Origin of the sequence: Vibrio sp. 10N.222.54.E6 (assembly GCF_041473955.1) — a bacterium.
Classification (GTDB): Bacteria; Pseudomonadota; Gammaproteobacteria; order Enterobacterales; family Vibrionaceae; genus Vibrio; species Vibrio tasmaniensis_A.
In genome coordinates this window covers 156,154-213,387 of record NZ_JBFRTD010000013.1, presented here as the reverse complement: position 1 = coordinate 213,387, position 57,234 = coordinate 156,154, and the positions used below count along the sequence as shown (strand labels likewise).

Annotated in this window: 59 protein-coding genes (1 of these 59 only partly in view); 27 read left to right on the top strand and 32 right to left on the bottom strand. The window is 43.7% G+C overall.

Translation table 11 applies throughout. The annotated features are described in order from the left end of the window. The 10 genes from AB4513_RS08735 to AB4513_RS08690 form a co-directional block, all read right to left on the bottom strand. Positions 1 to 139: the 5' end (the start) of a DUF6559 family protein gene (locus AB4513_RS08735; RefSeq protein WP_009846928.1), read on the bottom strand. 221 nt of this gene lie to the left of the window's left edge; the window shows 139 of its 360 coding nt (coding positions 1-139); its start codon is at positions 137 to 139; its stop codon lies off the left edge, out of view. A 29-nt stretch (positions 140 to 168) separates the two neighbouring features. Further along, a complete protein-coding gene (btuD, locus tag AB4513_RS08730; protein WP_017096954.1) occupies positions 169 to 927 on the bottom strand; it encodes a vitamin B12 ABC transporter ATP-binding protein BtuD in 759 nt (252 codons plus the stop codon). Further along, a complete protein-coding gene (btuC, locus tag AB4513_RS08725; RefSeq protein ID WP_009846930.1) occupies positions 914 to 1,909 on the bottom strand; it encodes a vitamin B12 ABC transporter permease BtuC in 996 nt (331 codons plus the stop codon). Before btuC ends, btuD begins: the two co-directional genes overlap by 14 nt. Before the next feature lie 133 nt (positions 1,910 to 2,042). Continuing rightward, positions 2,043 to 3,071, bottom strand: coding sequence for a succinylglutamate desuccinylase (locus AB4513_RS08720; RefSeq protein ID WP_009846931.1), 1,029 nt, complete (start codon positions 3,069 to 3,071; stop codon positions 2,043 to 2,045). 268 nt (positions 3,072 to 3,339) lie between these two features. Continuing rightward, positions 3,340 to 5,136: a M3 family oligoendopeptidase gene (locus AB4513_RS08715; RefSeq protein ID WP_102258531.1), complete on the bottom strand. Its 1,797-nt coding sequence runs from the start codon at positions 5,134 to 5,136 to the stop codon at positions 3,340 to 3,342. 169 nt (positions 5,137 to 5,305) lie between these two features. Next, entirely contained in the window at positions 5,306 to 5,923 is a 618-nt protein-coding gene (locus AB4513_RS08710) for a histidine phosphatase family protein (RefSeq protein WP_102258532.1), read from the bottom strand. Positions 5,924 to 5,949: 26 nt separating this feature from the next. Continuing rightward, a complete protein-coding gene (gene cobU / locus AB4513_RS08705) occupies positions 5,950 to 6,567 on the bottom strand; it encodes a bifunctional adenosylcobinamide kinase/adenosylcobinamide-phosphate guanylyltransferase (protein ID WP_102258533.1) in 618 nt (205 codons plus the stop codon). Between the two features lie 9 nt (positions 6,568 to 6,576). After that, positions 6,577 to 7,383: an adenosylcobinamide-GDP ribazoletransferase gene (locus AB4513_RS08700; protein WP_102258534.1), complete on the bottom strand. Its 807-nt coding sequence runs from the start codon at positions 7,381 to 7,383 to the stop codon at positions 6,577 to 6,579. Continuing rightward, entirely contained in the window at positions 7,383 to 8,411 is a 1,029-nt protein-coding gene (cobT, locus tag AB4513_RS08695) for a nicotinate-nucleotide--dimethylbenzimidazole phosphoribosyltransferase (RefSeq protein ID WP_009846936.1), read from the bottom strand. The genes AB4513_RS08700 and cobT overlap by 1 nt, the downstream gene beginning before the upstream one ends. A gap of 72 nt (positions 8,412 to 8,483) precedes the next feature. Then, positions 8,484 to 9,095: a flavin reductase family protein gene (locus tag AB4513_RS08690; RefSeq protein ID WP_102258535.1), complete on the bottom strand. Its 612-nt coding sequence runs from the start codon at positions 9,093 to 9,095 to the stop codon at positions 8,484 to 8,486. 665 nt (positions 9,096 to 9,760) lie between these two features. Between AB4513_RS08690 and AB4513_RS08685 the strand changes: the two genes are divergently transcribed. The 3 genes from AB4513_RS08685 to AB4513_RS08675 all read left to right on the top strand — a co-directional run bounded on the left by AB4513_RS08685 (position 9,761) and on the right by AB4513_RS08675 (position 13,017). Then, positions 9,761 to 10,456 (top strand): NAD-dependent epimerase/dehydratase family protein, encoded by a 696-nt coding sequence (locus AB4513_RS08685; RefSeq protein WP_017099715.1) that lies wholly within the window; start codon positions 9,761 to 9,763, stop codon positions 10,454 to 10,456. 185 nt (positions 10,457 to 10,641) lie between these two features. Next, complete coding sequence (locus AB4513_RS08680) at positions 10,642 to 12,015, top strand: L-cystine transporter (protein ID WP_009846939.1); 1,374 nt, start codon at positions 10,642 to 10,644, stop codon at positions 12,013 to 12,015. Between the two features lie 240 nt (positions 12,016 to 12,255). Beyond that, positions 12,256 to 13,017: a YdcF family protein gene (locus AB4513_RS08675; RefSeq protein WP_017102192.1), complete on the top strand. Its 762-nt coding sequence runs from the start codon at positions 12,256 to 12,258 to the stop codon at positions 13,015 to 13,017. A gap of 185 nt (positions 13,018 to 13,202) precedes the next feature. Here AB4513_RS08675 and AB4513_RS08670 read toward each other — a convergent pair whose 3' ends face one another. Then, positions 13,203 to 13,724, bottom strand: coding sequence for a DUF2058 domain-containing protein (locus AB4513_RS08670; RefSeq protein ID WP_012604134.1), 522 nt, complete (start codon positions 13,722 to 13,724; stop codon positions 13,203 to 13,205). Positions 13,725 to 14,139: 415 nt separating this feature from the next. On the opposite strand from AB4513_RS08670, the gene AB4513_RS08665 reads away from it, so the two are divergent. After that, positions 14,140 to 15,474, top strand: a complete 1,335-nt coding sequence (locus tag AB4513_RS08665; RefSeq protein WP_102258536.1) for a sphingomyelin phosphodiesterase — start codon at positions 14,140 to 14,142, stop codon at positions 15,472 to 15,474. Between the two features lie 39 nt (positions 15,475 to 15,513). Beyond that, on the top strand, positions 15,514 to 16,464 hold the full coding sequence (locus tag AB4513_RS08660; protein ID WP_102258537.1) for a chromosome partitioning protein ParA: 951 nt from the start codon (positions 15,514 to 15,516) through the stop codon (positions 16,462 to 16,464). Between the two features lie 4 nt (positions 16,465 to 16,468). Here AB4513_RS08660 and AB4513_RS08655 read toward each other — a convergent pair whose 3' ends face one another. Further along, a complete protein-coding gene (locus AB4513_RS08655; RefSeq protein WP_102258538.1) occupies positions 16,469 to 17,503 on the bottom strand; it encodes an AraC family transcriptional regulator in 1,035 nt (344 codons plus the stop codon). A gap of 169 nt (positions 17,504 to 17,672) precedes the next feature. On the opposite strand from AB4513_RS08655, the gene AB4513_RS08650 reads away from it, so the two are divergent. The 7 genes from AB4513_RS08650 (at position 17,673) to purT (ending at position 24,847) form a co-directional block, all read left to right on the top strand. Continuing rightward, positions 17,673 to 18,686: a DUF2804 domain-containing protein gene (locus AB4513_RS08650; protein ID WP_102258539.1), complete on the top strand. Its 1,014-nt coding sequence runs from the start codon at positions 17,673 to 17,675 to the stop codon at positions 18,684 to 18,686. An 87-nt stretch (positions 18,687 to 18,773) separates the two neighbouring features. Continuing rightward, positions 18,774 to 19,622 (top strand): sterol desaturase family protein, encoded by an 849-nt coding sequence (locus AB4513_RS08645; protein ID WP_102258540.1) that lies wholly within the window; start codon positions 18,774 to 18,776, stop codon positions 19,620 to 19,622. Positions 19,623 to 19,828: 206 nt separating this feature from the next. Next, entirely contained in the window at positions 19,829 to 21,253 is a 1,425-nt protein-coding gene (sbcB, locus tag AB4513_RS08640) for an exodeoxyribonuclease I (RefSeq protein ID WP_009846946.1), read from the top strand. A gap of 25 nt (positions 21,254 to 21,278) precedes the next feature. Beyond that, positions 21,279 to 21,650: a CidA/LrgA family protein gene (locus tag AB4513_RS08635; RefSeq protein WP_009846947.1), complete on the top strand. Its 372-nt coding sequence runs from the start codon at positions 21,279 to 21,281 to the stop codon at positions 21,648 to 21,650. 2 nt (positions 21,651 to 21,652) lie between these two features. Continuing rightward, a complete protein-coding gene (locus AB4513_RS08630) occupies positions 21,653 to 22,330 on the top strand; it encodes an LrgB family protein (protein WP_009846948.1) in 678 nt (225 codons plus the stop codon). 286 nt (positions 22,331 to 22,616) lie between these two features. Further along, positions 22,617 to 23,504: a cytidine deaminase gene (gene cdd / locus AB4513_RS08625; protein ID WP_102258541.1), complete on the top strand. Its 888-nt coding sequence runs from the start codon at positions 22,617 to 22,619 to the stop codon at positions 23,502 to 23,504. A gap of 167 nt (positions 23,505 to 23,671) precedes the next feature. Continuing rightward, entirely contained in the window at positions 23,672 to 24,847 is a 1,176-nt protein-coding gene (purT, locus tag AB4513_RS08620) for a formate-dependent phosphoribosylglycinamide formyltransferase (RefSeq protein WP_102258542.1), read from the top strand. Between the two features lie 202 nt (positions 24,848 to 25,049). On the opposite strand, the gene AB4513_RS08615 is transcribed toward purT, so the two are convergent. Further along, on the bottom strand, positions 25,050 to 25,703 hold the full coding sequence (locus AB4513_RS08615; protein WP_017099724.1) for a thiopurine S-methyltransferase: 654 nt from the start codon (positions 25,701 to 25,703) through the stop codon (positions 25,050 to 25,052). Between the two features lie 323 nt (positions 25,704 to 26,026). On the opposite strand from AB4513_RS08615, the gene AB4513_RS08610 reads away from it, so the two are divergent. Then, the gene (locus AB4513_RS08610) at positions 26,027 to 26,803 is read left to right on the top strand and encodes a RelA/SpoT domain-containing protein (RefSeq protein WP_017059130.1); all 777 of its coding nucleotides are present in this window, start codon (positions 26,027 to 26,029) and stop codon (positions 26,801 to 26,803) included. A 269-nt stretch (positions 26,804 to 27,072) separates the two neighbouring features. On the opposite strand, the gene ihfA is transcribed toward AB4513_RS08610, so the two are convergent. Together ihfA and AB4513_RS08600 are read right to left on the bottom strand one after the other, a co-directional pair. Beyond that, on the bottom strand, positions 27,073 to 27,369 hold the full coding sequence (gene ihfA, locus AB4513_RS08605) for an integration host factor subunit alpha (RefSeq protein ID WP_004734853.1): 297 nt from the start codon (positions 27,367 to 27,369) through the stop codon (positions 27,073 to 27,075). A 468-nt stretch (positions 27,370 to 27,837) separates the two neighbouring features. Continuing rightward, the gene (locus tag AB4513_RS08600) at positions 27,838 to 28,731 is read right to left on the bottom strand and encodes an EamA family transporter (protein ID WP_102258543.1); all 894 of its coding nucleotides are present in this window, start codon (positions 28,729 to 28,731) and stop codon (positions 27,838 to 27,840) included. Positions 28,732 to 28,834: 103 nt separating this feature from the next. On the opposite strand from AB4513_RS08600, the gene AB4513_RS08595 reads away from it, so the two are divergent. Together AB4513_RS08595 and cqsA are read left to right on the top strand one after the other, a co-directional pair. Beyond that, entirely contained in the window at positions 28,835 to 30,217 is a 1,383-nt protein-coding gene (locus tag AB4513_RS08595; protein ID WP_102258544.1) for a PLP-dependent aminotransferase family protein, read from the top strand. A 313-nt stretch (positions 30,218 to 30,530) separates the two neighbouring features. Then, complete coding sequence (gene cqsA / locus AB4513_RS08590) at positions 30,531 to 31,712, top strand: alpha-hydroxyketone-type quorum-sensing autoinducer synthase (RefSeq protein ID WP_012604149.1); 1,182 nt, start codon at positions 30,531 to 30,533, stop codon at positions 31,710 to 31,712. Between the two features lie 177 nt (positions 31,713 to 31,889). Here cqsA and AB4513_RS08585 read toward each other — a convergent pair whose 3' ends face one another. The 7 genes from AB4513_RS08585 to AB4513_RS08555 all read right to left on the bottom strand — a co-directional run bounded on the left by AB4513_RS08585 (position 31,890) and on the right by AB4513_RS08555 (position 40,410). Continuing rightward, positions 31,890 to 33,938: a response regulator gene (locus tag AB4513_RS08585; protein WP_017099728.1), complete on the bottom strand. Its 2,049-nt coding sequence runs from the start codon at positions 33,936 to 33,938 to the stop codon at positions 31,890 to 31,892. A 271-nt stretch (positions 33,939 to 34,209) separates the two neighbouring features. Then, positions 34,210 to 35,025 carry a TauD/TfdA family dioxygenase gene (locus AB4513_RS08580; protein ID WP_102258545.1) on the bottom strand — a complete coding sequence of 272 codons (816 nt, stop codon included), beginning with the start codon at positions 35,023 to 35,025 and terminating at the stop codon, positions 34,210 to 34,212. Positions 35,026 to 35,273: 248 nt separating this feature from the next. After that, on the bottom strand, positions 35,274 to 35,849 hold the full coding sequence (locus AB4513_RS08575; RefSeq protein WP_102258546.1) for a hypothetical protein: 576 nt from the start codon (positions 35,847 to 35,849) through the stop codon (positions 35,274 to 35,276). Between the two features lie 24 nt (positions 35,850 to 35,873). Beyond that, a complete protein-coding gene (locus AB4513_RS08570; RefSeq protein ID WP_102258547.1) occupies positions 35,874 to 37,061 on the bottom strand; it encodes a carboxylesterase in 1,188 nt (395 codons plus the stop codon). Positions 37,062 to 37,080: 19 nt separating this feature from the next. Next, the gene (locus tag AB4513_RS08565; protein ID WP_102258548.1) at positions 37,081 to 38,298 is read right to left on the bottom strand and encodes a multidrug effflux MFS transporter; all 1,218 of its coding nucleotides are present in this window, start codon (positions 38,296 to 38,298) and stop codon (positions 37,081 to 37,083) included. A 163-nt stretch (positions 38,299 to 38,461) separates the two neighbouring features. After that, positions 38,462 to 39,481, bottom strand: a complete 1,020-nt coding sequence (locus tag AB4513_RS08560) for an MBL fold metallo-hydrolase (protein ID WP_102258549.1) — start codon at positions 39,479 to 39,481, stop codon at positions 38,462 to 38,464. 2 nt (positions 39,482 to 39,483) lie between these two features. Continuing rightward, entirely contained in the window at positions 39,484 to 40,410 is a 927-nt protein-coding gene (locus AB4513_RS08555) for an SDR family NAD(P)-dependent oxidoreductase (RefSeq protein WP_102258550.1), read from the bottom strand. Between the two features lie 256 nt (positions 40,411 to 40,666). On the opposite strand from AB4513_RS08555, the gene AB4513_RS08550 reads away from it, so the two are divergent. The 3 genes from AB4513_RS08550 (at position 40,667) to AB4513_RS08540 (ending at position 42,483) form a co-directional block, all read left to right on the top strand. Continuing rightward, the gene (locus tag AB4513_RS08550; protein ID WP_102258551.1) at positions 40,667 to 41,242 is read left to right on the top strand and encodes a TetR family transcriptional regulator; all 576 of its coding nucleotides are present in this window, start codon (positions 40,667 to 40,669) and stop codon (positions 41,240 to 41,242) included. A 47-nt stretch (positions 41,243 to 41,289) separates the two neighbouring features. Next, the gene (locus AB4513_RS08545) at positions 41,290 to 41,643 is read left to right on the top strand and encodes a DUF5329 family protein (RefSeq protein WP_240797204.1); all 354 of its coding nucleotides are present in this window, start codon (positions 41,290 to 41,292) and stop codon (positions 41,641 to 41,643) included. 438 nt (positions 41,644 to 42,081) lie between these two features. Beyond that, positions 42,082 to 42,483, top strand: a complete 402-nt coding sequence (locus AB4513_RS08540; RefSeq protein WP_102258552.1) for an ACT domain-containing protein — start codon at positions 42,082 to 42,084, stop codon at positions 42,481 to 42,483. A gap of 106 nt (positions 42,484 to 42,589) precedes the next feature. On the opposite strand, the gene AB4513_RS08535 is transcribed toward AB4513_RS08540, so the two are convergent. From AB4513_RS08535 to AB4513_RS08525, 3 genes are all read right to left on the bottom strand, one after another. Beyond that, complete coding sequence (locus AB4513_RS08535) at positions 42,590 to 44,476, bottom strand: methyl-accepting chemotaxis protein (protein ID WP_102258553.1); 1,887 nt, start codon at positions 44,474 to 44,476, stop codon at positions 42,590 to 42,592. A gap of 477 nt (positions 44,477 to 44,953) precedes the next feature. Continuing rightward, positions 44,954 to 45,097 carry a hypothetical protein gene (locus tag AB4513_RS08530; RefSeq protein WP_009846961.1) on the bottom strand — a complete coding sequence of 48 codons (144 nt, stop codon included), beginning with the start codon at positions 45,095 to 45,097 and terminating at the stop codon, positions 44,954 to 44,956. A 76-nt stretch (positions 45,098 to 45,173) separates the two neighbouring features. Further along, entirely contained in the window at positions 45,174 to 45,689 is a 516-nt protein-coding gene (locus tag AB4513_RS08525) for a cytochrome c (protein WP_102258554.1), read from the bottom strand. Positions 45,690 to 45,857: 168 nt separating this feature from the next. Between AB4513_RS08525 and AB4513_RS08520 the strand changes: the two genes are divergently transcribed. Further along, positions 45,858 to 46,481, top strand: coding sequence for a cytochrome b/b6 domain-containing protein (locus AB4513_RS08520; RefSeq protein WP_102258555.1), 624 nt, complete (start codon positions 45,858 to 45,860; stop codon positions 46,479 to 46,481). Between the two features lie 86 nt (positions 46,482 to 46,567). Here AB4513_RS08520 and AB4513_RS08515 read toward each other — a convergent pair whose 3' ends face one another. Continuing rightward, the gene (locus AB4513_RS08515; protein WP_102258556.1) at positions 46,568 to 47,284 is read right to left on the bottom strand and encodes a DUF1826 domain-containing protein; all 717 of its coding nucleotides are present in this window, start codon (positions 47,282 to 47,284) and stop codon (positions 46,568 to 46,570) included. A 435-nt stretch (positions 47,285 to 47,719) separates the two neighbouring features. Here AB4513_RS08515 and AB4513_RS08510 point away from each other — a divergent pair, with 435 nt between their 5' ends. The 4 genes from AB4513_RS08510 to AB4513_RS08495 all read left to right on the top strand — a co-directional run bounded on the left by AB4513_RS08510 (position 47,720) and on the right by AB4513_RS08495 (position 49,774). Then, positions 47,720 to 48,415, top strand: coding sequence for a VC0807 family protein (locus AB4513_RS08510; RefSeq protein WP_017096977.1), 696 nt, complete (start codon positions 47,720 to 47,722; stop codon positions 48,413 to 48,415). Positions 48,416 to 48,807: 392 nt separating this feature from the next. Beyond that, on the top strand, positions 48,808 to 49,083 hold the full coding sequence (locus AB4513_RS08505; RefSeq protein WP_102258557.1) for an HU family DNA-binding protein: 276 nt from the start codon (positions 48,808 to 48,810) through the stop codon (positions 49,081 to 49,083). 26 nt (positions 49,084 to 49,109) lie between these two features. Further along, entirely contained in the window at positions 49,110 to 49,253 is a 144-nt protein-coding gene (locus AB4513_RS08500) for a hypothetical protein (RefSeq protein ID WP_009846967.1), read from the top strand. Positions 49,254 to 49,570: 317 nt separating this feature from the next. Next, positions 49,571 to 49,774 (top strand): hypothetical protein, encoded by a 204-nt coding sequence (locus AB4513_RS08495; protein ID WP_012604160.1) that lies wholly within the window; start codon positions 49,571 to 49,573, stop codon positions 49,772 to 49,774. Here AB4513_RS08495 and AB4513_RS08490 read toward each other — a convergent pair. After that, positions 49,755 to 50,246: a PaaI family thioesterase gene (locus tag AB4513_RS08490; protein ID WP_102258558.1), complete on the bottom strand. Its 492-nt coding sequence runs from the start codon at positions 50,244 to 50,246 to the stop codon at positions 49,755 to 49,757. The two genes, AB4513_RS08495 and AB4513_RS08490, sit on opposite strands and share 20 nt — an antisense overlap. A 35-nt stretch (positions 50,247 to 50,281) precedes the next feature. Between AB4513_RS08490 and AB4513_RS08485 the strand changes: the two genes are divergently transcribed. Continuing rightward, positions 50,282 to 50,560 (top strand): DUF134 domain-containing protein, encoded by a 279-nt coding sequence (locus AB4513_RS08485; RefSeq protein ID WP_004734814.1) that lies wholly within the window; start codon positions 50,282 to 50,284, stop codon positions 50,558 to 50,560. Positions 50,561 to 50,612: 52 nt separating this feature from the next. Here AB4513_RS08485 and nqrM read toward each other — a convergent pair whose 3' ends face one another. From nqrM to AB4513_RS08465, 4 genes are all read right to left on the bottom strand, one after another. After that, positions 50,613 to 50,810, bottom strand: a complete 198-nt coding sequence (nqrM, locus tag AB4513_RS08480) for a (Na+)-NQR maturation NqrM (RefSeq protein ID WP_012604162.1) — start codon at positions 50,808 to 50,810, stop codon at positions 50,613 to 50,615. After that, positions 50,807 to 51,253 carry a NifB/NifX family molybdenum-iron cluster-binding protein gene (locus tag AB4513_RS08475; RefSeq protein WP_102258559.1) on the bottom strand — a complete coding sequence of 149 codons (447 nt, stop codon included), beginning with the start codon at positions 51,251 to 51,253 and terminating at the stop codon, positions 50,807 to 50,809. Before AB4513_RS08475 ends, nqrM begins: the two co-directional genes overlap by 4 nt. 279 nt (positions 51,254 to 51,532) lie before the next feature. After that, positions 51,533 to 52,930: a HAMP domain-containing sensor histidine kinase gene (locus AB4513_RS08470; RefSeq protein ID WP_102258560.1), complete on the bottom strand. Its 1,398-nt coding sequence runs from the start codon at positions 52,928 to 52,930 to the stop codon at positions 51,533 to 51,535. Further along, the gene (locus AB4513_RS08465) at positions 52,914 to 53,588 is read right to left on the bottom strand and encodes a response regulator transcription factor (RefSeq protein WP_009846974.1); all 675 of its coding nucleotides are present in this window, start codon (positions 53,586 to 53,588) and stop codon (positions 52,914 to 52,916) included. The genes AB4513_RS08470 and AB4513_RS08465 overlap by 17 nt, the downstream gene beginning before the upstream one ends. Before the next feature lie 244 nt (positions 53,589 to 53,832). Between AB4513_RS08465 and AB4513_RS08460 the strand changes: the two genes are divergently transcribed. Continuing rightward, the gene (locus AB4513_RS08460; RefSeq protein WP_102258562.1) at positions 53,833 to 54,330 is read left to right on the top strand and encodes a heme-binding protein; all 498 of its coding nucleotides are present in this window, start codon (positions 53,833 to 53,835) and stop codon (positions 54,328 to 54,330) included. Positions 54,331 to 54,813: 483 nt separating this feature from the next. Next, positions 54,814 to 55,335 carry a YcxB family protein gene (locus tag AB4513_RS08455; RefSeq protein ID WP_102258563.1) on the top strand — a complete coding sequence of 174 codons (522 nt, stop codon included), beginning with the start codon at positions 54,814 to 54,816 and terminating at the stop codon, positions 55,333 to 55,335. 343 nt (positions 55,336 to 55,678) lie between these two features. Here the strand turns inward: AB4513_RS08455 and AB4513_RS08450 are convergent, their stop codons facing one another. Further along, on the bottom strand, positions 55,679 to 56,068 hold the full coding sequence (locus tag AB4513_RS08450; RefSeq protein WP_102258564.1) for a DOPA 4,5-dioxygenase family protein: 390 nt from the start codon (positions 56,066 to 56,068) through the stop codon (positions 55,679 to 55,681). A 193-nt stretch (positions 56,069 to 56,261) separates the two neighbouring features. Between AB4513_RS08450 and AB4513_RS08445 the strand changes: the two genes are divergently transcribed. Continuing rightward, positions 56,262 to 57,104, top strand: coding sequence for a LysR family transcriptional regulator (locus AB4513_RS08445; protein WP_102258565.1), 843 nt, complete (start codon positions 56,262 to 56,264; stop codon positions 57,102 to 57,104). Positions 57,105 to 57,234 lie beyond the last annotated feature (130 nt).

Genomic DNA, 57,234 nt, shown 5'->3' with positions numbered 1-57,234 from the left:
GGCGCTTACTCAATTCACATGAACTCGTTTCTACTTGCCCAATAGAGAAAAAATCACTGCTTCCGTACGCTTTCACCAACTTTGCAGAAAGTGATTTGATTACTTTCTTGATTCGTCGTCGTTGAATATATCTAAACATATAGATTGCCTTGTATTGATGAGCCTAAATTAACCAAACAATAGGTAAGTTTGATTGTCGACCGAGATGCTTTTTACTTGCGTGTTAAATACGGATTCTAGCTGTTCAGGCACAAGCACTTGCTCTGCACTGCCTGATGCTTGTAGTACGCCCTTTTCGAGCAGCAGTACTTGGTCGGCATGCCTCAAGGTTCGGTTCAGGTCGTGGTTAGCCATAATAACCGCAATGCCCTTCTCAGCCACTCGTTCGATAAGCTTATACAGCAACGCTTCTTGAGCAATATCTAACGGCGCTGCAGGTTCGTCTAGGATCAGGAGCTTTGCATAAGGGTTAAGCGTCGGCCAAATTTGCAGGCACATTCCCGCTAAACGAACGCGTTGCCATTCACCACCAGACAGTGTCTGAATTGAACGATGAAGTTTATCTGTGATGTCCAACATCTGGCTTATCTCTTCCAAAGCCGTGTTGATTTCAGTATCAAGGCCATGTGATGAACTTGGCAGTGATAACGCAAGGTATTGGAAGACTTCCAAGTTGAAGGCGGGTCTTGCACTTTGACAAAGATAAGCGCGATGCAATGATAAATCTTGTAGTGATAATACTGACAAGTCTTGTCCGTCGAGCTTTATATCACCTTTGTAGCCATCACCAACGCCAGATATCGCTTCTAATAAGGTACTTTTCCCACTGCCATTAGGACCGATGACATGAGTCACCTGCCCTTGCTTGAGCTCAAATGATAGTGGTAATAAACGAGCGCCGACGCTCAGGCTCTTAATTTGAATCATGATTTTTAATTAACATCCAAATGAAGATTGGTGCACCGATACTGGTTGTCATCACACCCAAGGGTAATTCTGCAGAATCGAGTAATGTACGTGCGCAAATATCAGCAAACACCAGTAACGCGGCACCGGCAACGGCAGACAAAGGAAGAAGGTATCGGTTGTCGGTACCAATCGCTAAACGCAGTAAGTGTGGCACCACCAAACCCACAAAGCTGATCACGCCACCTAACGCTACTGCGCAGCCGACTAAAATAGACACAGCGAAGATTAAACGCCAACGTAATCTCGGAACGTTCACGCCTAACTGCGCAGCATGGGTCTCGCCAATCATGAGTTTGTCTAGCTTGCTACCTTGCAGGCACAGCCAGATAATAACGGGGATCATTACTAACGTGAGCGAGTGCTGGTACCAAGTTACACCACCCAAACTACCCATCAGCCAATACATCAATAAGCGTAAGCTAAGATCATCACTAAAATAGAATGCCCACGTCACCATCGCGCCAGAAAGAATGCCTAACGCAACACCCACCAGCAATAACTTGGCCGTAGTCAGTCGCATCGTTTTAACCATGCTCACTAGAATCACGGTAAAACAGAGTGACCCTAAAACGGCGGCAATCATGAACAGTTCTGGTGTAGGAGCAAACGGTAAGAAGAACAGCACGATCACCATCGCTAAGCTTGCACCACCAGAAATGCCGAGCACACCGGGCTCTGCTAATACGTTACCCAATAAGACTTGTAAGCTTGCGCCAGATACGGCTAACCCTGCCCCGATAGCAATAGCCGCCAATAGTCGAGGTAAGCGTAAATCAATCAGTAGTTTTTGTTCTAACGTGGACAATGTGCCCAGAGGGGAAATGAAGAGATCGCCAACCATTAGATAAATCGCACTCAGCGTGACAAGCAGTGCAGCCATCAGATAAATGGCTCGGGTCCATTTTCGCTGTTTTTGGTGAAGAAGTTGTTGGAAATCCATATCAAGCTACTTTGAAATTGTTCGCGTAACCTTACCTGTATCCCCAAATAAACTCAAGGCTCACACCGTAATGTGAACCTTGATATTTCAAGCAGTTGGGCGGTTGTTTTGGTCGATTAAACCTAACTGGATATTAATCGTACACAAGCTGACCATGGTCGAATCGCGTTTCAACTTCGCACACCATTAAGGCAGCTCGTTGACCGATAGCAACGTTACGATTTGGAAATACCACCGCTTCGTTTTCATTCTTCGCCATCAATGGCTTATCACCATCATGACCAAACACTTCACCGTGCTTGAACGCCGTAAAGTTTTCAACGGCATCAGAGAACATGAAATCAAAATCATCATGCAAACGAACAATGGTTCGGCTTACGCGATAAGTAATGGTTTTCTTTGGCAAATGCTCTGGTTCTATTTCAGCAATCAAATTGCGCATTGCCAAATCGAAAGCCGTTAACTTATCAAGCTGGTTCTCACCAATTCTTGCTACCTGCCCTAGCTCCATTGTCAGTGCTTGGGCTTCAAAGTTTTCAGCGCTGTACCAACTGAAGGTGCTCGTTGGCGCATTGGATAACAACACCGCTTCAACGTGAGCACTGTTAATGAAATCGAACAAGGCTTTACTGCGAACTTCGTGGCGAACCTTAGGGCTTACGGCGAAAGAGTAATGCTTAGACAAACGGATCGCACAGTGCAGATCTAAGTGCCAACGAGTGGCAGGCACCGTTTCCTTGTAAAACTCAGTAACCAAGAACTTAAGGTTCTTCGCGATGTCCACTTCTCGATTACTCTCGTACTGTTTTTCATCAAACAGACGGTTCATATTCACATCAAGAAAACGCGTATGCGCATTGGTCGCTTCTGGGTGAGCAATGATGAACAAACATCTTGCTGTCACGACTTGGAAGCCGGTTTCAATATCCTCAATGAGCTTATCAATCAGCTCCATTGGTGAAGTTTCGTCGCCATGAACACCTGTTGAAAATATGATGTTCTTGGTCTCAGGATTATACTCTGCGGGAATCACTTCCAATACACCGCGTTGATGAAGCTTAATTTGAACACCGTTACTCAGTACGGTCTGTCCTGCAACCACTTCTTGCTCAAGATCTAGGCTGTCAAAAAGAAATGATTGGCGAAAGAGGGTCTTCGTCATGCGCTACTCCTTAATTGCACGGCCGTATGTTAATAAATTGTACATAGAAATTGTGTTGCTAGGATCGCACTTATCAATAGAAACTCCGTTATCACTCACAAATACTACCCATATATTTTTGTATTACCTGCTGACTTTACTAACCGACATCTGTTCCAAATAATTTCACCTATTTAGAACAACTTTTGGTTATCTCTGTTTATATCAGCAAGATAAGAGCCACGTAAGCTAACACAGCTCTTACCTACCATGAACAGATTGAGATCAATTAATCTTCCTGATCGAGCAATCTTTCAAATTCATCGATTTGAACTTTGACCATGTCGATGCTTTGTTGCCAAAAATCAGCTTGAGTCAGATCCATTCCTAAGTGCTTTTGAACCACTTCTTCCGCCATCATGCTGCCCGTATCACGAAGCAACGAAACGTAATCGCCGTAGAATTGCTCACCTTTCGCATCGCGCTGAGCGTAAACACCTTTACTGAACAGATAACCGAACAAGTATGGATAGTTATAAAAGCTCACTTGAGAGATGCTGAAGTGCAGCTTGCTCGCCCAGAAGTAAGGATCGGCTTCTGTCATTGCAGCGCCGTACCACTCTTTCCAAGTCGTTTCCATCAAGTCACACAGCTGCTGAGCCGTTAGCTCACCTTTTTCACGCTGCTCGTAGAAGGCTTTTTCAAATTCGAAGCGAACGGGAATATTCACCATTAGTGCCAAAGAAGAAGAAAGCTCTTCCCACAGCATTTCAAGTTTCTCATTACGTGTTTGTGCTTGCTTCAATAGGTGGTCACGAACAATGTTCTCAGCAAAGATCGAAGCGGTTTCAGCTAACGTCATTGGGTAGCGTGTTTGACACAACGGCATGTCTTTCATCACCCAGTTGTGGAACGCGTGGCCTAGCTCGTGCGCTAATGTCATTAAGTCTGAGCGGCTACCACTCCATGTCATGAACACAAGCGGGGTGCGTGTCGCAGCAAATTTAGTGCAGTACGCACCTAGACGTTTATTGGCTGCTGGAGCGGCATCAATCCAACCGTTCTCAACCATTAATGCGACGAAATCAGCCATCTCTGGATTTACTTCAGCAAAGGCGGTTTTAATCACTTCGATCGCTTCATCAAATAGATAAACCTTAGATTCAGCATCACCAAGTGGTGGCATGGCTGCTAAATGGTTCCAAGGCTTCATTTCATCGAGCCCGTGAACTCTTGCCATTAACAGGCCTGCTTTCTGGCCTACTGCTCGATTTGCCTTTGCTACCGACATCATGGTGTCTAGCGTTTCAGGTACGATGCGGCTGGCGTGTAGGCTTGGATCAAGGAAATGTACGTCGCTTATTTTCGAGCGCTTTTTGTTCTCTGTCAGTCGCCAACCCGCAAGCGCATTTAGAATTGAAGCAAAAGACTCTTGGTGCGTCTCCATTGCGCCTTGGACTGCGCGCCATGCCGGTTCTTGTTTGTCGAATTCGCTGCCGTACAACAAGCTCGCAGCTTGTGAAAAACCTAGCGCTTCGTCTTCACCGTTCAGCTTTAGCGACAGTTTTAAAGAACCGGTTAAGTTATCGTACAAACGACCCCATCCATCACGGCCATCAACCTTCATCGCGGCCAATAACTGCTCTTCAGCAACACTAAGGCGGCTGCTTGATAACTTACGCGAGCTTTCAATCGCAAAGCGTTGTCCTGCTACATCTGCGCTGTCATGCTCTAAAACTGCATCAATAAACTCTGGTTCTGCGTGGATTAGCGTGTCTTCATATGGGCTAAACGCTTGAGACATTTCAGAGTTCAGCTTCGCTACACGACCAAGCAGAGCTTTGGCTTCTGTGTGCGTCGCGTCTACCGATGCGTGGCAATTAGCGAAGGTGTTGATCGTGCTCAGTAACGTGCCTGCCGCTTCAGAAGTTTGAATGGCGTTTTGCATCGCTAGAATGATATGACGCTTTTCAACGTGTAGGTACAACAGCTCAATACATTGTTGAATGAGTTCAATGTCTTGTTCGATTTTTGCATCATTAAGATCGCGATAAGCAATGCTTAGATCCCAACTCGGTGTTGTCATGACTAAATTCCTTTCACGTAGGTAGTAATACCAATCTGGTATAGCGGCTGTAAACGCCGCTTTATACTTCTATTTCTGGTTCTATTTCTATTTCTATTTCTGTTTCTGTTTCTGTTTCAATTTACAGGTCCAATAGATTGTTAACTCTTAAACTGTGTTTTTTGAACACTCAGAGAACAGCCAACCCTATCGACTTTACACTGATAAAACTCTGTGCGAACTGAGTGATTTGAATATGAGTTATCGACGCGTTTTCTATCGATAGCTTCGAGTACAAACTCGGATTTTTCCAATCAATATCAAGACAATGCGCTAGCAGTATGCGAATCACACCACCATGGGTAACCAACAATATATTGTCACTTGGATCATTCAAAAGTTGCGACCAAGCTTGAGTTACTCTGTCGTGGAAGCTCTGTAAACTTTCTGCACCAGTCAGTTGATGATTAGCAGGATCTTGCCAAAAGGTTTCTAGCATTCCCCACTTGTCTTCAAGCTCATCAAATGGGACACCATCAACGTCACCGAAGTTCATTTCCTGAAAGTCTGGTGCTACAGATAAAGTCACAGACATACGCTGTGCGTATCTGTTTGCGAGGTCGCTGCATCGCCTTAATGGTGAGGTAACCACGCAATCAAAGGCAATATCTTGTTTTATCAGCGCCCCACATATCCGATCTTGAAGATCAGGATTAACCAACACATCAGATAAACCATTAAGTGCCGCTTCGCCTTCGACTTTGCCATGTCTTAGTAGATAGATGTTCTTGGTTGTTCCATTTTCCATTTGTTCAACTAACCTTTGATACCAATCTAATTATGAGTCGAGCTTTGAGTCGAATGGCTCGACGGTTTTAAGCTCAATGGTAATCCTGCTGCAACCAGCGTAACGCGTTCAACGACGCGAGCTAGCGCTTGGTTCATGCGACCCGCATTGTCGACAAATAGGCGCGACACTTTACCTAGCGGCACTACACCTAAACCGACTTCGTTAGAAACCATGATAATTTGCGCTGGGCTTTGCTCTACGCTTTTCACTAAAACTTCAACCACGGCCTCAACCTGTTCATTGGTCGCATCATCACCCAACTCAAAAATAATGTTGTTCAACCACAAAGTTAGGCAGTCAATCAACACCACATCGTTTTGACCAAAAGACAGCAGTTTTTCGGCTAATTCAACAGGGGCTTCATGCTCAATCCACAGCTCACCACGACGTTGTTGATGGTGCGCGATTCGTTCTCGCATTTCATCATCAAGATATGTCGCTGTCGCAATATAATTGAGGCGTCCATTTGAACATGCTTCAAACGCACATAATGCTTGTTGCTCTGCAAAACTCGACTTACCAGAACGAGCTCCACCCAATATCAGATGACTATTTCGCTGACTTGTTTGATTAATTTGACTAGCTTGATTCGTGTTTGTCATAGGAAGCCGTTATAGAAAGCCATTGTAAAATGCAGTAATGAATACAAGGTAAATCAGTAACTCCATCAACTGTTGAGCTGCCCCCAAGCAGTCGCCAGTAAAGCCGCCAATTCGAGCCGTTAACCACTTTTTGAAACCTGTTCTGAACAGATAGGCGACGACAGATAAAACCAAAGCGAATTCAAGACCAAACCACAAGCTAGGCAACACCCCTACAAGCAATAAGAAGACAAGTTCGCCTTTGGTTTGCTTGTTGGCCAATGGCTTACTTTTACTGGTATCTAAGTCGCTGACATAAGGCATGTCGTAAATCAGCGATGCAGCAATTGCACGGCTGAAGGTATAACTGGTCACGATAACCAAAAACAGAGCCGTCATGTTGACCAACTCATGCAACAGCACCCACTTGCCAAGCAGAGCCATAACCAGAGCAGACGCGCCATAGGTACCAATTCGACTGTCTTTCATGATGGTCAAACGACGTTCTAGAGTCATGCCGCCACCAATGCCATCCGCCATATCAGTCAAGCCGTCTTCATGGAATGCACCTGTGAGCATCAGGCTAAAACTCATCATCAAAAAGATCGCCACCGCACTCGGCAGTATGGCATCGAGTAGCAAGAACACACCGCCACATAGAACACCAAGTAACAAACCAACCAGTGAGAAATAACGACCCGAACGGTTCATTCGCTCTTCTGAATAAGGCGTATTCTTCGGCATCGGCAAACGAGAAAAGAAACCCATCGCCAACGAAAAAAGTTCCCATTGGTATGTGATGCTATCTTTCAACGATCTTTTTGGTGCATCACTCATTAAACCGTGACTCCAGCACTCGCAAAACTCGCCATGTTGTTATAGAACTCTGCCGCCGCACGAATTATTGGCATAGCTAGCGCAGCACCTGTGCCCTCGCCCAATCTCAATCCAAGATCGAGCAGTGGCTCAGCGTCTAGCAGCTCTAATAGAATCTTGTGCCCCGACTCTTCAGAGCGATGAGCAAAGATCATGTAATCACGGCAACTCGGTTCAATTAGAGTCGCGACATACGCCGCAACCGACACGATAAAACCATCGACCAACACAGGGGTTCTGTTTTCGTAAGCGCCAAGGAAGCCCCCCACCATTTGAACTATTTCATAACCGCCGACTTGGCTTAACACCTCTTTTGCGTCAGGATTTATGCAACGAGCAACACCTTGCTTAACCACCGCCACTTTACGTGCAAGCTGTTCATTGTTGATACCAGTGCCTAAACCAACACACTCATCTGCAGTTCGGTTTGCTAGCGCACTTAAGATGGCAGACGCGCTGCTGGTATTGCCGATGCCCATTTCACCAAACATGATGATATTCGTGCCATTCGAAATGGTTCTAGATACAAGCTCAGTTCCCAGTTCAATCCCACGTTCAACAGTTTCTAAACTCATTGCCGCTTCATTGGCAAAGTTATTGGTTCGCGTACCTAAGCGCTGAGAAATCAACATGTCGCTGTCAGATTCAACAGGCAACAAAATCCCAGTGTCCACGACTGTAATTTCGACGTTGTTTACCGCACAAAAGCAATTAATCGCTGCGCCACCGCTTAAGAAGTTCAACACCATCTGTTGCGTGACGGCACTTGGAGCAATACTCACACCTTCATCTGCTATGCCATGGTCGCCAGCAAAAATGATGATACGTGGCTTATTCAATTCGATGTGCTCAACCGCAGTTTCTTTGCCTTGGCTCTGAATCAATGCCAGTTGATGTGCGACTTTTTCTAGTAAGCCAAGCGCACCGAGTGGCTTGGTTTTTTGGTCAATTCGGTGTTGGATGTACTGCGAGTATTGGGTATCTAACATAAGTTTAGGAACACTTAAATTTAAGGTAATGGATTTCTAGGGCTGCGATTCTGCTTAAGCTAAATCGTTACACTATTTAGGGCGTGCAACAGAGAACACATTGGAAAGCGTCGCGTATTCACCGCCACCAAGTCGAGATAAAGGGTCCAATGCCAACGCGTCAATCTTAAGACGTTCACTATCTTTATCAATCACATCTTCGGAAATGTACACGGTTTCAACTTGAGCAAAGATAAGGCTTTGAGGCACCTCTCCCACTTCTTTTACTTCGTACAAAGTGCAGCCAAAAGCGACCGCACACTCTTTCACTCTCGGTAAAGAAAACCCTTCAAATTCAACTAGCTCAATATTATTTGCGGTAACTTCAGAGTCACCATGTTCGAGTGTAGCTGCTGTTGCTGTCATTGTTTCGGCAGAACTTGAAGAAGCAATGTGAATCACTAGCTTACCCGTTTCTAAGGCGTTACGGGTGGTATCTTTGATTTCGCCCGACGGCTTTTTCCCAACTGATAACATCAGTAGCGGCGGATTGCTGGAAACAGGCGTGAAATAGGAGAAAGGTGCTAGGTTGTACTCTTGGTCGGAAGATTCCGTCAATGCCCATGCTATCGGGCGAGGCACAACGGTTTGTGTCATCAGGTGGTAAATCTGAGTGGGAGCAAGAGTATCAAGTTTGAGGTTCATAGCACGTCCTTGGTCTATGTGAATTACGACTCAGTTTACGTGTTAAGCAATGCTGTATCTATGCCTAATCAACAGAAACGGTAGAGAGTGTTCTTAATTTAAACAGATCACACCGGTATTTTCTCAAATTGACAGTCAAATTGACGAGCCCGAAACACCTACAATATTGATAACAGATTTATCAATAACTTACATTTTGGCATCGTTTATGCTTTATCTAAAGTACTTGTTAATCTCTCCATTGATGAGTGCCCATACTGTGAATACCCACATCGCAGTTGCTTTAAAGGAAAACAATCGATTGAAAGACAAAACCAAACAATGATTTAGGAGGTGGAATGATTCCAAACTCAAGTAAAAGAAAACCAAATAAATCGAGTAAGAAAACCAACAAAAAGGTAAGGAAAATCCCACTCTCCTTTACCTAGTAGATATCGAAGCAATATGACAACAAAGTAGTAAAGTAAATAACAAGCCCGTCGCCCAGCGGGCTTTGTTATCTTTAACACCTTAATTGAGGTTTACCTAGCTAAGCACATACCTTCCGTATAAAAGCCCATCATCAAACCCCATCTTCCTAACGCTCATTCATGAAACTTTTGTTCGCTTAAAATTCAAACACTGTTTATATTAAACAAGCACTTGTAGAGCGAGTAAGGAATAGAATGAGTATTAATGGAGATAAAACATCGGTTGTTATAGCTGGTGCGACAGGGCTAATTGGTCATCATGTCCTGAGACTGCTCATTAACGAGCCCGCTGTAGAACACATCTATGCTTTGTCACGAAGAGCATTAGGTGAAGAATTTCACTCCAACAAACTCGATACACTCATCCACAACGATCTACAAGTAACGAGTTGGGACGACACCAAAGCGACGCCCAACTTAGGCATTATCTGCTTAGGCACAACCAAGAAAAAAGCAGGTTCAAAAGAAGCGCTGCGAAAGATCGATGTAGAACTGGTTAGCCAAGTGGCACAGTCGATGAAATTCCTTGGAGTTCAACGTGTCGCAGTCGTTTCTAGCTATGGCGCTTCGCCAGACTCCTATTCACACTATCTGCGCTGTAAGGGACAAATGGAGCAAAACCTAAAACGTATTGGCTTCAAGCAGCTCTTCATCGCTCGTCCAGGCCCGCTGGTGGGTGAACGTGCCGAACCCAGAACTGATGAAAAGCTCCTACAAAGAGTCTTCCCTTTAATATCTCCGTTAATGTTTGGAAAATTCAAAAACCTACGCCCTATCCAATCGGAAGATGTAGCGAAAGCAATATTATTCCGATTGTTCGAAAATAATTTCCAAAGTATCGAAATCTACACCTCGACTGACATGCTTAATTTATTAGCGAAATATCATTAAAACGTCTATCTATTCACCACAATGTTGAATATCCATCCAACCCATTGGGTGGATATTACTAATCGTTCTAATAAATTACTTTTCCTTATTTTACGTTTTGTTACAGGTCGCTATTTTAGCTAACAGTATTTGCGCCCATATATCTAAGCGCCCTATCGATTCATGGTTATTCATAAGGAAAAACAATGTCATTTTCAGCTATCGCTGCCTTAGCGGTATTCACTGGTATCCTCTTTTTTCTCTACGGACAGCAGAAAAAAGAAAACACACTTTCTCGCCTCGTTTTACTCGGTTTAGTTTTCGGTAGTGCTTTTGGCCTTGGTCTTCAACTGCTATTTGGTGAAGGCAATCCTATTATCAAAGAGACGCTCGACTGGGTAAACATTGTGGGTCGTGGTTACGTTGGCCTACTAAAAATGGTCATCATGCCATTAGTGTTAGTTTCAATGATTGCGGCAGTAGTGAAGCTTGAGAAAGGCGGCTCACTAGGTAAGATTTCCGGCATCACCATTTCTGTGTTGCTAGCAACAACGGCAATTTCTGCGATTGTTGGTATTGTTGTAACACAAGCATTCGGCTTGTCGGCTGAAGGTTTAACTGAAGGCGCTCGTGAAACAGCACGTATCGCAACACTAGAAAGCCGCATCGGCAGCGTTTCAGATCTAACTATTCCACAAATGCTGGTTAGCTTTATTCCGACTAACCCATTTGCAGACCTAACAGGGGCTCGCTCTACTTCTATCATCGCGGTAGTTATCTTTGGCGTGCTAACGGGTATTGCTGCTCGTAAGGTGATGGCAGAGAAAGAAGAATTAGAATCTCCAATCCGTACGTTCGTTGAAGCGGCTCAATCTATCGTTATGCGCTTAGTTAAGATGATCATGGCACTAACGCCATACGGCATCGCAGCATTAATGGCGAAGGTAGTCGCAACGTCAAGTGCTTCTGACATCCTAAGCCTATTGGGCTTCATCGTTGCTTCTTACGTCGCTATTATCCTGATGTTCGTCGTTCACGGTGTGTTGGTTTCTTTTGTTGGTGTCAACCCGAAAGAGTACTTCCAAAAGATCTGGCCAGTACTGACGTTCGCTTTCACGTCTCGTAGCTCTGCAGCAACTATTCCCCTGAACGTTGAAGCTCAAATCACTAAGTTAAACGTACCACCAGCGATTGCTAACCTGTCTGCGTCTTTCGGTGCAACAATTGGTCAAAATGGTTGTGCGGGTATTTACCCTGCAATGCTTGCAGTTATGGTTGCGCCTACGGTTGGTATCGACCCAATGGACATTAACTTCATTCTGTCTCTGATTGCTATTATCACAGTGAGCTCATTTGGTATTGCCGGCGTTGGTGGCGGTGCAACTTTCGCTGCACTTATCGTACTACCCGCGATGGGTCTTCCTGTGACTATCGCAGCACTGCTTATCTCTATCGAGCCACTTATCGATATGGCACGGACTGCGCTTAACGTATCTGGTGCAATGACAGCTGGTACAATCACAAGCCGCCTATTGGCTAAAAAGGACAAGCAGCAAGATTTGGAACAAGCGAACGCTTAATGGGTTCGATTGATCCAATAACTTGAGTCTCGTTAAACAAAAACCGATGCACATGCGTCGGTTTTTTATTGCTTATTAGTTTTGTTTATTACTTTACGACCATCCACATTCTATAACGCAAAACTCTATATTTGTTCAATAGTACAATAAGTTAGCCATGAAACATCAGCCAAACTGATATATGATGCACCGCTTCAATATGTCACATCATTCTGGCACCCGTTCGATAACAGGATCCTCATGAGCTTTATTATATTATTACTTCTTCTAGTCTTCGTTGGCGTTACACGTTTATTTCAGTGGCGAAAAACCTCTAGTTTTATCAAACTTCTTCTTCTCTCTTTATTTATATTGATTGGTTCGGGTTTAATCCCTCGCTATCTACTAAACGACCTGCAAGCCAATTATGAGCGCAAACCTGACATTCAGTGGACCTCTCACAATGCCATTGTCTTGCTTGGTGCTGGTACTCAACTCATCGCAAGTACACAAGAATTTGAGCCGACCTTTTTCTCGTTCGGTCGCATCAATGAAACGGCAAGCCAATATAAAAACTGTGCGAAGGCTCAAACCATATGCAAAGTGATTGTTAGTGGTGGAGATGCACAAAATAATGGTGTAACCGAAGCGGAAGTTTATCAACAGCAGTTGCTTAGACTCGGCGTTCCACTAGCCGATATCATTCAAGAATCGAATAGCGTCAACACTTGGAAAAACGCGCAGCTCACCAGTGACCTAATGAAGCATCACCAGTTCGACAACATTGTTCTTGTTTCATCAGGCCTACATATTCGTCGTAGTGAACTCTACTTTAATCATTTTGGATTAAACGTCGTCCCAGTACGAGCCGACTACATGGCTGCTCAAATTTCATGGTTACCATTGTGGTACAACTTCGCAGTTACAGACTTTGCATTGCATGAACAATTGGGTTTTGCTCGTTACAACCTTTACAACTTTATGGGTTGGAACAGCAAACGTGAGAAGCCCGGTGACGCCTGATCGCTTCAACCATGATCTAACTAGTTAGTTATTTAGCTATTTGGCTATTTGGCTATTTGGCTATTTGGCTAGTGGTCATTTGTTATCTAGAAGATTCACAGCTCATAAACAAAAAAATGCAGCCACAATCGAAGGATTGTCAGCTGCATTTTTAATTCGTGCTTCTACTCAGTACTAACGGGCAATTACCACATTAGATCATCTGGGATCACGAAGTCTTTGTACGGGTCATCTTCGTCTACTTCATCTGAGCTTGAAGCTTGCGTATCAACGATAGATTCTTCGTCACGCATTGCGATCTTGTTTGCTACTGCTGTTGGGATAACAACATAGCTTTCGCCTTGGCGCGCAATACTTAGAATGCCTTTACTTAGTTGCTTTTGAGTCAGCTCTTCTACGTAAAGGTATTTAACTAGCGTACCGTCGGTGAAGTTGTATTTGATCTCACCGTTCTTCTGTTCGATCTTGTTCATCTCAATCAGTTGCTTCACTTGAGCTTTAATTTCTTTGCTCAACTGCTGTTCTTTCAACTGTTGGTTTAACTCTTTGTCTTTCGCTTGCTGCGCCAGTTTAGTTTCTTCTGCTGCCGCTTTTGCTTCACGAGACTGAACGCGAGACTTTTTAGAGCCTTTCTTCGCCTTCTTTAATTTTTTCTCATTTACCAAGCCAGCTTTAAGCATTTGCTCTTGGAGTGTTAACTTTGCCATGACTTTCCCAGTTCAGGATTAAAAACGACACTATCATACCTGTTTTTGAGGTTTCTGTTTACTGAACAAGAGTAAATTACAGAACAATCGCAAAATTTGTGCTGATAGATCTAAGCTGTCACCATAATCCCTTCTAGTTGCTCACAACCTCTGCTCTCCCCGAACAAACAGTTTTCGTTTAAGCACGCCAATATTGGCTGATCCACCGACTCGAAATCATTACCTGACTCTATTATTCGCGCGCGTACCATTTATCATTCCAATAAGACAATATGTTAATTTTCAATGGTTAATCAATTTTATAAAACCTTGGCATATATCTCATATTTGAATAAATGCCATAGAGTTATAACTCCAATGTCATAACTCTTGACTACGTTATTCTAGACATAAATCAATAAGGATAACGTAAACGATGAAAACTCAATGGACTTGCCTGAGTGCAATACTTGCATCAGCTTCATTCATTTCAACCTCGGCTATTGCAGATACCGATGTGTACCTGACCAATAACACGAGCCAAGTAATGACGATTCAAACCAATCACACGGGTACCGACCAGCTTCAATTCGGTGATGAGTGGCAGCAACATGTTGAGCAAATTGGCCCGTGGGAAACCCAAAAGCTGATCAGTTTCAACCGCTGGACAGGCGTGAAGTCCGGTAAGACATACAAGTTTGACACAGTAGTCTCAAATTCTATTGGGGAGAGCGTCACACTTAATCAAACCATGGAAGGACATTGGTACAACTCAACACTGCAACACGGTTTGAGCGCCGCAGACGTCGACTTAACACTGCATGATGATCGTAATATTCATCGTAATTCAACCGATGCTTTTGATGTGAACACTGAACTTGCCTTCAAAGCTGATAACACCGCTCGCTACGATGATATTTATTACACCATCACTCCACCAAAAGTGGATGAGCAACCAGAGCCAGATGCCAATACACTCAAAGTCATGACTTATAACATCTGGGCACTGCCTGCCATCGCTTCGCATATTGGTGACCGCTATGACCTGATCCCTCAATACGTAAAGGGCTATGACGTGTTGGCTCTACAAGAGGTGTTTGCTAACGGCAGAGATGAATTCTTGCGTGAACTTGCAAAAGAGTCTCCTTATCAAACCAAAATGCTCGATAAAGATGGGATTAACATCTATGACGGCGGTGTGATAATTGTGAGCCGCTACCCTATTGTCAACGAAGCGCAATACGTGTTCCCTGATTGTACAGGCACAGATTGTTTCGCTGATAAAGGCGTGAATTACGCTGAAGTCATCAAAAACGGTCAGGCTTACCACGTGTTTGGCACTCACACCGCATCATTCGATACGGACACAGCTCGTGACTACCGACAACGTCAATTCAAGCAGATGCGTCAGCTTGCTCAATCACTGGAAATACCAACCTCTGAAACGGTTATTTACAGCGGTGACTTCAACGTGAACAAGCTGAAGTTCCCAGGCGACTACCAACAAATGTTCGCTAACCTGCAAGCCGATGAGCCGGAGTATTCAGGTTATACCGCTTCAACCTTTGATCCTCGTATCAACAACTTTGCAGGCGAGCCTATGTCTGGCGGGGAAAATGTCGAATACTTGGATTACGTAGTGGTGAGTTCGGAGTACGCACAAAAAACTCACAACAATAACCGCGTTGATGTTCCTCGCTCAACCAGCAGTGAATTATGGAAGCACTACAACCTTTCAGACCACTTCCCCGTCAGTGCTGTCATCAAGTAACGCGGTGAACCCATAATGCATCGAGTTATATTAATCCTAATGCTCGTCGCGGTGACGAGCATTGTTGGCTACTCATGGTCATCAAAATCGATTGAAACACCGCTATCTTCTGCTCAACATACAGGATCTAAGCCGCGTGTTTCTACGACAACTGCTGACGATAATTCCACACCAACTGCAACCGCCAGTTCGGAAAATGCAGCATCGCAGAGCAATCAATCCCAAACTGAATCATCGGGCGGAGAAACGCATGTTGAAAACTTAAGCGAACTTGAAGGTAAAGCTCTATTCGATGAACTCGATGGGTTCTGGAAGCTTTGCCAACAACGTGATGACTGCACTGAGCAACTCGCACGATTAAAATCGGAGTTGCCGAGTATATGGTTTGAGTTACTGAGCGACTATCCTCAGCTATCAGTCGACTGGCAATTAGCCCAAAGTACCATCCCACTTGAATCCATAGAGACTCTTGAAGATCGTGTTGCCTTATTCAAGCAGTCTGCACAGCAAGTATGGGGAGAGTTGGCCCACCAGCTATTCGCAGACCAGTTTGCGCATCTAGATTTTACGCTCGACGCCAACACCCTTGAAGAGAACGAAGCGAGCCAGTTTTTGGCCAATTATCAAGATTTGCTTAGTGAATGGCAAAACAATACGGGCACGTTAAACGCCGAAACACAGCTTCAAAAATATGAACTGGCAGTCTCTTTGATACCCAGCAGCTATAGCCCTGCTGAAGTTGCATCAGTCAAAGCCGACCTCCAAGGTGCCTACTTAGATGAAGCGCAGGCCAGCAACATTGCAGTGCGAGAACAACAAGTCGCACAACAGCAACAAACCGTGATGAGCTATCACAAGCAACTGGATCAGCTCAAAATGACCTTAGACTCTCAGCGAAGCTCGAGTTATGCCACTTGGACTCAACAAGATTGGGACAGTTATTATCAACAGCAAGTCACCGATTTCAGGGAGCAGTTTTTTAGCAAGTAACGCTTTAACTTAAACCGTCACGAAACTGAGCGGGCGTTTTATTGAGCCAACCTTTAAACGCCCTTCTGAAATTTGCCGGGTCGCTATAACCGAGCCTTTCACCGATGTCATCGATACTCATGGTTGTGCCGAGTAACAGCTCTTTGGCCAGTTCCACTCTAACTTCGGTAAGCAATATTTGATAACTGGAATCATGGGTCACTAGCTCTCGCCTGAGTGTACGAGAGCTACAACCAAACTCATCCGCGAGTTGTTCTATATTCGGGAAACTGCCTGCGGTTTGATAAAAGATCGTTTTGATCTGGTTAGTCAGCAGGTGCTCAGAGTCCAGCGTTTCCACTATCGACTGGCAAGACGCAAGATAGCGCTTCAGGGTCGCGGCATCATGAGTCAATAAAGTTTGTGATAAAACGGAGACATCAAAATGCAGTTCACAATAGTTTTGTTCAAAAATCACCGGGCACTGGAAACGCTCGTCATAAAGCTTGGTGTAATTAGGGCGAGCATAAGGCAAAGCCAAAGTATGAATATCCAACTCATGACCAGTCAGTTCTTCGAACAAAGAGACGATTGAACTCAAGAAATACTCACTGCAGAAAGGTAGGAGATCGCCCACTTCCAAGGTGTTCTCAATCTGAATCACTGCTTGCTCGGAATCTAGAAATAATTTAACCGAGAAAATAGGACCGTTCAGGCGCAGATATTTAAAGCCCGACTTGATGGCCTCCCCGACATTTTGACTTGTCGATAGCGCATAACCCAACACACCAAAGTGGCTCAAGCTAGCGTGTTCCCCCAGCCAAAGCCCTAAGCCATCGTGAGGAAAGCTCTGATTCGCCGCGCTAAATAACGAAAGTTTGTCAGCGTAAGTCAGCTTTCCATTCGGGTCTCGCCAATCCATGTTCGGCAAACCCACATCATTGAGTAGCCTTTCAATATCGAGACCTCGTTGCTCTAACGTATTCAACAGCAGCGCGATATCTAATGTACCCAATTGATGCCGATGTCCGGTCGGCTTATACTCCGCGATAATCTCCAATCGTCTCTCCTTATATCGAGCCCATTCCCATCAACATGACTACTCAGCTTCAACAACACTACTGACAAAATCGTGATTGGTAACGCGCTCTTGTCCGAATATGACCTCCCAATTCTACGCTACTCATCGCACAATGGCTTTAGTTGTTAAATTTATGTGAACTATCGCAATGATAAAAACGAATCCTGCTCCACACAGTTTGATTGATTCTAATGGTCAGCCGATCATTGGACATTTCGATGGCATCCCCAAGCACCTGAACATCGAGAGCTTTGACTACCGAAACTCGATGGATTCAAAAGCAAACTCTTGGCAGAAGCACCTCCACTACAAACAATTCCAATTTGTCAGCATTGTCACCGACACGCACATTATTGGTGTCGCTATCGCGGATATTCGCTACTTAGGCTCGGCATTTTGTTATCTGTACGATATTGAAAACAACCATCTAGAAGAGTCATCTTGGTTGAGGCCATTAGGGTTTGATAAACAAGTTACCGCTTCGCCATTTGACGGCACGACAAACATTGCAGGCCAAAGCATCACCTTTAATATTGAAGGCGGGCAATGGCAAGTTCACTTGAATACCAAACTCATTAAGGCCGATATCGCTTTAGAGCCTAAAGCCGACAGCTTGCCCTTGGCGATGTGCAGCCCAACGGGTTATTCAGGTTGGACTTACACTCAAAAGCACAATGCTTTGCGCATCAGCGGTGAAATCCAAATCAAAGGAGAATCACTCGTTCTCCAACAAGCTCGTGCCGGTTATGACTTTTCAGCGGGCTACATGAGACGTGAAACCAGCTGGCGCTGGGCAAGCATCAACACGCAATCCAATGGCACAGATATTGGCCTAAACCTCGCGGCGGGCGTGAATGAAACCGGAGGCTGCGAAAACGTGTTATGGGTCAATGGAACCAGACACTTGCTTAACCCGGTACAGTTTACGTTCAGTCGCCAAGACACGAACTTGCCTTGGCAGATAACATCACAAGATGGACGTATAAACCTGACCTTTACGCCCTTAAATAACCGCAGCGAAAAGCTCAATTTATGGCTGTTAAAGAGTAACTTTCGTCAGTTCATTGGTCACTTTTCTGGCTCGATTGAAGACAACAATGGAGTGACACATCACCTCGATGGTGTTCTTGGCCTAACAGAAGATCACTTTGCTCGCTGGTAACGTAATTCTGCTGATTGAATCTCAGGCGAGCAAGTCTAAGTAAGCTTGATACTAAGAACGCGTATGGCGTCTCAACAAGGATAAAACATGAATATCGACGCATTAATCAATCACCCAGAATGGCTACTGCTGGTATTAGCGCCCTTGTTCATTGTGTGCATGTTGGCTGAGTATTTTATCGGTCAGAAGCAAGGTCGACTGCCTGATAACTCGAGCTATAAACTTTCAGAAGTGATGTGTAACTTCACGCTGGCAGGAATGCATCAACTCTCCGATTTGCTCACCGGGTTATTGGTCGTGCAGTTGTATCTTTGGATGTTTGGTTGGCGCTTAATGGATATTGAAATGGGCGTGCTGAGTTTTGTTGTATTGATGGTGTTGCAAGACTTTTGCTATTACTGGTTTCATAGAGCAAGCCATCGTGTTCGCTGGATGTGGGCAGCACACGTGGCACACCACAGTTCAGAAAGCATGAACTTCAGTACGGCTTTCCGTCAAAGCTTAATGTATCCACTTGCTGGGATGTGGCTTTTCTGGATACCGTTGGTCATCATAGGTTTTGACCCTAAATGGGTCGTCTTTGTGGTGCTTCTGAATCTAGGTTTGCAGTTCTTCGTCCATACACAATGGATACGAAGCTTGGGGCCACTTGAATACATCTTTAACACCCCATCACACCACCGTGTGCATCACGGCAAAAACCCGCAATACATCGATAAGAACTACGCCGGCGTTTTGATCATTTGGGATAAATTGTTTGGTACGTTCGAGCCTGAAATTGAAACCGTGCGTTACGGCGTCACCAAACCCGTAAACAGTTTTAACCCTATAATCGTCACCTTTCAAGAATGGAAGGCTATATTCAAAGATTTGAGAAACCGAGAGCTAACCATTAAACAGAAAGTCCAGTTGATACTCTCACCCCCATCGGATTAAACGGACGATAGACAGATTGTATTAACTAAGATACCGCCTCAACTGGATTCAAAGACATCCCCACCGACTCGATTGAATAGTAAAGCACCGTTTTCCGACAATTTATTTGTGATCTGGGTTGCACGCGTACCGCATACTATCAGATACTGAACAAAACTAACCTTCAGCCACAGTAAACGTTCTGCGCTTGCTGTTCAGGAATTTCAATGAGTTCAGATAATCAGCCGACCTACTTCTTTTTCGATTACGAAACGTGGGGCGTTAGCCCAGCAAAAGACCGTCCGAGTCAGTTTGCGGGTGTTCGTACCGACCAAGATTTCAATGTTATTGGAGAGCCTCTGGTTATCTATTGCCAACCTCCTGCTGATTACCTCCCTGCGCCTGAAGCTGCGTTGATCACCCGTATCACACCACAGAAAGCGGCTTCACAAGGTCTCCCTGAGCCAGAGTTTATCGCTAAGATCCATGCTGAGTTGGCGAGACCAAACACCACAAGCCTTGGCTACAACAGTATCCGATTCGATGATGAAGTAACGCGTTACACCTGTTACCGAAATTTCATTGACCCATATGCGTGGAGCTGGCAGAACGGCAACTCACGTTGGGATCTATTAGATGTAATGCGCGCTGTTCACGCACTGCGCCCTGAAGGCATTGTTTGGCCAGAGAACGAAGAAGGTTATCCAAGTTTCAAACTGGAACACCTATCTGTGGCAAACGGCATTGAACACGAGAACGCGCACGATGCGATGGCCGATGTTATTGCGACCATCGAGTTAGCAAAGAAGCTTAAAGCTGCACAACCTAAGATGTTCGATTACCTTTACAACATGCGTCATAAGCGTAAGCTAAATGACCTAGTTGACATCGTAAACATGACACCATTGATGCACGTTTCGGGCATGTTTGGCCGTGACTGCAACTACACAAGCTGGATTGTGCCTATGGCTTGGCACCCAACTAATCAAAATGCGGTTATCGTGGTTGATTTAGCTAAAGATCCAAGCCCACTACTAGAACTGGACGCTGATGAACTCAGAGACAGACTCTACACCAAACGCAGTGAACTGAGTGAAGACGAGCTACCCGTACCCATCAAATTGGTTCAACTGAACAAGTGCCCTATTCTTGCTCCAGCCAAAACGCTGACGGCTGAAAATGCCGAAACCATCGGTATCGATCGCCAACAATGCTTGAAGAACTTGGCACTGCTGCGCGAACATCCAGAGATCCGCGAAAAACTCATTGGCCTTTACTCTCAAGAGCGCGAGTACGAAAAGAGTGATGATGTTGATACCCACCTTTACGACGGTTTCTTTTCACCTGCTGATAAAACAGCGATGAACATCATTCGTGAAACTGACCCGAACAACTTGGCAGCTTTGGATATCACCTTCAGTGACGAACGTATTAAACCGTTACTGTTCCGTTACCGTGCACGTAACTTCCCATGGACGCTCGACGAAGCTGAGCAATTGAAATGGGCAAACCATTGTCGTGAGTTTTATGAGTGCCGTTTAGAAGAGTACATGCTCAACCTTGAAAACCTCGCGCACGAACATGAAAGTGACGAGAAGAAAATGGCTATCTTGAAGGCGGTTTATCAATACGTAGAAAAGTTAGCTAGTTAATTCCATTATCAAGAGACGTAACACTTTGAAAGAAAGATTGATCCAACTGGTTTACTGCTTAATCTCCTTCACCTTAATCATAGGTGCACTTACAGTAGGTAACGCGTTACAGCACTTTTTGGATACCTCAATCCCAGGCAGTATTTTTGGCATGTTGATTCTGTTTGCCGCCATGGTGATTGGTATTGTTCCTTCGCACTGGGTACAACCCGGTGCAAGCTTGATTATCCGCCTAATGATCTTACTGTTTGTTCCGATCAGTGTTGGGTTGATGGATCACTTCGACATGCTCATCGCGAACGCATTGCCAATTATGGCGAGCGCCGTTGGTGGCACGTTGCTGGTGTTGGTGTCCTTATCATGGTTTTTAGACCGCTTGCTTTCGAGAGGTAACTGATCATGTGGATTCTACTCACCATCGTGGTATTCCTGTTTGCTCGCTGGGTAAGTCAGAAAGTGAACTCACCACTGTGTAATCCCCTGCTGATCAGCATTGGTATCATCATTCCGATACTCACGTTCTTCAAAGTACCGTTTGAGACTTACTATGCGGACAACACCTGGATTACCTACATGCTGCAGCCCGCGGTAGTTGCCCTTGCTTATCCGCTTTATGAACAGCTACCTCAAATCAGAGCCAACTGGCGCATCATCACCTTTGCTTGCACACTAGGCAGTGTGATGTCGATGACAACAACAGCAATGATTGCGGTCGCCTTTAAAGCAGACTTAAGTTTGATTGCGAGTTTATTAGGTAAGTCAGTCACCACACCAATTGCGATGGAAGTATCGAGCCATTTAGGTGGTGAAGCAGCGATTGCGGCAATACTGGTATTGATTGTTGGTCTATTTGGGGCAATTTTTGCTTATCCAATCTACAATCTCATTGGTATTAAGAGCCCTATTGCCCGAGGTTTAACCATGGGTACCGTGTCTCATGCTTTAGGTACTGCGACCTGTGCTGAAAAGAATCAGGAAGATGCTGCATTCAGTTCGTTGGCTCTTGTGCTTTGTGGCGTCATTACCTCGATCATCGCACCGAGTATATTTTCGCTCGTGGTTTGGTTCTATTCTTAACCTAAACGATCACTACGCGATCCAGCCCAACCAGAATGCTGTTTATTACAGTGTCTGTTTGGGCTTTTTATTCGCATTTATTTAGCAATAGCAGTCAAGTCACGGTCTTTTACGAGCACTAAGTGCGATATCAGCTGTATAAATGGCTCTTGTAATCGATTTCAAGTGTGACCTCACTCTAATTATGCAAACCAATGTAACAACAACAATTCAATGGTGATCTTTATCACAGAAAATTCCTGAGCATTGCATAGAATTAAAGCCTAAGGTCAATTAAGGATTCAACATGAACAGTCGTATTACCCTGGCGCTGGAAAGTGCTCCAACAGCAATCAAAGCACTTTTGAGTGACATCGTATTAGCAGACAACTTTGACGCGACATTGTCTCCAGAACAATTTGCTAGCCTACTGCAAGCAAGTGGTTTCGCGGATGACGAGCTACGTATTGCGCTACTTCCTTTTGCCGCAGCCTATTCTTACGCTCCGTTATCTGACTTTTATGTTGGTGCAATCGTGCGTGGTTTGTCTGGCACTCTGTATTTTGGTGCAAACCTTGAAATCGCTGGTGTTCAACTTGGCCAAACAGTACACGCTGAGCAATCTGCAATCAGCCACGCTTGGATGAAAGGCGAACAAGGTATTTCTGATATCACCATCAACTTCAGCCCTTGTGGTCACTGTCGTCAATTCATGAACGAACTGACCACAGCGAAAGAGCTTAAGGTTCAGCTTCCACAACGTGATGAAATGTCTCTGCAAGAGTACCTACCAGACTCGTTCGGCCCTGCTGATTTAGGTGTAACAACAGGCCTAATGACAAAGCTTGATCATAAGTACACGACCGAAGAAACAACACCTATTGTTGTAGATGCGCTAGCAGCACTAAACCGCAGCCATGCGCCTTACACCAAAAACCTAAGTGGTGTTTCGCTACAACTGACGTCAGGTGAAATTTTTACGGGTGCTTACGCTGAAAACGCAGCGTTCAACCCGAGCCTACCTCCTCTGCAAGTCGCGTTAATTCAACTTAAACTGGCTGGCTTCGATTTTGAACAAATTGAAAGTGCAGCTTTGGTTGAAATCGCCGAAGGTAGCATCAGTCACCTAGCGGATACGCAATCTACATTAGAAGCGATTAATCCCGACATTCCAGTGACTTACTTAGCAATCTAAGTACATCTAATTAACAAAAATTCAAATAAGCAGCCCTATTTAACGGGGCTGCTTTTTTTATACCTGTAATTAACGCAACAACTTGCGCAAACGTTTGCTTTTATCATTGAAATAAGTATGATCACCCCGTTTTCAATCAATCGTTCAAAAGATCGGAAGGAATTTCTATGTTTGGTACTGCTACTCGTGAAAATGCTACTCGTGTACTTCTATTAGGTTCAGGTGAACTCGGCAAAGAAGTTGCTATCGAGTGCCAACGTTTAGGTTTGGAAGTTATTGCTTGTGACCGTTATGCAGACGCACCCGCGATGCAAGTTGCGCATCGTAGCCATGTATTAGACATGTTAGACGGCGATGCACTTCAAGCGATCATTGAACTAGAAAAGCCAGATTATGTGGTTCCTGAAATTGAAGCTATTGCCACCAGCAAGTTGGTAGAGCTAGAAGCGCAAGGCTTAAATGTCGTTCCGACTGCGAATGCGACCAAGCTAACGATGAACCGCGAAGGTATCCGTCGCCTAGCGGCAGAAGAGCTAAAACTGAGCACTTCTCCTTACCGCTTTGCAGACACCTTTGAAGACTTCGCTGCCGCTATTGAATTCGTGGGAATGCCTTGCGTTGTTAAGCCAGTAATGAGCTCTTCAGGTAAAGGCCAAAGCGTTATCAAAACAGAGGAAGACATTCAAAAGTCTTGGGACTACGCACAAGAAGGCGGTCGTACTGGCGCGGGTCGCGTAATCGTTGAAGGCTTCATCGACTTTGATTACGAAATTACGCTACTTACCGTTCGCGCAGTCGACGGTGTGCATTTCTGTGCGCCTATCGGTCACCGCCAAGAAGATGGTGATTACCGTGAGTCTTGGCAGCCACAAGTCATGTCAGACAACGCACTTAAAACAGCGCAATACACCGCTGAACAAGTGGTTAATGCACTAGGTGGTCACGGTATCTTTGGTGTCGAGCTGTTTGTTAAAGGCGATCACGTTATCTTCAACGAAGTATCCCCTCGCCCACACGATACTGGCTTAGTGACTCTTATGTCTCAAGACTCATCGGAATTCGCACTGCACGTACGCGCGTTTACCGGTATGCCGATCAAATCCATCACGCAATACGGTCCATGTGCATCAGCGGTTATTCTGGGCCAAGGCACTTCAACCAACATTCGTTTTGAAGGTCTTACAGAGGCGCTAGACGCACCACAAACGCAAGTTCGCTTGTTTGGTAAACCTGATATCGATGGTCGCCGTCGTCTAGGTGTTGCGCTGACTCGTCGCAACAGCACTGAGACTGCGATTGAAGATGCAATTGAGAGCGCGTCCAAAGTAAAAGTGATTTACTAGCTGTTAATTACCATTTTCTAGCTAATGACAACTAGACTACTAATTGGTAACGACTAACTCAGATCTGAACCATTACGTTCTCGCATCTGAACAATCACGACTTCAAATCTGAACAATAAAAAAGACGGGCGATCGAGCCCGTCTTTTTGTTGGTGTTATCTTTTTTATTGAAGCGGTTTTTTCGCTAGAGAGCTCACTGCGCTTAAGCGTCTGACTCAATCAAGTACACTTCTTCACTGAATCGAGACAAGCCTTTTTTGGCAATCTTCGGATGTTCATCGTCTGCAATATCTTGATTCAACAATGTGATTTTGTATCCCGCGAACAACTGACCAATCTCTAGTTTAGGTACGCTAAACGGAGGCCCTGCCATCTCGCTTTGGTCGTAATCCAGAGTCACTAGAAGGATCTTACCACCCGGTTTCAGTCGTTGTTTCAAACGCTCTACATACTGCATTCGCATCTCTTCAGGCAATGCGACTAAAGACGCGCGATCGTAAATGGTATCGACAGGCTGGATTGGCGCTGAGAAGTAATCGCCCGTGTAGATGTTCAGTTCATCGAATTGATACAGCTCGTGCTGACCACTGATTTGAGTCACAGTCGGGGTGTAAAGGTGCTCTGCAAAAAATGCGCGAACCGCAATCTGACTTAACTCGACACCTTGAACATCTTCATGCTTTGAAGCTAGCCAAATCAGATCTTCACTTTTGCCACAAAGTGGAACAAACACACTCTTCTCGTAGCTAGGCTCAGTCTTTTCCCAAAATTTAATCAGAAGTGGGTTTACATCTTCGAGGTGGAAACCAATTTGGTTGGCTGCCCATTTATTGTGCCAAAATTCAGGATTATTCATCTTTCGTTCATGTTAAACAGTCATAATGCAAGGGTACAGTATAGAGAGGTAAGAGCAACCTTAGCTTGGTTTAAAGTACCAAATTGGTTTCGATGAAATCAGAAACTGGCTAAGTTCAAAGTTCTAATAATTGCGGAACTAACGGTTGGATTATTTGTCTATATCTTCACATTTTAAAGCAATATTAAACGTTAGAGTTGGTTTCTGTCTTAGCTAGCCCCATTTAATATGTAGTGAGTTTAGTTAAGCTGTTTTTACTCTTGTGCGTTACTGGTTACCCCTTTTAACTATCCGTTTTTGTAACCTTGTATTTTGGAGTTTGAATGAGTGTATTTCTCCGTACGACGGCCCTAATGCTATTGGTATTGAGCCGAGCGCCTGCATTCGCAGCAGCACCTGTTTCAACAAGTTCGACTGATCAAACGCGCACCCCTGCGCAAAACCAAGTTTCATCAAACGTATTCCGTCATAGTTTGAGCGGCCTTTACGGCATCAAAGCCTTCGACTCACGCCCGACTCAGCCTTACACCGACTTCGATATTCTGTACAGCAAAGCGCATCAAGGCCAAGCTGAACTAGAAACTATCTGTAAAAGTACTGCCCTACTCACCAATTCTGAAGCGCTATTTGCTGGCGTTAAATCTCAAGCTCGTGCAGAAGAAAAAATCGCCCTTGAGCTTGATGGTGATGTAACAAAAATTACCGACTTAGCCCGTGCAACTATCATCGCGAACGATGTAGAAAGCTTGGTTGAAGTTTACGAAGCGCTAAGCCGTGAAGCAGACGTTGTTAAGCTGAAAAACAAGTTTAAGTCACCAGCCGATTCTGGCTACCGTGACCTTAACTTGTTGGTTCGTTTACCTAAAACCAACATCATTGCAGAGGTTCAACTTCACTTGAAAGCGATTGCTGATGTGAAAAGTGGCCCTGAGCACGAACTCTACGAAATCATCCAAGGCATTGAGCGTCACGCAATTGCAGAACATCGCCCAATCAATGACATTGAAGCGGCACAAATCAATAGCCTAAGACGCCAATCTTTAGAGCTTTACCAACAAGCATGGCAACCGTACATTACCACGCACATTAAAGCGGCATAAACGCTTACCATAAACAAGAACGACAAAGGGCTGCATAATCGCAGCCCTTTCTTTTTATTAGTGCTCTCGCGTTGCTTTCATTAGTTCATTAGTTCATTACTATCAGAAAACAAAATATAGGGATGTCACTATTAGTAGTTAACGAGAAGGGTAGCTAAGAAAAGAGAGTCAGGTGATACCACTAAGAGAAACTAGTGACAAGACAGTCAGCAAATGATGCATAAGACGTAGATACAAAAAGACCACGCTAGGCGTGGTCTATTGCTTGGCTACTTCTCGATTTTAATATTTTCGACTCGGGCCTTTAGTTTTTGTCCCGGTCTAAAAGTAACAACACGTCGAGCAGAAATTGGAATGTCTTCACCAGTTTTCGGGTTACGACCAGGTCGCTCGTTTTTCTCACGAAGATCAAAGTTACCAAAACCAGACAGTTTTACCTGTTCGCCATTTTCAAGTGCCTTACGAACTTCTTCGAAAAACACTTCAACCGTTTCCTTGGCATCCCGCTTGCTGTATCCGAGTGTTTCAAACAGGTTCTCAGCCAAATCGGCTTTAGTGAGTGCCATAAAACTTTCCTCAAAGCTATGTTATACATTGCTACCATCTTCAGTAGCGCCAAAGCATTTACCCTATTCAATCAATGAGATAAGGTCATTTACAAGGAAAGTGTATGCCAAGCTTCTGATTTTCGCCAACTTTTTTATCTCATCAATTTAATTATTCTTTCAAATCAGGAAGATAACTCCCTTGCAAAGTCACATATATAGCTAAAAAACACCTAGCCAACAGGTACGATGTGATATTATATACCGTAAAATCCAACATGATAAGAATTTAAAACTTTAGTGTTCTAAAAGATAATTTTTGAGACCTCTATCCTATACCCAATAAAATCAGCCACTTGATTTGATATCAAACTCAACAGAGGTTACTAAGTAACCATTATTAAATATGATATTTGTATCATTTCAGAATTTAATTCGAATTAGTCAATCCTTTCGACAATGCTATTCTGCTGTGTTTTTAGAAAACGCTCAATCAATCATCTTTATTTCCCTAAGAGGTCTTACGGTTGTCTTAGCAGGCTTCACTATCAAACCTATACCGACTAGAAACAGTACAGATGCCACAACTTGAGCGACTGATAGCACCTCGTCATACATAAAGTAACCACTGATCAATGCGAATATAGGTACTAGCAAGGTTAACGGCGCTGTCGTGCTTAACGGATATTGAATTAACAGTTTATTCCACACCCAGTAACCGAATAGCGTGGTTGGGTAAGCCTGAAACAACACAGCAATCGTTGCGTTCCAATCCCATTGTTCTATCGCCTGCCAAATAATTTGGTCACCGTGCAGCATCACCGCAAACAACACTAATGGAACTGGCGCAAATAGCATGCCCCACACGTTAAACGCAAAAGCCTGAGTGGTTTTAGACGCTTTAACAATCACGCCCATTAACGTCCAACTACACGCTGCGATCATAATAAGAATCACGCCATTAACAGTGACATTGCCCGTTGCTGCGGAAACCAGCACCGCCAACGCGCACATCGCTAACATCGCACCCATTAACTTGCGAACCGACGCACTTTCTTTGAAAACCCACACGCCAACCGCCATACCAATTAGCACATTGGTTGAAAGCAACACCGACGAAAGCCCCGATGAGAGCCCAGCGGTGATTGACCATGAAGCCATGCCCCAGATGCCCACACCAAACACAAAGCCATAACTCACTAAATAACGCCACGCGACATTCGGTCTTGCTACAAAAAATATCACCGGAATCACCGCTAGCGAGAAACGCGCGGCGGTTGCCAACAACGGATGAACATTGGTTACACCCATTTTGATCATCGAGAAATTGAATCCCCAAATTGCCATCACGAACACCGCTAACAACAAATCATTTCTTTTCATACTGACCCCTCCTTTGTTTTGAATGAGTATCCCTTGATCAACAAAACCAGTACAGATACAATTTTTACAATAAAAACCAGTACAGTTAACAACGGTCGTGACCATGAGCATCTACAGAAAGCTAGCCAATCAGTTTATTGGTGAGATTGAAACGGGGAAAAGACCCGAAGGTGGACGCATGCCTTCGCTGCGTCAATTAGCTAAACAACAAGCCATCAGCATGTCGACCGTGGTGAGCTGCTACCAAGAACTGGAATCACAAGGCTGGATACACTCTCGACCGCAAGCAGGGTATTTTGTTTCTCCTCATAAACCTGCTCGTTCAACCCCAGAGTGGGCACAGTTTGAAAGTAAAGTGTCGAGCGTCAAGCTAACCTCATCGACTCACAACTCAATCAATGGACCTTTAGGGGTGTCTAGCACCGCCAATGATGAACAGTCGATTGTTGAACAGGAACGCAGTTTTCGCCGCGCTATTCGGCGTATGAGCAGCAGGCTAAACCATTACCCAGATACACAAGGTGAGCCAATGTTACGTCAGGCATTATCCACTCACTTTGCCAAGCTCGATGTACACTTTTCACCTGAAGAGATGGTGATTACGGCAGGCTGTATGTCTGCGATTAAGGCTGCACTTGAATCGTGCACCAAAGAAGGCGACACCATCGCGATTAGTTCACCTTGTTTCAACGGCATTCTGGAGTTGCTCGGAAAGATGTCGCGACAAATCATCGAGATCCCATCTCTGGATGACGGTATCGACTTGCAACAATTAGAAGCACATTTGAAGAATAAACGAGTGGATGCCGCGATTTTTTGTACCTCTCATATGAACCCTCAAGGGATCAACATGTCGGCTAGTCAAAAACAAAAGCTTGCTGAATTAGCGAATCACTATCAAGTACCGATCATTGAAGATGATGTGTATCTGGAACTTTCTTATTCCTCACACACTCCACTCCCCGCGAAATACTACGACAAAGGTGGCTATGTACTATGGTGTGGTTCAATATCGAAAAGCTTGTCACCGAGTTACCGATTAGGATGGTGCTTACCAGGGAGGTTCATTAACGAATACAAGGCTCAGTTTTCTGCTGCAAGCTATGGCGTCGCCCTACCCACTCAGCTTGCAGTTGCTGACTTTATCGAATCTGGTCAATACGCAAAACACGTTAGAAGAAGGTGTACTCAGCTTCTCTCTTTGCGCCAGCAATACCTAAGTTATTTGGCTCAGCACCTTCCTCAAGGAGTAAAGATAAGTAACCCACAAGGTGGCATGGTACTTTGGCTACAAATACCAAATTTGAACCAATCAAGCTTTGCTCAGGCAGTTGCCGACCACAACATTGATATCAGGCTTGGGCACCTGTTTAGCACTCATGACCTTTACAGCAATTGCTTACGCATCAATATTGGTTACTCGTTAGAGGGAAAAGCCAAGCAGGAATTGAACGACTTAATCGAACTGATTCACGTTCATAGCTAATACGTTCCAGTTCTTAATACGTGCCAGTTCATAATACGCAGCTAGGACATCAAAGCTTTTCAGAATCGACTTTTTCATGGTCATTAGAACACCGAATTTTAATAGCCTTTTATCATAAAAAAGAAGGCTATCATTCCTATCTGATCTAGGTTAAAGCCCCGCACCGTAAGGAAAATGACTCGCTTCGATACCTTTAAATACTGAGTTTGCTAGCACATACAAAATTATGCAAACTGACTAATGACACATCACTTTTTAACTTCAATATACAACCGCCGGCGCTGGCGTTTTCCCATATTTGAAGAGAATAATTATGAGTGATACAACAAAAAACAAACCACTACCTTCCTTTATCGAAGAACGCTTGAATTTCTATATTCAAGACCTCATTACCCAGAACCAAAGCCAAAAGCACTTGGTATTGGGTAAACGACCTCAGCGCAATGCCGTCGTGATGCAGAGCAATGATTACTTAGCACTGTCACACAACAAACCGATCCAAGACGCCCATCAAGCAGCGATTATTGAACACGATGACAACGTAGTGATGTCTGCAATTTTTTTACAAGATGAAGAGTCTAAACCTGCGTTTGAAACCGAGCTCGCGAACTATGTCGGAATGGAGAGCTGTTTGCTTTCTCAGTCAGGTTGGGCGGCCAATATAGGACTATTACAAACCATCTGCCCGCCGGACACATCGGTGTATATCGACTTTTTTGCCCATATGTCGCTATGGGAAGGCATTCGTGCCGCTGGCGGCATCGCCCACCCGTTTATGCATAACAATATGAATCACCTGCGTAAACAGTTAGAGCGCCACGGCTCAGGCGTTATTGTGGTCGATTCGGTTTACAGTACCATTGGGACCATCGCCCCACTACGCGACATCTACGAAATGGCGCAGGAGTTTGATTGTGCCGTCGTCGTTGATGAATCGCATTCATTGGGCACGCATGGGGAAAATGGTGCCGGCATAGTTCACGCATTGGGCCTTACAAAGCAAGTCGACTTCATCACCGTAAGTTTGGCTAAAACCTTTGCTTATCGTGCAGGCGCGATCCTTGGACCAAAACTACTTTCAGAAACCTTACCGTTTGTTGCTTATCCCGCGATTTTCAGCTCGACCGTGTTACCACAAGAGGTGGTCCGTTTAGAGAAAACATTAGAGGTAATCAAAAGTGCAGATGATAAACGACAGGCTCTGTTCCAGCGTGCTAAATCGTTGACTACGGGTCTAAAACGAATTGGCTTTAATATCCGCAGCGAGTCTCAAATTGTGGCATTAGAATGTGGTAGTGAAAGAAACACTGAACGTGTTCGCGATTTCCTCGAAGAACGGAATGTGTTCGGTGCGGTGTTCTGCCGCCCCGCTACGGGCAAGAACAAGAACATCATCCGATTTTCAGTGAATGCCGATATGACACCACGAGACATTGACCATGTGCTCACCGTTTGTCACGAAGCGTACCATCACCCAGAGTTAGAGTTCGTATAACTCTGTACACACCAATTCTATAACTAACACAAACGGCAGGACTGAATAGACGCTATCATGTCGCGATACAAAAAGAGCCCAGCGAATTGCTGAGCTCTTTCTTGTGTTCATCTATTCATCTATTCATCTATTCATCTATTCATCTAGTTCAGCTGGATAACCGGACGGTACAACAAATCAAATCCAGTGTGCAATTTTATCGAACAGTCGGGTTTTATCTGCTGGCTTCACAATAAAATCTGACATGCCTGACGATTCCATTTTTTCCAATGTCACTGGGGAACTGTCGCCTGTGTGAGCAATAATCGGCACTGTAGAGTATTCTTTGGCAGCACTGCGGATTCGACGAGAAGCTTCAATACCATCCATAATTGGCATTTCGATATCCATCAGAATCAAATCAACATCCTCGGTATCCAAAGCATCTAACGCTTGTTGGCCATCTTCTTTCTGTACAACGTCAAAGCCCTGTTTTTCCAACAACATTGCGGTAAAACGGCGCAAAGATTCGTTGTCATCGACCACCATTATCGTACGTTTATTAGTCGCCTCTAGTGGTTTCACAGCAACCGATGGCAACACGTAATTAGAATCGAAAAGTAAGCGCTCGATGGTGGCTTTGGTATTCAGTAGCCAAACTTGTGTTTCCACCCAAATCGGTTCAAAAGCAACGTTACGAACACGCTTAATGGGGTGATGCTCATACAAATAGATGATTCTCGCTTCAGTGAACGATAGCAAAGATTCAATTCTATCGAGGTAATTGGCTCTTAAATCTAAGCTCTCCATATCAACGAAAATCAAGTCGAACTCAAATTGATATTCCTTATTTTTAAGTGCTGATACAACGTCTAATACGGTGAGGTCAAACCCCATAAAACGTGATGTCTCAGTAATTTTATCAGAGAGTACTTTCTGGTCACTCACAATCAACACTGTCTTTAGCTTAGTGAGCTCACTCTTAATTTCGTTCACAGAGTGAGAAGTCAAAGATGGAAAAGTCATCGTGAACTGCGTCCACTGTTCCACCTCAGACTTACACTTAATCTCTCCACCAAACGACCGCATTACCTTCTGACAAAATGGCAAACCTAAGCCGTAGTTACCTGATTGGCCGGTGGTGTAAAAATCCTGGAAGATACGTCGAATGACATCGTTTGAAATACCAGCTCCGTTATCGGTAACCATGATTTGATTGGTCACGTCATCACTACACATGGTGACATGAATATGAAAATCTTCGGGGCTGCGATGATGGAATGCGTTCTTGAACAAGTTATACATCACGTACTTCAACAAGGTATCACTACCCAAGAAGTCAAAGTTGCTTTGTACATCTAAAGAGATCGCTGATTTATCAGCTGAGCGCTTATAGTTAAAGCTATCTATCGCCCCTTCCACCACCGCTTGAGCTGAATGTTTCTTGAACGTAGAACGAGATACTCGGTTTTCATCAATTGAAGTCAATAGCAGATCAATCGTCTCGTTACCTGAGTGAATAATCTCCATCGCTTCATCACCCACTTCACGTAACTGTATAACTTCTTCATTACTCAAAGCGTATTGCCCTTGGTGGCCACCACTTTTCGGATTCGGCAATATGGACTGCATAACATCAATAGATGTCAGTAAACCACTTAGTGGGTTTCTCATCTCATGCGCGATACCGGCTCCAAAAGATTTCGCCAATGACACCTTATTCTCATGTTCCACCTGATTACGGAAGTAAAATAAGTTACCGAACAAATAGATAAATAAGAAGATTGGCACATGCGTCCAATCCATTGTGAGCTCTAAGTAGAAGCCTTGTGCCACCCATGCACACAAGGTAGCAATCCCTATCCCGGCGAAGGTTTGTGCAAACATCACTCGAGTGACGTGAACTAATAGAATATGGAGGAAAATAGCCGACATGAAAGACATAACCCATACGTTGGACCAGTTATTCATCAGCAGCATGTAAAAGAAAAAACACGGTAAGCAGAGGGTAATAGCGACTTGATAATAAGCCGGAAGGTACTTTCGCCAATCAAATGGAATACGATTACGAACAACAATCCCAAGGAACAATACCGAGCAAAACAGACGCACGGCTAAATTTTCATAGGGTTGCGGAAACAAGAATTCCCATACAATGTAGTAAGCAGGGAAACCGACAAAGCCCATCCAACCCACAAGGGTTAGGTTAGGTTCTGCGTACTGATAAACTTTACGAATCGCGTTCATACAAATACTTTATTTACTAAGCCCTAACGTTTACAAAGTCTAAAATTTGATGTTGGTTCTTATGTTTTCCGCTGAGTATATTACACATCACCTCAGAGCAGTGAGCTTTCAATCAAATATGTATCAACGCTTTTGATTTTATTATGACTTAGATGAATAAAGTCTCGGTTTCATACTTTAACTCAGACAACATCCCTAAGTGATTCAGATTTATACGCTCACGCCTACACCAATAACGCGCCTTAGCAAGTGCTGCGCCTCTTCGTTTGCATTATGTCACTGTAACGCGATGCATCTTTCTTGGAGTATCGCCGTAATCAATCACCGCGTAATGTTGCGTGACCCTATTGTCCCAAATAGCCATTGATCCCCTGTCCCATTTGAAGCGGACTTGAAACTCAGGGCGTCGTGCAATTTCAAACAGTTGGTTAAGTAAAATATCACTCTCTTGTCGGTCAAGTTCGTTGATATAACGGGTAAACTGCTCATTGATATAAAGTGTTTCTTTACCGGTTTCCGGATGGCTCTGAACAACAGGATGGATTACAGGTGGATTTTTCTGCGCGGTTTTAAGTAGTGATTTGTGCCAATCAAGCTCTATCTGATCTGGCTCAACTCCCTCGAAAGCCACCAGCGAATGAGTCGCAGACAACCCTCTCAGTTTTGCTTTCATGTCTTCATCTAATGACTCGAAAACCGCCGTCATCGAACACCAAATCGTATCCCCACCGGTGCTTGGAATATGTTGAGCATGCAACAAAGAAGCTTTCGATGGCACTTTGCGCCAGGTTAGATCCGTATGCCAATAGCTTTCCATGGGTGCATTACCACGGGTTGTTTCGATGACACTCACCTGAGGTGCGCTTTCGACGCGAGGAAAGAAGGGATGCGCAAGCTCGAGCTGTCCAAATCGCTCTGCAATCATCAAGTGTTGTTCTGGTGAGAGTACTTGATCACCTAGGAAGATTACTTGATGGGTAATCAGCGCCTGATAAACCTCATCGAGCTCAGTCACACTGCATGTGGCGAGATCGACTCCATGGATTCGCGCACCGATATGAGGGGTAACTTGTTCTATTTTCAACATACTTTCGCTTATTGATGATGTGACATTTCAGAGTCAATTTGGATACTGACTAGTAAACCGGACAAATACGCCATTTCTTTCAATCCTACTCGCTATAAAAGCAAAAAGCAGTTTTCCGATTAATATCAATGATCTTGTCTCGCCTAAAACATTAAAGCCTCAGTCTTCAAGCTGTTGAGAACAGCGTCAATACTGAGGCTTTGAGTTCGTTTAATTTCTATCTTTTAGCTGCTTACTTAAGATATCGACTAACGAGTCGTTGGTTTAACCATTTGCCATTGAGATAACGCTTTGTCGGCAACATTGCACTCCTGCATATACAAGCTTCTCCAACGGTGCGCCGCACTGTAGGTCACTTTAGATACATCGCCTGCAGTAATACAAAGGTTAGAACCCACCAACTGAACCTGTTTGTCCTCTGTAAACTCAAACGTTTGGAACTGAGTGGCTTTCAAAAATGGTTCGTCGATGTGGCAGCGTTTTAACATCAGCGAATTGTAAGGTAACGAATTATTATTAACGCCCATAACCGTGACACATGCCTCGAAAGCCGGAAAGAACAATGCCCCGTCATCTCTATGGGTCACCGCCTCATCAGCGTACAAGCCTTCTTTGCAATTGTGCGTCAATAACGGCAAATCGAATCTTACATAGTCACCACTTCCAGCAACATCAATACAATAGCCGTCTTCCCTGTCTAACAGATCAACCAACTTTAAGTGTAAGCCCGTTTCCTTCCAATCTGCGTTTACTGGGACAGCAAACAACAGCGATAGCAACGATATCAGCCCCAATGGTAATGCAGGGGATGGTTTTTGATACATTTTAGTGTCCTTCTAATGTCGCCTTTATAAGGCAGTGATAGATTTGGCGTAATCCAACATTTCGTCAAAATATGGGTTGTAGGTTAACCTTGCATGAACCTTCCCTTCTTCCTTGTATCCCCAAGCGGAATACCATGGTTCATCACTATTTAAACAAGCTTCATAATCAAGAGGATCGGTACTGTTACGACACATTGGGAATTTACCATTAGCGCCATAATAGAAATTATCTTCACGGTATAACAAACTCATGTGAGAGAAGTTACTGATGCGTTTTGACGGCACACGACTGTCGAAATGGACAACGCGTTTATCTAGCGTATCTGGTTTATCTCCAAACCAAATAAATCGGCTGTTTGCATTGGTAAACTGCGTTTCAAACAGTTTAAGGACTTCAGTAACATTAACGACACTGTCATCTTGAGTGACGGCTAAAAATGCTGGCCTGTCGAATGGTTTTCTTTTTAGAGATTTTTGAACCTCGTAGCTAGTCCAGTAATACTGCGCAAAGCCATTCAAAGGTACGCTATTGTATTTCATTAGATTGTTGTGATTTTGCGGATCGCCTTGGAACACCCAATCCACAAATAGAGCGCCAGCAGGTGCAAGGAAATCAATATCACTGTCAGATTTAAACGCGGGAGAAAACAGATACAGAGCCTCTATGCTTGGGTCGCTATTCGCATAATCCGTCACCAAATTCGCGCCAGTAGAGAACCCAGATAAAGAAACCTCCAGCCCCTCTTTCTGCATAATTTCAACTTGATTTTTAACCGTATTTTCCCAATCAGATATACTTATCGGCACTAAATCGGCCGGGCGACTGCCATGTCCCGGAAGCAACACACTACGTACTAAGTAACCGTCATCAGCGAACTCTTTAGCAACATCGACAAAAGACCATGGAGAGTCACCTAAGCCATGCACAAAAATAATGCCTTTTTTCACCGAATTTGCTTGGTTTGGCATGATTTCAAAAGGGGTATTATACGAAAGCTCCGCTGCATGATCGTCTTGCAAAAACACACGATTCTCTTCCAGCCAAGCTTGAATGGTTTGTTGATATTCGGAAAACGAATCAAACTGTTGCACTGGAAATGCACTTGCGGAGGTGTCATAGAGCGGATGATCATACTCCTGCTCGCTGCTAATACAGCCAATCAGCAATAAAGCACACACAATTAAAATAAGAGGCTTAAACCTAAATTTCATAAAAAACGACCTTTTGTACCTAGTTTGACATGAAAGATGTTGATGAGTTGTTCTGCTTATTACTGGGGTTCCGAGACCATGCCAGCCACAATAGGCCGCTGATCACACCTATAGACAATTGGATCACACCAAGGTTTTTAATCAAAGAGTCAGACTCGACAGAAACCAACATCATCCCCATCGCGCCACAAATCATTGACGTAAATTGAATGATTGCAACGGCAGAACCAGTGTCCTTGTCTTGTTGTTCAAGCATTAGGTTAGTACCAGGCACTCGCGTTGTGATGGTGGCTAACGTAGCTAATCCGATTAATGGGGCGAACAACCAAGCCGAAGCTTCACCAAGGCTAAAAGTCAGTACTCCACACAAAATCAGAAGCATGAAGCAGAAAGAAATAATTCGTTTTGCAGGCCAATATTGAGTAATTTTGATGTAAGCCCGAGGTCCAAATGAGGCAAATAGAGCATTTAGCGCGAAGATATAACTAAACTCTTGCTCGCTAAAATTAAAGTGCTCAACATAGATGTAAGGACCCGCAGCCACAAATGCCATCATCGACATTGGAGTAAGCGAAAATACTGCCAGTAACAACAGAAACCGTGGATTCTTGAGTACTACTCCCAGCCGTCCCCAAGATCTCACTACAGATCCGCTATAACGAGATACCAACGTTTCTGTCAGACAGAGTGAAAGCACAATCGATAAAAGGCCAAAGACACCAAGCGCAACAAAAATCATCTGCCAAGTGGCAACCTTAAGTAATAATGCCCCTATTACTGGCGCCACCATAGGTGCAATAACCACCAGCGACATAATGGTCGCCATTATCTTCTCTCGTTCTCTCCCATCGTAAAGATCTTTGATAATTGCCACAGCGACAACCGTGACGGCACTACCACCAAACGCTTGAACAATTCGGAAGCCAATCAATTGTTCTATGCTGCCTGAGTTGGCACATAAGAAACTGGCAACAACGTAAATACCTGCCCCGATTAACAAAATTGGCTTGCGACCAAACTTCTCACTGAGGGGCCCCCAAAATAACAGCCCGAAAGCATAAACAACGAAGTAGCTGCTCAGCGTAAAGTTAACCATTGACTGAGTCGTGCCTAACGCTGCCACCATATTAGGAAGAGCTGGTAAATAAAGGTCGGTTGTTAAAGGAGGAAACGCGCTGATCATCACCAAAAAGATCAACGTACCCGTATTGCCGAGTATGGGTTGTTTGTTTTTCATTACATCACCAAATAACGGACCTGACGCTACAGGTCAACATTATGAAATATCAAAACATCCATGTCTTTGAGGGCTCAAACACTCTATTTAGCGTTTAAAGCGATCTGAGATAAAAATTGATTTGAAATTAAAAAGGAGCTTGTGGTTAAAAAGAGCTGAGCATCTAAAAGTTAGTCGGTTGACCCACTTCAAGCGTAATAAACTCAGAAGCTGGAACTTGAGCTGCCTTCTTCGCAACGTCAAGCAACTCAACAGGTTCCAGGCGAGGCTCCGCCGTCATTTGAAATGTCCCATAATGCATACCAATCGACTGTTTTGAATTAAGATCTTGATGAGCTTGCACTGCCTCAAAGGGGTCAAGGTGTACTGGCTTGAAGATTTCTCTTGGTGCATACGCGCCAATAGGAATAAAGGCAATATCGACAGGTCCAAACTTCTCATAAGCGTATTTGTAGTGATTGGCATAACCGCTATCGCCACCAAAATAGATTTTTTGGTCGCCAATATGCATTAAAAACCCTCCCCATAGCGTTGAGTTTCTATCGAAGGGAGTACGACCTGAATTATGTTGAACTTCTAAAAACCAAAGCTTAAAGATGTCATTAACCTGAACACTCTCTCCCCAATCTAGCTCGGTGGTGTTAGCGCTTGAAGGGAGACGTTTCGCCACTCCAAGCCCCACATAGATTTTCGGGTTATCTCGTTTAATGAGGAACGCCAAAGAGTCCAAATCCAAATGGTCATAATGATCATGGCTTATCACCACCACATCAATTGATGGTAAGTTGGCTAACGCGATCCCTGGTTGGTGCACCCTTTTGGGACCAGCGAAAGAAATCGGACTCGCTCTTTCTGAAAACACAGGATCGGTCAGTACATTCACTCCTTGGGTTTGAATTAAAAAGGTCGCATGATTTACCAACGTAATACGAACTTTATCTCCTAGCTCCCTAGCAGCAGGCATTTTATCCTCATTCGTTTCAACAGTGTCTGGCCAATTCGCTTGTTCAACGTCAGAAGTTAAGCCAGCCCAGACAATCTGCCAAAACGTCAGTGTTTTGATATCGGTATTATTTTCAAACTGACCATTTTTGAAATTAGGTGACGCTTTTCTGGTGTCCATCTTGCTCTCTGCACAGGCGTTAATTAAAAGGGTGAGGCTCACTATCCAAAGAAATTTCATTTCTATTTTCCTGTTGGCTTAACTTCGCACGCTTGCAGGTAAGGAGCGGTAATCGATTCAAGTTGGTCCCACAGCTTACTAGAACCAGATGTATCGCAACCAGGATCACTCTCCGGTAAATCAACCAAACCAAATACATTGTGCCAATAGCTTCCTCTTGGAAGATCTTGTGTCGCACCAATCAAAGAGGAGTGGGAACCTTGCTCTTCCGACACCAGTTGTTTAGTACGAAGCCATGCTAGAAACCCTTTCTTACTTCCAGCGAAGCCACTGGCAACCACACCGGGATGAACCGCAATTGGGTGGATATTTGGGTAACGCTTTGATAACTCGCGTACTTGCCATAAATTCCCCAGCTTGCTTCGTGAATAAGTGCTGGATGTGCCGTCAAAAGGAATATCAGCCGAACACTCATTTTCCATAATGTAAATATCTCCACTAGTCATAACCAGACGAGCATCGTCAACCAACATTTTTTTCTGCATAAGAAGCCGATAAAGAATGTGATGACCTAAAACATTGACTGAAAACGTTTTTTCATAACCGGAAGGCGATATTTCAGCCTTTTTAGACACTAGCCCCGCGTTACAAATGACCATGTCGAATGGCGTATCCCCTAGTTGTTTTACAGCAGTGACAATACTCTTAGGATCCGCAAGATCCATATAGATTGACTCGGCATGAAGAATGTCATCCGTCGCATCCGATAAGCCTCTCGCTAACGACGTCACCGTCGCACCTTGAGCAAGTAAAGAACGAGTAATGAACTCGCCAATACCAGCGGTTCCCCCCGTTACAAGTACCCTTTTCCCATCAAGCCTTTGCAACTCAGGACATGAATGATGTTTTCTTTTCTGTCCAATAATGGCCGATAACACTCGGCGATGCCTACCCTTCGGGGGAGGACTTGCAATAAAACTTAGCGACATAGTGATGCTCCGGAAGGCTCAATAATAATAAATGACAATTTACAATAAATGTCATTTATTATATTGTCAACGCACCAATTTGATTTAAGAGCACAATAACTTTTGTGCAAAACGGCAATACTTTTGTATTAAACGACGACCTCGTTTGACTGAGTAGGCGGTAATCGATAGCATCAGACTAATACTGTCGTTATCGAAAGTTCTTATTTTCAAAGCCTTAAATAAGGGTTTAGACACAATTTATTGGTAGTGAATAATGCTTACTAAAGAAAAAATATTAGATGCATCTGAAATCGTTTTACGTAAGTTCGGTCCTAGAAAAACGACCGTTGTTGACGTAGCTCGAGCCCTTGATGTGAGTCACGGAACGGTATACCGACACTTTGCAACTAAAGCAGAACTGCATGAAGCCATAACATTAAGATGGCTGGATCGTGTCACCGCACCATTAACTGAGATCACAAATAGACCGGAAAGCGCATCACTAAGGCTTCGAGAGTGGTTTGAGGCGTTAACGGCCATTAAAAGAAGAATTTTTATTGGTGAGCCTGAGTTGTTTGAATCATATTCATCACTAACACAACAAACACCCGAGCACGTAAAATCAAAACACATCAATCATCTGTTGCAGCAAGTTGAGTCGATTTTGAATGATGGCGTTAGAGAAGGTGTCTTTGAAATTAAGGATTGTACTATCACTGCACGCTGCTTCTTTTTTGGTACCGTGCGTTACCACCACCCACTTCATTCACCAGAATGGAAGAGCGACACCATTGAACAAGAATTTACACAGCTTTTTTCTTTGTTAGAAAAAGCCATCTATAAACACTGATTCCTAATCGTTTTTTGAAATAGCCGATTAGATGGGAGAGGATGATTATGAAGCGTACACTGTTTCTATGTGGGTTAATGGCTAGCCAATTACTATCGCTGAATCTCGCATTCGCCTCTCCTCAACAAGAGATTGACCATCTGCTTACCTTTGTTGAATCAACGCAGTGCAAATATGAGCGAAATGGTACAATCCACACCGGGCCAGAAGCGGCCGCACATATAAAAAAGAAAGCTGATTATTACGCCGACGAGATTGAGTCTGCTGAAGATTTCATCGCGTATTCAGCAACAAAAAGTATGTTGAGTGGGCGCCATTACCAAGTTCACTGTGAAGGCAAAACATCGGTTAGTAGTGAAGTTTGGCTAAAATCCGAACTTGATGACTTTCGGTCTCGCTAACTTTTTAGCTTACTTACTCTCTAATGTTCAGCCCTGCTAACTTACTGCCCTGCTAAATAGTAAACAACAAAGTGCCAAACAAAAAAAGAGCCCCTAAGCTGGAGCTCTTTTCGTTTTTTGATACTTCCTGTATCCATAGACAAGTCCAATCTGTAGTACTTTCACTGAAAGCCAGATCATCGATATCTCCAGTTGTGTATCAACTTAAATGTAACACAATCTCCAGGCTTTTCTAAAACACAACAGAGATAATGAGTTTAGTCCCACTCCATCTCACCACTCAGCACTTGTTCGATGTCATCAAGATGGAAGGAATCTCGACATTAACGATACTGATGTGGAATAAGTATTATTAATTTTACTTATGCAGAACTAAATTCTATCTTGGCTGCATGATCCAACACCATAAACAAACGCGATTACGCAGGGAAAAAGACGATGACCGCCATTACCGATTTGAACATTCTGCTAAAGTCCATGTCACCGGAGCTCATTGAAGGTGATTATGTTTTTTGTACTGTAGACGGGGGATTGGGAGATTATGTTCAACTCGAACCAATCGCGACCTTTCGTGAAAAGGAAAGTTTAACACTGGTTCTTGAAGAAGGCGTTGCGACCAAAGCTCAGTTAGACTTCGACGGTGTATTTAGCCTGATAACTTTATCGGTCCACTCGAGTCTTGAAGCGGTTGGATTAACAGCCGCTTTTGCCACCAAGCTAGGTTCATACGGCATTAGCGCCAACGTAATTGCTGGTTATTACCATGACCATATCTTCGTTCAGAAAGAGAAAGCAGAAGCTGCAATGAGTGCGCTGAAAGAGTTTTCAGAAACTGATTAATAAATAATTTGATTACTCACAAATACAAAAAAAGCGACGTAATTTACGTCGCTTTGACTTATTGCTTAACAATCACGCACTGATCAGGCATCAGTGAGTGACACAGTTAAGCAAGCTTAAAAGTCGCCACTTTGTCGCTTAAACCAGCGGCTTGACTCTTAAGTTCGTTCGACTCAGTTAAGCTATCCTGCGCGCCCACAACTAAGTGGTCGGTAACATCTTTAATGGTCGTAATGTTCTGAGTAATTTCACCCGTCACGTGCGTTTGCTCTTCTGCTGCGGTAGCAATTTGAGTCGCCATATCACTAATCAAAGCCACCGCTGTGTTGATCTCTTCTAGCGCATGTGAAGCTCGGTCGGCATCTTCGACGGAATGTATTGCCAGTTTCGAGCTGCTCTCCATAAGATCAACCGCTTGAGCCGTTGTGCGTTGTAAAACATCAATCGTTGACTTTATCTCTTCTGTTGAAGAGTGAGTTCGTTGAGAAAGCACACGTACTTCATCTGCAACTACAGCAAAACCACGACCTTGTTCACCAGCACGCGCCGCTTCAATCGCAGCATTCAAAGCAAGCAAGTTAGTTTGCTCTGCAATACCTTGAATCGTAGCAAGTACCGTCGAAATCTCTTGAGCATGCTTGTTTAGCTCACTGATCACATTACCTGCTTCATTCACTTCATTGGCAAGGTTATTGATAGAACCTTTGGTATCGACAACCAGGGCGTGACCGCTATTAGTGCTTGTCGCAGAGTCTTGTGCCGCTTTTGCGGTTTGCTCAGCATGCGATGCAATCTCTTGCGTTGCACTCGCCATTTCCGTTACAGCCGTCGCCACCATGGTGATCTCTTGCTGTTGATGATTAAGCTCATCCACCGAACGATTCGCTCGCTGAGTACTTTTCTCTGACTGGCTGTTAAGCTGCTCTGATTGCCCACGAATATGACCAATCAACTGCTGTAAACTTCCTACAAAAGTGTTGAAGTTCTGTGCTAGTTCTCCTACTTCATCTTGGTTCTCAACATGAATACGCTGAGTTAAATCACCACTACCATTAGCGATCTGCGCCAATGCTTGAGACACATGGTTCAACGGACGGAACAGAATAGTACACAGCAGGTTAAACAATATGGTACATACAATCACAACCAACAGTGTCACCAACACTTGACCGATCACCGCATCAAATAACGGTGCAACCAAAGAGTCATGATTAACAACACTGATAGTAATCAGGCTTGTACCATCAATCGCACGTGCGTACAGAACATAGTCGCTGCCATTTAACTCGATAGCCGTGTCTTTACCGCTAGTCAGTGCCTTCTGTACATCAGAAAAATCTAGCCCTAGCGAGCTAATGTTCTCATTCAGCAACTTTGTATCAGCGTGCGTGTAAACCGTGCCTTTGTTGGTCGCGATAAACATGTAGCCTTCGCCTGGAAGAATCACTTTTTCAAGGCTGTTTAGAATGTCGGTAATTTCTACATCAGCACCTAAAACGACCTGCTGGCCATGCAGTTGCATTGCAGTACCCAACGACACAACGTTCGCCCCAGTTGCCGCGGCAACCGTTGGGTTATCCATGAACACCTTACTTGGGTTCGAAACCGCATTGGTGTACCAACCCCATACGCGTGGATCATCATTGCCCGGTGGCAACACTACGCCATTCGCATTTTTTTGCGAGCCATCAGGGAACGCTAAGAACACATTATCAAACGAGCCTGAATCACGAACCTGCTTCAGGTGAGTGACCAAGCTTTCTTGTTGTGACTCCTTCGAAAGTGAAGTAAGCGCACGCTCTTTGGATAAGATCCAATCCGATACATATTGATTGTAAGAAGCTGACGCACCTTCTAAGCGCTGTTCAACTTCAATATCCAACCGTTGCAATGAAGCACGAAAAGACAATACCTCGACCAAAATCCCCCCCAGGATAATGGCCATGCTAGCAGAGATCGCCAGCTTATTTTTAAGCGAGAGTTTCTTGAACATAGGAAACCTATAATTTGGAAGTAAAAACCGCGGTGACAAATTTGTCACCAACACAGTTTGCAAGCACCATTTATTTTACGCTTTAAAATAAATTAATAAACCATCCAAGGTTAATATCAGCAATATATGTGAGTAGGGGCACGCATAGCGAGACATTCACCAAGTAAATTATTGATTGCATGAGAAATTATACCGAACAGCCTGTTGTAGGGTAATTAAGTTAAATACGCTCAACATAGCGTTGTTAACTAGACGAAAAATAGAAAAGGACCCAACACATAACGTTCAGCCCTTTATTTCTCGTCATTTAAACCCAACGGCATTCTTATTTCCATCAGATCAATATTTATATTCGATTACTTAGATTTCACCGAAGTTGGGGTTAGTTAATGATCGCTTTAATTACTTTACTAACTATTAGTTTTGTCAGCTATTGTATTTTCACTTACCCAATACTAACTCAACAACCAACGACTACTAGTTGTTCGTCACAGAAAGTTTGTAGCCCAAATGTTGAACATTCACATCAGCGTAGCCTAGAGCAACGGCATAGTCTGCTGCGTTTGTTAAAGCAGAAAACATGATTGAAACGGCTAGTGTTATAAACATACTCATTTTCATATTTTGTTCCTTTTTGGCTAAATAGTTTTAACTGGTTAAATGGGGTTAGTTAGTTAATTGAGCGGACTGAATGTTATTACCAACGTGAGCGATATGAACGATGGCAACTTTTGCAAGTCGCCTGCGCTGCTTCTAATCCTGATTCCGCCAGTGATACATCACCTTGTTGGCTACCTTGATAGAGTTCTTGGAACCCTTGATTCATTTGACTTAGTAGTCGTTCGAATTTTTCAGGCTCACTCCACACACTCTCTTTAGCTTTACTTCCCTCTTGGCTGCCCACCGGAAATGACGTCAGTAACAATTCGCTATGAGCTGTTAACTCTAAACTCGTTTCTTCTAATACCTGCCAACTCGTATCGTTGCCATCTAATAAGTCTTTGGCTTGCTCAATCAAGGTTTCAACTTGTGTAAATGCGTATTGGCGCTGTTCAATTTGGTTCGAATGATCTTGTGATGCCCAAGCGTGGGTACTAAGTAAAACGGTTGTAGTGCACAGTAGGCTCACCAATCTCTTGTGAATCATTCTCTTGTTCATATTGATCTCTCCTCGCTTCATATAGCTTTTGTTGTCTGGTTTCGATACAGACATCGATGATTCGTTTCGGTGTTCCGTTTTGCTCTGATGTCTGTGTTTCTTTGATGCCTGTGTTTCCTTGATAAAGTCAATTTACACAGCAATAGTTGCAATTGCAACTATTGCTGTGTAAATTACTATAAAGCGAACAGAGATTAAATAAACAAAAGAGAGAGTGAAACTATGAAGATTTGGGATCTATCAACTCGCCTATACCATTGGACGCAAGCGGCGCTTTTCATGGGGTTAATGGCATCGGGCATTTCAGGTAATGGACCCCACGTTCAACTTGGGCTAGCACTTATGACATTAATCGTTTGGCGATTGGTCTGGGGTTGGGTGGGTAGCGAAACGAGCCGGTTCAGACAGTTTTTACGATCACCTAAGTCAGTAGTTCGTTATTTATTAGGAAAAGAAAAAGAAAAGCCAGGCCATAATCCTGCTGGCGGTTGGATGGTTGTTACACTGTTATCAGCTTTAACTATTCAGTGTGTTTCTGGTTTAGCCTTAGCAGGGCTTCTTGATCACTTACCCTATGCAAATATCTGGTTGAATGACTCCGTATTTTCACTATTAGAAAACATTCACCTCACTATGATAAAAGTACTTCCAACTCTGATTGCGGTACACGTCCTTGCCGTTTTGTTCTATAAATTACGCTCAAAACCATTAACTTGGGCAATGGTCACTGGCTTCCAAACAAAAATCGAACTTAATGGCAGTGTTGCGTTTGTTTCTCAATGGCGTGCGTTAGGCGTACTAGCTTTAGCGGCGCTGCTCATCATTATGCTGACAGTGTTGGCGTAAATTAATAGGTTTGACGAGTATAAAACCGGATGTACAAAAGGGGTAAGCCGACGACTTCTAAAAATCGTCTCGCGAATAGAGCGCGACTAACCAAAATCTAACGTCAGCAACAATCGCGTCTCGTTAAATGAAGTTACGGGTGAGCAATGCACCAGACCCGCGTTTTCGTTGCCACTCCATCGCTCCCCTTTAAGCAATGCCACATCACCACTCGAAAGTTGCTCGATATCCGACTCATGACTGTACAAGCCTGACTCTGAATCTGGCTTTCCGTTACTCCCTCTTCCTAGCTTCGTACGGTCGACCAAGTCGTTTGGCAGCCATTGAGTGGCAACACCATGATAGGTAGTCACTAAACGGCAAGGGACTTGGTCAACATGGAAGCGTGGACACATCGCTTTATTCAGAACCGCTAAACGGAGCCCTACTTCTTCAAGATCAAACAAACAACAGAACATATCCACCAGCTCTACCATGTTTTCTAGTAGTGCTTTAGATGCGGTTTCGTCGGTAGCAAACTCCAATTTCTCATAGGCGTTGTCTGGAGACAGGCTCATAGATTTACTGAAGTTTGGATTCAAGGCGATAAATTCACTGATTGCCATTGTTAAATCTTCATCAAATGTACGCTGCCAAATCGCAATATTGACATTGCTTTGATAGATGTCTGCCAGCACCGTTGGCTGCTCAGAAGCGCTATAGCATGGAGCATGATTCGCATGAACCTTGATACTTGCAGCAGAACCAATGTTAAGTGGCTGATTATTATCGGTTGTCACAGGTTTCGTTAACACGGCATTCATTACGTCATCTCCTTGATACATGCTTGTTGTTTTCCTCTTACCGATACGAACGTTATTCTCAGTAAGAGTGATATTTTAGTTATGTTATAACATAACTAAAATATCACAAGCAACTTGCCGTACATGTTTCCAATTATATGGATATGCCTTTGCAGCCTTAGGTAACTTGATGAATGTGGATCACTGCAGAAAAACGCGAAAGCTTAGCTATGGCGTTCATATAAATTGACTCACCAAACAACTGCTTTCACATCATAAGCCCCAAGTTGGTCGAGAACTCAGACACGAAAGTGTTGAATTACGCGTTCTATAAGTTCAGAGATGTCGTTGATGTCACATGTCGTTACACAGCATGACGTCTTAAGGCTTTACATCTTGAGCGAGGTAAACAACAATCCCTGAGAATAAATCCATAACATAATGTATTTAGAAATTATGAGCAGCACAGAAAACAAAAAATCGAGTCCTCTTTTCGAAGTCGTATTTAACGTCTTTCTTCCTTCATTCATCTTAATGAAGTTCAGTGGAGAGGAACACCTAGGAACTGGCTTAGCACTACTTGTCGCGCTTGCCTTCCCTATTGCTTACGGTGGTATGGAGTTAGTCCGCAACAAGAAGTTTAACTTCATCGCGGCACTTGGCTTTGTCAGCGTATTATTAACCGGCGGTATCGGCTTCTTCGAACTTGATACTCGTTGGTTAGCATTAAAAGAAGCATTAATACCCGGCCTAATTGGTTTAGCGGTTCTTGGCTCAACCTTCACTCGCTACCCGTTTATCCAAAAAGTTATCTTCACGCCTGCACTGTTAAACATATCTCTAATCGAAGAGCGTTTAAGAGAGTTTGGTAACCAAGCAGAGTTTAATCGTTGCCTAATGAAGTCAAACTACCTATTCGCTAGTACCTTCGCATTTTCTTCTGCGATGAACTACTTTCTAGCGACTTGGATTGTGACTAGCCCAGCAGGTACTGCAGCTTTTAATGAAGAATTGGGTAAGTTGACACTTTACAGCTACCCGGCCATCGCTATACCAAGTATGTTGATGATGTTAGGTATCTTCTACTACATTTGGCGCCAAGTTCGCTCGATGACTTCGCTAAAAACGGAACAGATCTTTATTACTAAATAATTTTCGTTGCGTTAGCTCCGAGTACAAAACCGCTTCAAATACTCGATTGCTTTAAAAAACAGATTGCTTCAAAAAAGCATGAGCCCAGCACACACGCTGGGCTTTTTTGTCTGTTCTACATACAGCAAAATATTAACTTTCAATTGATATCATGAATTAATTTAAACAAAACGATGTTCATTTTCATGACTCACTGTCCATAACTGGCCGAAAACAAGTAATAGTCAATGATTTGCATTGAATGAGGCGTGATATGTTTTTATAATCAACTTCGTTTGTTACTTTACAAAGTTCAATCCTAGCAATGACATAACTTCAGTTCATATTGGTCATATTTAACCAATAGTTTGCAAAAACCAAACGCCAGACGAACTCGACAAGGAATTTAAAACATGAACAAATCTCAATTAGTTGAACACATCGCAACTTCTGCTGACATCTCAAAAGAGCAAGCAGGCACAGCACTCAATGCACTCGTTGAAGGCATCTCGACTACGCTTGCTAATGGCGACGATGTATCTATCCTTGGATTTGGTAGCTTTAAAGTGAATAGCCGCGCTGCTCGCACTGGTCGCAATCCAAGAACTGGAGAAGAGATTCAAATCTCAGCGTCAAAAACACCAGCATTTAAAGCAGGTAAAGTACTAAAAGAGACATGCAACCTGTAAGATAGAAAATACAAGGAAGGTTACCGATGACAACTAAGGAAAAAACAAAAACGAGCCGCAGTAAAAAAGCCGGCAAGTCAACCAAAGCGCAAGCAGAAGGGCCTAAGGCTCGTCAACGCATTGAAGAACTTCTCGAAGAGCGTGAATTAGCCAAACTGTTAGAGCTTTAGTTTGTATTCGAGCTGTAATTAAAGATTTACATGATGGTTTGTTGTCATTCAAATGCCACTGCAGATTTGCGGTGGCATTTTAGTTTGAAGAACAAGCCCTAGCGCATCACTCTTCTTCCCCCTTTCAATCCCCTCTTCACTTTTAATCCCCCTCGCTTTCAAAAACGAAACTTTAGCTTACTGGCTTTAAGCTGATATCGCGTTGACGACCAAGCTTGAGAAGCGCATGATTTTATTTCGAGCAGAATAGTTTTTTGGCCGTGTAACCCACCCCATAATTGTTTCTGTGCAACGTACCCTATTGAACGGCAGGTCACATGAATAAAATTGTTATGTTAGTAATGGGGCTGCTTTTTACCAGTCGATTGTTCGCTAGTATTGTGCCGCATGTTAGTCAACTTGAGCATGATGCACCTATTCTACTTCGCTCAGCGTTGATCGTAGGTGTTTCGGCTTATGCCGTCTGGACAGCGTTCAAATACTTCAAAAAGAACAAAGCTTCTAGTTCAGATCAAATCTAGGCGGGGCTGACATGAACTGACTCTTTGCCGACGAACATAACTTCCCACACTGCGTAATTTGGCTTTCGAGGAAATAAAGATTACGTCTGCTTTTCACCCATTGAGCGCAAATTTCGAGTTCCTGACCAATGGCGATTGGATGGTGAAAGCGAGACGACAAACTCACCGTCATTGCAGTGATGTTATTTTGGAACAAACAATGCAACATCGCACTGTCATGTAACGCGGTGACAATGCCACCCTGCATAATGCCATCGTAGCCCTCAGCTTTATCTGTTGGTACAATCTTGGCCCTGGTTTTATATTTAGCTAAAGCTTCACTCTTAATTGAAGCTTCATGATTGGCCAAGGCTTTATGATTGACTAAAGTCTCGCGCTCGCCAACGGCTTCAAAACAAATGGGGCTGTCTGCGAAAAAACCTTGGCTGCACACTTGGCAACGCCGATGGTTGTGTGGAATAAAAACCTTCATACTTACCTTTTAACCTTAAATACCTAGAGATTGATATGGCTCGACCAAAAAAACATCGCCAGTTATGCACCCGAGCGGCTTACTCTTGTTTTAAGCCTAATGGCGTTCCTATGGACGAGCTTCATAAAGAAGAATTGCTATTAGAAGAGTTAGAAGCCTTACGCTTAGCTGATCAAGAAGGATTGAGCCAACTTGAAGCCGCTGAACAAATGCAGGTGTCTCGCCAAACGTTCGGCAACATCATCAAGCGTGCACGAGCCAAAGTCGCCAAGTGCATCGTCAACGGTCACGCGTTGGTGATTCAAAGCGCTTAACTCGCGAACTAGCCCAACGTTAGCTAGCTCAACGACAGTGAATTCTCGATACTTAGCTTGATGGCTCAGAGATCTGATACAACTTTCGGCTTTGCCCTTCACACACATCCTTGCAATTGCATTCGCGCTCAATGTCTAACTGTGCGAGTCCTCCACAACTGCCTTTGATTGGCTTGCGCGAAAAAATCACGCCTATCGCCATCAGTGTAACGACTCCGACAAACCCCAATAGCGTCAACAAAAAGGTCATTTACGGAACCCTCGAATCGCGCCTAGCTGATTAGGCTGTGCCATTAAAATCGAAGCTTGTTTTTTGTGCCCTTTCTCGCCGCACGTTTTATTGCTACACCCGATATTGCGCGACTCGCGACCATAATCGAGGTCGGTTACTTCTTGTAGATTGCTAAAATCCAGAGTGGTAACTTCGGCTTTTCCTTTAGATGTAAAAACGCGAACATCATGATTGAACAAGTGCGACAGCATTTTCTTCCCGATGTGACGAACCACAACAGCTTTCACATCATAAGATTTAACGACGGACATCCATTGCTTCTTCTTATTGCACGGGCTGTCTGACTCAACCAAAGGAATAAGATGCTTTATTTGTTGTTGCTCATCGACAATCGCGATCTGTGGAGAACGGGCAAAATGGTTGCCGACATGAAGGTCACGACAAGGTATTGCGTATAACATAGTAACTTCCTGTTATTGATGATCAGAAGTTCAGCATACGCCCAGTTATTGGCATATGCCAACAACTATCATGTGAAAAATAAGATTTACTGGATCGATAGCTAAGGTCAAAAGCTACAAGCTACAAGCAGCCAATAGGGTTGGCGCAGGTTACTCTACCTCCCGAACCTGTTCATGGAGAACCTCCCTTCCCCAAAACAAGAATGCCCCACTAGTGCGGGGCATTCTTTGTGCGTAAGAGTTGAAATTTCAAAGACGAAGTGACGATATAAATCGTTGTTACAACGAAAGAGTAAAAGTACTTCCCACACCCAATTCAGATTCAACGACTAGCGTTCCTTCTAGATTCTCGACCATGGCAAGCGCTAAAGATAATCCAAGACCATACCCCTCGATATTGCTGCGGCTGCTGTCGACTCGGTAAAGTCGGTCAAAAATCAAGTCCTGATATTTCTGTTCAATGCCCACACCGGTGTCCTGGATACTTATCTCGACCTTACCTTCGGTGCTTTGCTCCGCTTTGACCGTCACTCTTCCTTCGGGCTCGGTGTACTTAATCGCGTTATCAACAAGATTAACCAACACCTGAGTCAACTTATCAGGGTCTGACTGAATCGCAAGACCATCAGCGCTCTCAACCACCAGCTCGATTCGTTTGTCCTCTGCAACATCTTCATACCAGCTCACCACATTGCTAATCACGTCAGAGACCTGAGTCGGCACTTTCTGTGGTATGCGCTTTCCGGTCAGCTCGTCGTTCAACTTCATCAAGGCGGTTAACATATTGCTTGCCTGCATGGCGTGTTCAGAACAATCTGCCAATGCGTCTTTCATCGCTTGTTGGTCGGCGTTATTGAGCAATGCCGTTTGGGAGGCTAACGTAATACGCGACAAAGGAGTTCGAATATCATGAGCGATCGCATCGACGGTCGTATTCAAGGTTGTCGTCACGTGCTGTAACTTGGCAACCGCAGTATGGACACTAGAGCTGATCACGTTGAGCCCTTGCGCTAAATCAGATTCGGCTTCATTTTTAGTGCTAGGAAATTCTAACTGCCCTTTTTTCAGCTTATCGAGCAGGTCGCCAAAGGTCACTAACGGAGACATCGCACTCTGGATGATGTTACGAGTGAATACTGCGGTCACAGCCACGAGAGCAAGCAACGCATATAAGGTCATTAGCCATTGATTGTAGGCGATAAAGTCTCTTGCTCGGTTATCCAAAACCAACCAGAAATCATACTGCTCCCCTTCAATAGGTAACGACATATAGGGACTAAAGATGAAGCTCTCTAGCCATGAACGATTGTCATCAATTTGGTAGTTAGAAAAAGGCTGTGCTGTTGATAAATGTTGAACACCAGCGATAAACACGCCATCAGATGAAGCGCCCTTCTCAAGCTTATACGCCGCAATGTTGTTTTCGAGTAGCCGATGAGGATTCGCCTCTAAAACATGAATCAATCGCTCACTCGAATCGTAAGTCAAAATACGCTGATACTCGGTCGACATAGACGTAAGGATCTTCTTTTCCGTTTGGTAAAGGTCGAAAAAGAAGATCGCCCCAACAATCAGTTCCACCAGCAGCAAGCAGAGCAGTAAAGTCGACATAAAGCGAACCAACAAATGTCTCTGCGTTTTAGCAAGCGCCTGTTCAATACTACGACTTGAGGACATAGCCAACACCTCGAAGTGTGTGAATTAACGGCTTAGAAAAACCCTTATCAACTTTGCTGCGAAGCCTACAAACCAAAACATCGACCACGTTGGTTTGCGGATCAAACTGATGCCCCCAAACATGCTCAAGAATCGCCGTTTTCGACATCACAGCCTCTCGGTTTTCGAGCAGTAATTTCATCAACATAAACTCGCGCTGATTAATGGTGATCGTTTGTTGATCTCTTTGCAGCGTGTGTTTAAGTAGGTCTAAGCTAAGCGGGCCGTAATGCAATTCTAATGGCTGAGTTGTCGGTTGCTTACCTCGACGCACCAAGGTTTGGCAACGAGCCAATAACTCAGGAAATGCAAAAGGTTTTACCAAATAATCATCAGCACCTGACTGTAGCCCTTGCACTCGTTCTTCCACTGAGTGTTTGGCACTTAATATGATGACGGGCGTCGCGTAGCCTTGCCCTCTGAGTTCAGCCAACACTTCAAACCCATCTTTCTTTGGCAACATGATATCGAGAATGATCACGTCATACTCTTCGGTTACGGCCTCGTGTAATCCATCAACACCATCTGTTGCGTGTGTCACCGTTATCCCTTCTTGCTGAAAACCATTCACCAAAAATCTCGCGATATGAATGTCATCTTCAATCAATAGTATTTTCATTAACGTCCGTTTATTTATTTGCCGTGGTCTTAATACACTCTATCAATATCCTTTCTCGAATATAACCAACATTGCAACTTTGTAATGTTCAAGAAAGCCAGTCGTAATCATGCATTCGTTAGTATGAACCAGTTGATTAAAAACACCCTTTCTAAACAAACAAAAAATAGAATTCGGAATTTGAAAAACGAATATTTTTTGAAAACAGATTCTTTTTGAAAACAGATGCTTTAACGGAGTAAACATGAAAACGACAAACCTAACAGTACTAGCAGCAACCCTTGGTTTCCTTAGCCTTTCTCACAATGCAATGGCAGCAGAAACACAAACGGTCTCTTTCACTCAAATATCATCAGAAGCGGCCTTCAAGCTTGCCCATGAAGCCGTTAATCAATGTGAAGCCGATGGCTACAAGGTTTCTGCGACTGTTGTCGACTTGTCGGGCAATGTGATTGCTCAACTACGTTCTGACGGCGCAGGCATCCACACTCTTGATAGCTCACGCAAAAAAGCGTTCACAGTGGCAAGCATGAAGCAGCCGTCAGGTAACCTGATGAAACTCATCGCCGACAAACCTATCATGCAACCCTTGCAGAATATGGACGACAACTTGTTGTTCCTGGCGGGTGGTGTTCCGGTACAACTGAACAATGCCATGATAGGCGCGATTGGTGTGGGTGGCGCTCCAGGTGGCCACTTAGATGTCGCTTGTGCTGAAAAAGCGATTAAGAAGTTTTTCTAAGAAAACCCATTAACAGAAAACTAATTGGCTAGCCCTATTTGATTATACGCTAGCCTCTAAATACCTCGCACTTGCGGGGTAATTTGTTATAAGAACAACATTTCATCTGATAGAAAGTAAGCGGTCTAACATCATTCATTTAATATAGAAACGTATAGAACAGCTGTTACTTTGGGTTAAAATTACAACAACGAAAAAAGAAAAGCCGTGAGTATAGGAAGACTGGGGTCGCCAAGTTGGTGTCGCATGAAGTCGGTATCTAAAGCGCAATACAATGGCTGGAGCAACAAGGTTACTTAAAATAGCTATGAGACATGACAGCTTGTCGCGGGGCGACCACTTAGCTACAGCGTAACAATTTAGCTATCATGCGAGTAAACGCATTCAGTATTATTGATTTACAAAAGAGGATTGAAACCGCTAAGACAAACCAGCGTGAAGCGATATAATGCGCCTCAACAAAGAACTACAAAGTAGCCACACATGCCTAAAGATCCCGGTTTCACCACAGAATACACCCTCGACAAAACGTTTTTCGCAGAGTGTTATGACCAAACTAGCCTTCCGACTCAGTTTCCAAAAGCCTATTTAAAGGCATTTTTGTTTCTTATTTTTGGTTGGGTTCTATTGGAGTTTGAACTGTTACCTAGTGGCTACGTAGGCTGGTTTTTTATCGTTTTGAGTGTGATTGAAGCGTTCAGTGTATATTGCAAGAGAACCTGGTGGTTATGGCGACAAAAAATCAGCTCAGGTGCTGGCAGCAAAGTGGTCTTTTCAGGGGATACTGATGGTGTGAGTTATAAAAACCGTAAAGCCACCAATACTATCGCTTGGCGTGACATCGACCAACTTGAACAAACCGATTTAGGTTTTATCCTTCATATTGGAAAACAGCGCCAATACGTCAGTAAATCTTGTCTAAACGATGAAGCCGTTGCGTTCATGGTTGAGCAACACGAAGCTTCCAAAGCACCCAAAGCACCCAAAGCACCCAAAGCAAATTAGCATCAATAAATGCCTGCCAATTTGGCAGGCATTTTTCTATCATCTTTAATAATTCGTATGGCACAACTAAAAAAGCAGCTGAGAAAAGCTATTATTCTCATAGACACAGTGAAAACTTTTTAGCCATTGTTGATCAATCTTCTCAAGCATTCCCATTAATCCCACCCATTCCAATAAACCCATCCTGTTGGATTATAAAGTCAATTTAACGACTTAATTTCGAACATAATTCCTTCCATTTTGTAGAACATAAATTAAAACGTTTTTTGTATTGGAAAGTACGGCCAATACATTTATGTCTAATGTTTTTCATTGTTTTCATCATCGATACAAATTTGGGGCTTTATAGATTCTCTAGATTTAGGTCTTTGACATCTCCCATCCAAAAAACTCTATCTTTATGATCTAACAAATCATTTCCACTGATGGGGTGAAAAAGTATCGTTAAACCTTTTCGGTTGAACGTCAACCAAGTGACTACGTCACTTAATAAATGTGGTTTAAAGTAAAGCTGACAGCTCCAACAGGGATGAGGGCCAACCAATTTTCGATGCAGTTGGCCTTGTCTGAGATCTGTAATTTCTAATGCTATATCGTTAATTACCCTTTGAGCCGTTTGCTCGGTAAGTTCGTTAAAATAAATATGTGCATGCCAACCTTTTAACCTCGGAGAAGATATTGCTTCTTGGTGATTACCATACGCAATTGGTAATTGGGGAGTAAAACTGGGCATAAAATACCTCTATAAACTGGAATTCTTTATTCACGATTAACTCGAAAATATCGTTCATTCCGGTGAGTCAATCTTTGGTTCTGTTTTATCGAGAAAGAGTATGTTACAACCTATATTATTAATACACTGCATAAGTTGAATGTTACCTATGAATACTTTCGATTACTCTACGTTGGATGGACGACTACTTCGCATGTTTATTAGCGTTTACGAACACCAATCAGTAACAAAGGCAGCGGATAGTATGGGGGTTACTCAATCAACAGTTAGCCATGGGCTTAACCAACTGCGCAAAATAGTAAAAGATGAATTGTTTGTCACTTCAGGAAGAGGCATCGCGCCTACGCCAAAGGCGGGAGAACTTATTGAAAAGGCCAGAGAAATCGTAATATCGATGCAAGCTTTCGCAAGCTCACAACAATACAACCCACTAATAGATGATAAAGTTTTTTCCATCGCAGCTAACGACTATGAAATAGAAACCGTTATAAAACCTATGTTTCATGATTTTCAGAAAGCAGCGCCGATGAGCTCGTTGCACATAGCTCCAGCCAGAACTCAACTTCAGTGGGCTTCATTACTTCGGTCTGGCGATGTAGATTTTGTTTTGTCACCAGAACTAACGAGTAACGAGTCGGATTTAATTCAAACTAAGTTGTTTTCTGACCAAGAGGTCTGTTTTTTCAATCCTCAAAAGCAAACACCGCCAACAACGATAGAGCAATATTGCTCCAAACCTCACGCCATCATGTCTTTTGAGCATTCTCACCAAACCGAGATAGACACAATACTTAAAAAACGAGGCGTGAAGAGAAAAATCGTGGCTAGTGCGCCTAGTTTTGGGGCGATAGCGTCTTTAATTAAAGATACAAATATCATAGTGACTATGCCTTCTCGCTTGTCAGAAACGTTATTTAGAGACTTTAAGCAGGTCCCCTTACCTTTTGAGCTTCCTCACTTCAATATTGTTAAAGTCTGGCACAATAGAAATAAGCAGTCAGAGCGTCATTCTTGGCTTAAAAATCGATTACAGTGAGTATTATTTGGGATTGATACTCTTAGTTTTTTGGCTGTATGTTAAAAAAGACCGACCATGGTATGAGGTTTCTGTTTTTTGAAACCAAGTAAACGCCTGTGTATTGAACCCATCTATTCATCTATTCATC

Coding starts and splice junctions, on each gene's coding strand:
- AB4513_RS08585 (WP_017099728.1), bottom strand. CDS start 33,938: ATGAACGCGATTCGTAAAGTTTATCAGTACGCAGAACCTAACCTAACC.
- AB4513_RS08525 (WP_102258554.1), bottom strand. CDS start 45,689: ATGTCTGTATCGAAACCAGACAACAAAAGCTATATGAAGCGAGGAGAG.
- AB4513_RS08570 (WP_102258547.1), bottom strand. CDS start 37,061: ATGAAATTTAGGTTTAAGCCTCTTATTTTAATTGTGTGTGCTTTATTG.
- AB4513_RS08700 (WP_102258534.1), bottom strand. CDS start 7,383: ATGAGTGATGCACCAAAAAGATCGTTGAAAGATAGCATCACATACCAA.
- AB4513_RS08545 (WP_240797204.1), top strand. CDS start 41,290: ATGAAGCGTACACTGTTTCTATGTGGGTTAATGGCTAGCCAATTACTA.
- AB4513_RS08475 (WP_102258559.1), bottom strand. CDS start 51,253: ATGTTATACGCAATACCTTGTCGTGACCTTCATGTCGGCAACCATTTT.
- AB4513_RS08665 (WP_102258536.1), top strand. CDS start 14,140: ATGAAAACTCAATGGACTTGCCTGAGTGCAATACTTGCATCAGCTTCA.
- AB4513_RS08660 (WP_102258537.1), top strand. CDS start 15,514: ATGCTCGTCGCGGTGACGAGCATTGTTGGCTACTCATGGTCATCAAAA.
- ihfA (WP_004734853.1), bottom strand. CDS start 27,369: ATGGCACTCACTAAAGCCGATTTGGCTGAGAACCTGTTTGAAACACTC.
- AB4513_RS08720 (WP_009846931.1), bottom strand. CDS start 3,071: ATGACGAAGACCCTCTTTCGCCAATCATTTCTTTTTGACAGCCTAGAT.
- AB4513_RS08560 (WP_102258549.1), bottom strand. CDS start 39,481: ATGAAATTTCTTTGGATAGTGAGCCTCACCCTTTTAATTAACGCCTGT.
- AB4513_RS08645 (WP_102258540.1), top strand. CDS start 18,774: ATGAATATCGACGCATTAATCAATCACCCAGAATGGCTACTGCTGGTA.
- cdd (WP_102258541.1), top strand. CDS start 22,617: ATGAACAGTCGTATTACCCTGGCGCTGGAAAGTGCTCCAACAGCAATC.
- AB4513_RS08555 (WP_102258550.1), bottom strand. CDS start 40,410: ATGTCGCTAAGTTTTATTGCAAGTCCTCCCCCGAAGGGTAGGCATCGC.
- AB4513_RS08670 (WP_012604134.1), bottom strand. CDS start 13,724: ATGGCAAAGTTAACACTCCAAGAGCAAATGCTTAAAGCTGGCTTGGTA.
- nqrM (WP_012604162.1), bottom strand. CDS start 50,810: ATGACCTTTTTGTTGACGCTATTGGGGTTTGTCGGAGTCGTTACACTG.
- AB4513_RS08615 (WP_017099724.1), bottom strand. CDS start 25,703: ATGAATAATCCTGAATTTTGGCACAATAAATGGGCAGCCAACCAAATT.
- AB4513_RS08445 (WP_102258565.1), top strand. CDS start 56,262: ATGTTTATTAGCGTTTACGAACACCAATCAGTAACAAAGGCAGCGGAT.
- AB4513_RS08630 (WP_009846948.1), top strand. CDS start 21,653: ATGTGGATTCTACTCACCATCGTGGTATTCCTGTTTGCTCGCTGGGTA.
- AB4513_RS08460 (WP_102258562.1), top strand. CDS start 53,833: ATGAAAACGACAAACCTAACAGTACTAGCAGCAACCCTTGGTTTCCTT.
- AB4513_RS08715 (WP_102258531.1), bottom strand. CDS start 5,136: ATGACAACACCGAGTTGGGATCTAAGCATTGCTTATCGCGATCTTAAT.
- AB4513_RS08515 (WP_102258556.1), bottom strand. CDS start 47,284: ATGAATGCCGTGTTAACGAAACCTGTGACAACCGATAATAATCAGCCA.
- AB4513_RS08530 (WP_009846961.1), bottom strand. CDS start 45,097: ATGAAAATGAGTATGTTTATAACACTAGCCGTTTCAATCATGTTTTCT.
- AB4513_RS08500 (WP_009846967.1), top strand. CDS start 49,110: ATGACAACTAAGGAAAAAACAAAAACGAGCCGCAGTAAAAAAGCCGGC.
- sbcB (WP_009846946.1), top strand. CDS start 19,829: ATGAGTTCAGATAATCAGCCGACCTACTTCTTTTTCGATTACGAAACG.
- AB4513_RS08675 (WP_017102192.1), top strand. CDS start 12,256: ATGAGCTTTATTATATTATTACTTCTTCTAGTCTTCGTTGGCGTTACA.
- AB4513_RS08485 (WP_004734814.1), top strand. CDS start 50,282: ATGGCTCGACCAAAAAAACATCGCCAGTTATGCACCCGAGCGGCTTAC.
- AB4513_RS08550 (WP_102258551.1), top strand. CDS start 40,667: ATGCTTACTAAAGAAAAAATATTAGATGCATCTGAAATCGTTTTACGT.
- cobT (WP_009846936.1), bottom strand. CDS start 8,411: ATGTTAGATACCCAATACTCGCAGTACATCCAACACCGAATTGACCAA.
- AB4513_RS08710 (WP_102258532.1), bottom strand. CDS start 5,923: ATGGAAAATGGAACAACCAAGAACATCTATCTACTAAGACATGGCAAA.
- AB4513_RS08610 (WP_017059130.1), top strand. CDS start 26,027: ATGAGTGTATTTCTCCGTACGACGGCCCTAATGCTATTGGTATTGAGC.
- AB4513_RS08470 (WP_102258560.1), bottom strand. CDS start 52,930: ATGTCCTCAAGTCGTAGTATTGAACAGGCGCTTGCTAAAACGCAGAGA.
- cobU (WP_102258533.1), bottom strand. CDS start 6,567: ATGACAAACACGAATCAAGCTAGTCAAATTAATCAAACAAGTCAGCGA.
- AB4513_RS08505 (WP_102258557.1), top strand. CDS start 48,808: ATGAACAAATCTCAATTAGTTGAACACATCGCAACTTCTGCTGACATC.
- AB4513_RS08565 (WP_102258548.1), bottom strand. CDS start 38,298: ATGAAAAACAAACAACCCATACTCGGCAATACGGGTACGTTGATCTTT.
- cqsA (WP_012604149.1), top strand. CDS start 30,531: ATGAGTGATACAACAAAAAACAAACCACTACCTTCCTTTATCGAAGAA.
- AB4513_RS08540 (WP_102258552.1), top strand. CDS start 42,082: ATGACCGCCATTACCGATTTGAACATTCTGCTAAAGTCCATGTCACCG.
- AB4513_RS08685 (WP_017099715.1), top strand. CDS start 9,761: ATGAGTATTAATGGAGATAAAACATCGGTTGTTATAGCTGGTGCGACA.
- btuD (WP_017096954.1), bottom strand. CDS start 927: ATGATTCAAATTAAGAGCCTGAGCGTCGGCGCTCGTTTATTACCACTA.
- AB4513_RS08690 (WP_102258535.1), bottom strand. CDS start 9,095: ATGAACCTCAAACTTGATACTCTTGCTCCCACTCAGATTTACCACCTG.
- AB4513_RS08580 (WP_102258545.1), bottom strand. CDS start 35,025: ATGTTGAAAATAGAACAAGTTACCCCTCATATCGGTGCGCGAATCCAT.
- AB4513_RS08510 (WP_017096977.1), top strand. CDS start 47,720: ATGAGCAGCACAGAAAACAAAAAATCGAGTCCTCTTTTCGAAGTCGTA.
- AB4513_RS08535 (WP_102258553.1), bottom strand. CDS start 44,476: ATGTTCAAGAAACTCTCGCTTAAAAATAAGCTGGCGATCTCTGCTAGC.
- AB4513_RS08520 (WP_102258555.1), top strand. CDS start 45,858: ATGAAGATTTGGGATCTATCAACTCGCCTATACCATTGGACGCAAGCG.
- AB4513_RS08680 (WP_009846939.1), top strand. CDS start 10,642: ATGTCATTTTCAGCTATCGCTGCCTTAGCGGTATTCACTGGTATCCTC.
- AB4513_RS08495 (WP_012604160.1), top strand. CDS start 49,571: ATGAATAAAATTGTTATGTTAGTAATGGGGCTGCTTTTTACCAGTCGA.
- AB4513_RS08575 (WP_102258546.1), bottom strand. CDS start 35,849: ATGTATCAAAAACCATCCCCTGCATTACCATTGGGGCTGATATCGTTG.
- AB4513_RS08465 (WP_009846974.1), bottom strand. CDS start 53,588: ATGAAAATACTATTGATTGAAGATGACATTCATATCGCGAGATTTTTG.
- AB4513_RS08595 (WP_102258544.1), top strand. CDS start 28,835: ATGAGCATCTACAGAAAGCTAGCCAATCAGTTTATTGGTGAGATTGAA.
- AB4513_RS08490 (WP_102258558.1), bottom strand. CDS start 50,246: ATGAAGGTTTTTATTCCACACAACCATCGGCGTTGCCAAGTGTGCAGC.
- purT (WP_102258542.1), top strand. CDS start 23,672: ATGTTTGGTACTGCTACTCGTGAAAATGCTACTCGTGTACTTCTATTA.
- AB4513_RS08650 (WP_102258539.1), top strand. CDS start 17,673: ATGATAAAAACGAATCCTGCTCCACACAGTTTGATTGATTCTAATGGT.
- AB4513_RS08600 (WP_102258543.1), bottom strand. CDS start 28,731: ATGAAAAGAAATGATTTGTTGTTAGCGGTGTTCGTGATGGCAATTTGG.
- AB4513_RS08450 (WP_102258564.1), bottom strand. CDS start 56,068: ATGCCCAGTTTTACTCCCCAATTACCAATTGCGTATGGTAATCACCAA.
- AB4513_RS08455 (WP_102258563.1), top strand. CDS start 54,814: ATGCCTAAAGATCCCGGTTTCACCACAGAATACACCCTCGACAAAACG.
- btuC (WP_009846930.1), bottom strand. CDS start 1,909: ATGGATTTCCAACAACTTCTTCACCAAAAACAGCGAAAATGGACCCGA.